Raw genomic sequence first — 53,930 nt, 5'->3', positions numbered from 1 at the left:
GGCAGGTACCTGGCGACCAGGTAGAAGGCGATCGCCAGCAGCACACCTGGGATGACGCCCGCCATGAACAGGCGTCCGATCGACACCCGCTCGTAGTCACTCGCGACGACAGCGAACACGATGAACGCGATGCTCGGCGGAAGGACGATGCCCATCTCGCCAGCACTGGCGACGAGCGACGCTGAGTGCCGCTTCGAGTAGCCGTGCTTCGCCAGGGCGGGGATGAGGATCGCACCGAGCGCCGCCACCGTGGCGGGCCCCGATCCAGAGATGGAGGAGAAGAGCAGCGCCGCGAGAATCGTGGTGAGCGCGAGACCGCTCTTCCGGTGACCGACGCATTTGTCAGCAAGATCGATGAGTCTCCCCGAGATGCCCGTCATCTCCATGATGACGCCGGCGAGGATGAAGAAAGGAATTGCGAGCAGCGTTTCCGAGGAAAGCGACGCGTACATGATTCCCGCAGTCGGGAAGAGCGCATTCATGCCACTGCCGACAATAACCGCCGCAAAAGCGGAGAGTCCCATCGAGAACGCAACAGGAACACCTAGGAAGAGCAAGACGAGGAAGACAGAGAAGAGAACCATCTCGACCATGATCAGGCCTCCAATCCGACGTGCTGTTCAGCGCCTTCCGGGCGCTTGCGAATCTGCAGGATGCAGACCTGAATACTGCGGACTCCGCCAAGTGCCGCACCCACAGGCAGGGCGAGGGAGAGAATCCACTGAGGAATGTCGAGCGCCGGCGTCGTTCGTCCAGAGGCGGCCTGCTTCTCGACCATGTCGAAGCCGAGCCACATGAACACCAGGAAGAACGCGAGCGTCGCGATCGTGATGAGGATGATGACAACGGTGCGCAGGTGCCCGGTCGCGTAGGTGCGCAGCACCTCGAACCCGGGATGCGAGCCGAGCCGCACGGCAGCCGACGCACCGATCATCGTGAGGAGAACCGCGAGGTTGATGATGAGCTCGGTCGTGAACGACATGGATCCGTGGAAGACGTACCGACTGACGACGTTGGCGAATGCCAGCAGCGTGACGCCTGCGAAGGCAACCGTGATGACGGTGTTCTCCGCCGTCGTGAGAACTTTGTCCAACATGCGCGCCTACTGAGGCGCGACTGCGTCGACGAGGTCCTCGGTCCACACCGAGGCGTACTCCTCGTACAAGGGCTGCAGCGCCGAGCGGAACTCGGCCACCTGATCAGAGGTGAGCTCGGTGACCGTCATGGTTTCACCCATCTCGGTGAGCTGCTCCTCCCCACGTTCGCGGTTGAGGTCGCGCTGGTACTGGTTCGCTTCCTGGGCCGCTTCCTGCACGATCGCCTGATCCTCGGCGCTGAGACTGTCGAAGAGGGCCTTGTTCATGCCGAGCATGAGGGGGTCGTAGACGTAGTTCCAGACCGTCAGGTAGTCCTGCACCTCGGAGAGGCCGTTCGAGTAGATGACGTCGTACGGGTTCTCCTGGCCGTCGATCGTTCCGGTCTGCAACGAGGTGAAGACCTCGCTGAAGTTCATGGTCACGGGGTCTGCCCCGAGCTTCTCGAAGATGCTGAGGAACAGACTCGAACCCGGCACGCGCAGCTTGAGGCCCCGCACATCGGCCGGTGAGGTGATCTCAGCCTTGCTGTTCGTCACCTGACGGAATCCGGACTCGCCGAATCCGAGCAGCTCGATGCCCTGCTCCGCGGCGAGGTCCTGGTAGGCGGCAAGCCCGCCGGCCTCGATCGCCGCGTCGGCGGTCTCGTAGTTGTCGTACAGGAACGGCGCGTTGATGGCACTGAACCTGGGGTCGATGCCTGAATAGATGATGGTCGAGTTGTAGGAGAAGGCCTTGTCTCCATTCATGAGCTGCTCGACGCCGGCCGCCGGGTCGCCTCCGGAGAGCTGCTCGTTCGCGAAGATGTTCACCTGCATCCGACCGTCGGACTTCTCATCGAGTATCTCGGCGAAGCGCTCGGCCCCTGCGTACCACGTCGATGTGTCGCTGACCGTGATCGTGAAGTCCCACGAATATTTCTCGCCATCCGAGTTGCCGGATGCATTATCTGTGCCACCGGATGCGGCGCATCCGGAAAGCCCTAGTCCCAGAACGGCCGCTATAGCGACTGCGCGTCCAAACTTCATTTCTCCTCCTTGAGATTCGAAGCCGGTGGCGCTTTCCGTCTGTGTCGAAAAACGCACACCCAGTCACCTGATTTATCTGCCCTGTGGGGCCTCCGGTTTCGATCCGGCAGGCAACGCACTCAGTATGCATGATCTTGGTAGTACCAGCAAGTGCATCAACAACTGAATGTTGAATACCGCCGCCCGTGCGAAGATACGCAAGGGGTCGACTGACGAGCGTTCGATGCCTCGACGAACGGAAGGGGATTCCATGTCGGCATCAAGCGAACCGACTCAGGCCAGCACGAGTCCGCAGGAGCCGAGCCAGCACAAGTTCTTGACGGCCCTCCTCAAGGACAAGGCGCTTGCCGACCTGGTGCACCTCCTTCTCGAGAAGCAACCGGGCCAACAGCTCGCCGGCGAACGCGAGCTCTCGGAGACGCTGCATATCTCCCGAACCGCCCTCCGCGACCGAATCAGCCGGCTCGAGTCGCTCGGCATGCTGCAGCGGCGCGAACGCGAGGGCACGTTCTACACCGGCATCAGCCCCGAGCGCGTGAGCGATGGGCTCGTACTGAGCCTCATGTCACACCAGATGACCATCGAATCCCTCGCGGAGGTGCGCCACGCACTCGAGCGGCACGCTGCCGTGCTCGCTTGCACCAGCGACAACGAGGAGGCCCTGGGCGGCATGGCAATCGCGGTCGACCGAATGCACTCGAGCGACGATGGACGCGAGCTCTTCGAGGCCGACAATGCCTTCCATCGCCACCTTTTTGCCGCTTCGAACGCTCCTGGACTGCTGTTCTTCTCACAGATGCTTCACTCGGTGCTGCGTGGCACCGTCAGGTTCCTGACCTTGGCCGAAGAACGCGAGCGACTCCGAGTCGTGCACCAGTCGATGCTCGATGCCATCCGCGCGGGCGACCCGGGGCGCGCCGGCCTCGCGGTCGACGAGCACTTCGACTGGCTGCACCACCTCATCGAGAAAGAGGGCGCGGAGGGTGTCGGCGGAGCATCGTGGGCACGGCTCCCCTCCGACGCAGAACGGGAGCGCCCCGGCGCACTCGACTGACGAGCCGGCCGGGCCTCAGCGCACCGGGAAGATCGCGCACGTGCTGGTCGCCGTGGCGAGGAGCACGTCGGCGGAGTCCCTGAGCTCGGCTTCGACGAACGCCGCCCTCGCCCCCGACTTCACGACGCGACCGCGCACCCGGACGGGGCCCGTCTCAACGGTCATGGGGCGCAGGAAGCTGACCTTGATCTCGAGGGACGTGTAGGCCTGCCCCGGGCGGAGCGTCGTGTGCACTGCCGTGCCGCACGCCGAGTCGAGGAGCGTCGCCGCGAATCCGCCGTGCACGGTCCCGATGGGGTTGTAGTGCGACCGGTCGGGAACACCCTCGAAGATCACCTCGCCCTCGGCGAAGCTCACGACGGTCATGCCGAAGTGCTGCGCGATCGGAGCGATCTCCGCACCGTTCGCGAGGTGAGCCCTCAGCTGCTCGAGGCCGGTCATCGAAGTGGGGTCGCTCATGTCGCTCCTCTGCGCCACGGCATCCGGAGATGGATGCGCACCGAAGAGCCTCGCACCCATCGGCTGACACTTCGAGGGCGTTGTGGCGACCATCCAAGTGGCCGCTCGCGCTACCAGGGAAGGAAGGCGAAGAACGAGACCGCGATTCCGATCGAGATGGTGGCACCCACGAAGCAGAGCGCAAGAAGCTCCCCCGGCATGATGGTGCGCTGGTAGACGTCCCAGTAGCGGTCCTCTGCCCGTCGCCGAGCGGCGGCTACTGCACTGCGGTTGAGCCTGCGTCGTTGTTTGAGCACATATGTAGCTTATTTAACTAAATAAAGCTCAAGTCGGGGGTTGACTCTCGCGGATGCACCCACTAGTGCTGCTGCACACCCGCTGGCTCGGCTGCCTCTACCGAGCCGACCATGCCTGAGAGGAACTTCGCCACCCCGTCGAGCTCCTCGGTCGTGAGCGAGTCGACGACAGCGATCATGCGCTGGTGCATGAGGCCGAGTGTCTCCCGCACCTCACGGTCGGACTCCGCGGTCGACGCGATGATCGAGGCCCGCCGATCGGTGGGGTGCGGCCGCCGCTCGACGTGACCGCTCTTCACGAGGCGATCGACGAGGCCGGTGACGGACGCGGAGGAGATCTTGAGCCGCTCCCCCAGGTCCTTCTGCACGACGACCTTGCCCTGGCGCTGCTGCTGGAGCAGGAAGCGAAGCGCGAGCAGGTCGTTCTCATTCATGCGCATCGACGAGCGCGTCCGCGCTCGCATCTTCGCCTCCGCTTCGCGGTAGTCACGCAGCAGGTTGAGCACGTCGACCGAGGTCGCATGCTCTCCGCCTGTCGGGTACCAGTACCCGGACGAGCGCTCAGCGGGCTTGTGCGCCATGGTCCTCCTCGTGGTGGCGCCGTCGGCGCCATGAAACTAGTTCAACAAACTAGCAAAAATGGATGCGACCGGGTGCGGAAACCACAGACAGAGCCCCCGCTTGCAGGTATTTCTCCGAGATTTCCGCTCGTGACGCCCGCGGAAGTTCCGCGACCGCAGAGAGCACGCGGATGTCGGTGGGTGGTGAGACTGTGCCTGAACGAGATCGAGATCATCAGGAGGCGGGCGGAGATGGCGCAAGCGGCATCCACCAGAACGGGCAGGGTCGCGGGCTCGACCGCCCTCATCACCGGTGCGGCCGGGGGCATCGGCAGCGCCACCGTGCGTCGCCTCGCCGAGGAGGGCGCGAACATCGTGGCACTCGATCGGGCAGCCTCGAGCGCCAGGCTGGCCGAAGTGGTGGCGGACGCCGCGTCCTTCGGCGTGCGCGCCCTCGCTGCACACGCCGACGTCACGGACCAGAGCTCGCTCGACGCCGCAGTTCAGCATGCGGTCGCGGAACTCGGACCATTCGATGTCGTCTTCGCGAATGCGGGGGTCCTCGGCTCGGGCCTCGCCGAGGAGGTCAGCGAAGAAGACTGGCGCACGGAGATCGACGTGAACCTCGGCGGCGTGTGGCGAACCGTGAAAGCCGCGATCCCAACCCTCAAAGCCGACACCAGCCCGGGAAGCGTCATCGTCACCTCCTCGAGTGCTGGCCTGCGCGCGGCTGGCGGCGGCGGCACCTATGCCGCCGCGAAGCACGGCGTGGTGGGGCTCTCGAAGGCCTGGGCCCACGAGCTCGGCCCCTACGGCGTGCGCGTCAACACGATCCATCCCACGGCGGTCGCCACGCCCCTCGTCATGAACACAGCCAACCTCCGAGCATCCCGGCCCGACCTCGACGACCCAACACCGGACGACGTCCGAGAGCTGTGGAGCCGCGGCAAGCTCCTCGACGTCGGCTGGATCGAACCCGTCGACGTCGCAAACGCCGTCCTCTTCCTCGCCTCGCCCGAGGCGCGATACATCACCGGAATCCAGCTGCCGATCGACGCTGGCTCGACAACGAAATGGGGCTGAACGTGACCACACTCACCACCGAGGACCGCTGGGGCGTCCAGCAGACCCTCGCGCTCTACGGGCACTTCGTCGACAACGGCGAATGGACCTTGCTCGACTCGATCGTCACTCCGGATGCGCGCATCGAGAGCCCTGCTGGCGAGTTCACGGGCGCATCAGGAGCGCGAGCGTTCGAGGAGCAGCTCGCGGCCTCTCTCGGCGGGCACCTGCCATCGCACCACACCATCAACACGGTTATCCGGGCTGGCGAGGCCGCCGGGTCGGCCGTCGCCTGGAGTCGATACGTGCTCGTGACCTACGAAGCGTCCGCCGCAGGCGGCGACTACCTCGACACGCTCGAGGAACGCGACGGCACCTGGGTCATCACGAGCCGCCGCATCACGGAGCGAAACCGCGAGCGCCCGGGCGGGCAGTACTCGGCCGAGGGTGCGGAGTCCTTCGCGAGCTTCGAGTCGGCGCGATGACACCGCAGAGCACGAGCGACGCGGCGACGCGAGTCCCTGCCGCCGACGCCGCCGAGGTCCTCGACGTGCTCGCCCGCTACGGGCAGCTCATCGACAACCGCGACTGGGATCACCTGCGCAAGGTGTTCACGGAGGATTTCTCCTTCGGAACGGGGCCGAATGCGGTGCGCGGCGACGAGGCGCTCGCTCGCGTCATCGACACGGTGCAGCCATACCACCCGCACTACACCACCGATACCGTCCTCCATCGGGTCGACGCCGACACCATCTCGTCCTGGTCGAAGTTCCTCCTCGTCCGCACGGACGGCACGACGGCGAGCGGTGACTACATCGACACCTTCGTCCGCACAGCAGACGGCTGGCGCATCAGGGTGCGCGACTACAGCCGCGGCTCACGTCCGCCGAGCGACCCGGGCGGCGCCTCGACTCGCACCTTCTCATCGGAGCGCTGGCTGGCAGTCGTCAGCTGAGAGTCTGCCCCTCGGCGCCCAGAGCCCTGTACGTGACGGACCCCGTGCGGTCGCCTTCCGCTGTGGAGATGGCCTCCATCCCGCCCTCGCCGCTCTCAGGCTCCGACTCGCTCCCGTCGCCGAGAAGGCGCCTCGTGAGCGCGGACTGCGCGGACATCAGCTCTTCGAGCTCGAACAGCAGGATCTCGTCGTCCGGCTCTACGCCATGCCGTGCCGCCGCGAGCACGGCTCGGCGGACGAGTTCTTTGGCGAACGAACCGGTGGTCTGCTCGGCACGAGCCGCGACTTCACTGAGCGCCTCCTCGCTGAACGGCAGGCCCGCAGCGTACTTTTCGAGGAGACGGTAGCGCTCCGGCCCGCCTGGCAGCGCGATCTCCACGGCTAGGTCGACGCGACCAGGACGTGAGACGAGGGCGCGCTCGAGCACCTGCACGCGGTTGGTGGTCATGATGAAGGCGACGTCGGCATCGCCGTCGAGGCCATCAAGCGCGTCGAGCACCTCGAAGAGCAACGGCTGCGGGGACGCGTGGCGTTCCATGGCAACGAGGTCGATGTCCTCGAGCACCACGATCGACGGCTGCAGGGTGCGGGCCAGTTCGGCGGCCGCGCTGATGTGCTGGATGCTCGACCCGGTCAGCAGCACGGCCGTCACCCCCTCCGTCCGGCTCAGGAGATGCCTGACCGTGAGCGTCTTCCCGGTCCCAGGTGGGCCGTACAGCAGCACGCCCCGCTTCAGATGCTGGCCTGCGGCGAGCAGGACCTCGCGCTGTCGACCGATCTCGATCACGTGCGCCACCACTGATTCAAGGACGCCGTACGGCAGGATCACGTCGGTCTCGGCGACGTTCGGGCGCTCCAGGAAGGACGCGCCAGCGTCCATCCGGTAGTCGCTGTTCTCGAACGCGAGCACCTTGCCGCGCAGCACGCTGCGCTCGATCATCAGGGCACGAACCTCGCCGAGGAAATCGGAGACGAGCGAGGGGTCTGCGGCGGTGAGCACCTCGAGCTGCGCCTGCGGTCGGCCCATGTCGGGGCGGGATGCGCGCTGCATGACCACAACTCGGGTGCCACGGTAGGTGAAGAGTCGTGCGCCGAAGCTCACGACCTGTCGTGTTGCCTTGGGCCCCGTCGCCTTCTCGGCGAACTCGGCGGGCCCCGACCTGAAGGGCATGTGCGGGCTCGAGATGAGCTCCGCGAGGCCGGCGTGCGCGTGGGCGGAGCCGCCGGCGACACCGACGAGCCTCGCGTCGTCGCGGCCGGCGATCTCCTCGAGCGCGATGTCCGCGTCGACGATCCGGTAACTCGCGAACTCCTCGACGACGACCGGGAGCGCCTCGGCGTCGGCGCCGAGGAAATCGCTCAGCTCGCCGCCGAAGGGCGTGCGCACGACTTGGACCTCGGCTGGCGTCTCGTTGACGCGTTCGAGGAACCGCTTGAACGCACGGAAGAACTGGACATCGTCGTGCGGCTGCTCGCTCATGCCATCCCCTGCCTGCGGGCGAATCCCGCCGCTCGAGAGCCTAGGGCCGCACCTCTGGGGAGGCACCTGGTAAATGAACGATATTCAGTTAAATCGGCCCGAACCCTGGGTTTCCAAGGCCCCATCTTCTAGGCTTCACCCAATCGCGCGATGCTGCGCGCACGCATCCAATGTCTGGAGTGAGTTTGAGCACCTACGTAGTCGTGAACCCAGCCACCGGCGAGCAGGGACAGGAATTCCCGCTCGTCACATCCGAGGGCATCGAGACCGCCCTGCAGAGCCTCGACGGCGCCTACCGGACCTGGTCGAAGCCGAGCACCGTCGCAGAGCGCGCCGCCCTCATGAGCCGGGCGGCCGAGCTGCACCGCGAACGCCGCGAGGCCCTCGCCGAGATCATCACGCGGGAGATGGGCAAGCCCATCGAGCAGTCCTACGGGGAGGTCGACTTCAGCGCCGACATCCTGCAGTACTACGCAGACAACGCGGAGAACTTCCTGAAGGACGCTCCGATCGAGTTGCTCGGAGGCGAAGGCACCGCCCTCATCCGCCGCTCGGCAATCGGACCCCTCCTCGGCATCATGCCCTGGAACTTCCCGTTCTACCAGGTCGCTCGCTTCGTCGGCCCGAACCTCGTGCTCGGCAACCCGATCCTGCTGAAGCACGCCGGCCAGTGCCCCGAGTCGGCGACAGCGCTCCAGGAGATCTTCGCCGACGCCGGGTTCCCCGAAGGTGCCTACGTCAACATCTTCGCCACCAACGAGCAGATCGCCGACATCATCGCCGACGACCGCATCCACGGCGTCTCGCTGACCGGCTCGGAGCGCGCGGGCGCCGCGGTCGCCGAGATCGCCGGCCGCAACCTCAAGAAGGTCGTCCTCGAGCTCGGCGGCTCCGACCCGTTCATCCTGCTCAGCACCGACAGCGTCGACGAGGCCGTCGAAGCCGCGGTCGCCGCGCGCCTCGACAACTCCGGGCAGGCCTGCAACGGCGCGAAGCGCATGATCGTCATCGACTCGCTCTACGACGAGTTCGCGGAGAAGTTCACGGCCGCGATGACCTCGGTCGCTCCCGTCGACCCGACGAAGGACGACTCGGAGCTGGGGCCGCTCTCGTCGGCCCCGGCCACGAAGAACCTCGCCGAGCAGGTCGAGCGGGCTGTCGCTCAGGGCGCGCAGCTCCTCGCAGGCGGCGGCCACGACGGCAACTTCTTCGAGTCGACCGTGCTCGCCGGCGTCACCCCCGACAACGACGCCTACACGGAAGAGTTCTTCGGCCCCGTCGCCGCCCTCTACAAGGTCAGCAGCGAAGAGGAAGCCATCAAGCTCGCGAACGCGACGCCCTTCGGTCTGGGCTCGTACCTCTTCACGACAGACCAGGAGCAGGCGCAGCGCGTCGCCGACGCCATCGAAGCCGGCATGGTCTACATCAACGGCGTCGGGCTCGACAGCCCCGAGCTGCCCTTCGGCGGAGTGAAGCGCTCCGGCTTCGGCCGCGAGCTCGGCTCGCTCGGCATCGAGGAGTTCGTGAACAAGAAGCTCATCCGCCAGGTCAAGTAGACGGCCAGCGCGCAGAGGACAAGCGCGGCACTGCCTCTCCGGAGGAGGTGCCGCGCTTGCTGCATGTGCAGGGCGCGACCACACGCTCCAGCGGCGATGTCGGAGGCACCCCCTAGCGTGTGAGCATGCTTGAACTCCTCGCCATCGAGAACTACCGGTCCATCAAGAGCGTCACGCTCGGGCTCGAGCGCTTGAACGTCATCACGGGGGCGAACGGCAGCGGCAAGTCCAACCTCTACCGCGCTCTCCGCCTACTGCACGACATCATCCGCGAGGGGGCCCTCTCGTCTCTCGCGATGGAGGGCGGCCTCCGGGCGGTCATCCACGCTGGCAAGCGGTCCCGCGGCGAGCCAGTCACCCTCAAGCTCGGCCTGCGCACCTCCGGGGTGTCCTTCGCGACCGACCTCGGCATGCCTTCGCCGAAACAGGTCCAGAACTTCGCGATCGACCTCGGCATCCCGATCATCTCCGACTTCCCCTTCGACCCGGTGGTCAAGAGCGAGCTCGTCTGGGCGAGCGAGCTGCTGCGCCCCTCGACGACGCTCGTCGAACGCCGCGCCAACTCTGTGCGCGTGAGAGACGCCGACTTCAAGCTCGTGCAAGCCGAGTGGAGCGTGCGCGAGGCCGAGTCGATGCTCGCGACACTCGCCGACCCCTCAACAGCACCCGAGCTGTACGCGCTGCGCGAGTCGGCGCGCGGGTGGCGCTTCCTCGACTACCTCCGCACCGACGCGGCGGCTCCCGCTCGGCTGCCGAGCCCTGCCACGTTCACTCCGGTGCTCCCCGACGACGGCTCACGTCTTCCAGCCGCGCTCGCGACGGTGCAGCGAATCGGCCAGGCGAGGGCCTTCCACGACGCCATCGATGCTGCCTTCCCGGGGTCACGGGTCAGCGTCGAGGAAGACGAGTCGGGCATGGCGAGGATCGTCATGTCGCAGCCGGGCCTTGCGAGACCATTGGATGCGCGGGAGCTGTCCGACGGAACGCTGCGGATGATCCTCCTCGCGACGGCGCTCCTCTCGCCGCGCATGCCGGAGCTGCTGGTCCTGAACGAGCCGGAGGCGAGCCTCCACCCCAGCCTCCTGCCCACGCTTGCGGGCCTCATCCGGCGAGCCTCGGAGCAGACGCAGGTGATCGTCGTCACCCACTCGCAGCCCCTCGTCGATGGCTTGCGCGACGACGCGAACGTCGTCGAGCTCGAGAAGGAGGAGGGGGCAACGAGCATCCGCGGCAAGCTGCAGTTCGATGGGCCGCTCTGGGTCTGGCCGAAGCGCTGAGCGGGCGAGAGCAGCGCGCGCTGCCCGCCCTCCAGCTATTTCGCTTCGCCGTAGCTGTCCACGACGTGCGCGACGACGGGGAACGTGACCTGGCTGCCGGCGAACAGGAAGCGCCCAGCCTCTGCGGCGGCCGCGATGACTTCCGCGGCGGCGCGCTCCGCGTGCTCGGCAGGCGCGTGCACGACCACTTCGTCATGCAGGAAGTAGGCGAGGTGCGCCGTGCGCTCGAGCGGCGCATCCGCGACCGAGCCTTTGCCTCGCGGGTCGCCCGCTCCCGAGCCAAGGGCGGCGAGACGCTGCCTGATTCCCGCCATCCACGTGAGCGCCCACTCGGCGGCTGTGCCCTGCACGATGAAGTTTCGCGTGAAGCGGCCGAAGTCGCGAGGCGAGAACTCAGCGGGCGGCCACGGAGACGTGCGACCGAGCCAGGTCTGCACCTGCTGCCCCCGCTCGCCGGAACGCGCCGCCGAGGCGACAAGCCCCATGGCGTGCGGGAACGCCCGCTCGAGCCCCGGCAGGAGGACGGCGCTCTGGCCCGTCGTCGCCCCGTACATGGCCCCGAGCATCGCGACCTTGGCGCTGTCTCGGTCCGGCACGACGCCACGGTCGACGAAAGCCGCGTACATGTCGCGCTGCGCGCCCGCCCGCGCCATGGCCTCGTCCCCCGACATGGCGGCGAGGATCCTCGGTTCGAGCTGGGCCGCGTCCGCGACGACGAGCTTCCAGCCGGGGTCGGCGACCACGGCACTGCGGATCTCCTTCGGGAGCTGCATCGCCCCACCGCCGCTCGTCGCCCAGCGCCCGGTCACCACGCCACCAGGCACGTAGTCGGGGCGAAACCGCCCACCATGGATCCACTCCTCGCGCCACGCCCAGCCGTTCGCCGTGAAGAGCCGATGCAGACGCTTGTAATGCAGAAGCGCGTCGACGACCGGATGCGATTTGCCGACCAGCTCCCACTTGCTGGTGCTGGCCACATCGAGCCCCGCACGTCGCAACGCCACGAGGAGGTCTTTTGGAGAGTCGACGTTGAGCGTCGCCTCTCCGAGCGCCGCTCGAACGGCTGAGGCTGCCGCCTCGAGCTTCGCCGGTCGACCGCCCGTGCCCCTCGCGCCGAGCGCTTCGACGAGCACGTCCTCGTGGCGGTCGACACTGAACGGCATGCCCGCTGCGCGGAGCTCGGCCGCGACAAGGGCCCCAGCGCTCTCGACGCCGACGAGGAACGCCAGGGCGCCCTTCCGATCCGCTTCCTGATCCGACGCCTCCAGCCCGGCGAGCTGCGCGTCGAAGAGCCGCCGCGTCGCCTCGGGAGTTCCCGGGTTCTCGGCATCGAGGTCGAAGAGGCCCTCGCCGGGGTGCGAGCCCCCACGGGCATCCGCCACGTCGAATCGGGCGTCGAGGTAGCCGGCCGTGATGAGGATGCGCCCGGCAAGGCGCAGATCGTGGCAGCGCCCAACCCGAACACCGTGGGCGAGGAGTCGCGGCACGATGTCCTGACTGTTCCACACCCACCGGATGGGGTCGGATGGCGGCGCAGACCGCTCACGTTCGGACACGAGCTGCGCGAGGGCGATCGCGTCGGGAACGGTGACTGGTGCCGACACCTCGTCGCCATCGGCGGGACCTCGCCGGTCTTCGAGCGCGAAGCCGCGCGCGAGCGACGTGACGAGGATGTGCATCCGTTCATTGTGAGGCAGGGCACCGACAATCCAGGACGCCGATACCCGGGTCGCCCCGGGTCTGCGCGATTCCACAACATCCGCGGGCACGCTGGTCGCATGGAAACGAAACCGGTGTCCCCCGCCGGAGCGTCGACCGACAGCCTCGAGAACGTCACGCGCAGCGTTGCGCGGGATGGGACGAGCCACGTGGTGACGCTCGAGCGCGACTTCGCGAATCCACCAGAAGACATCTGGGGCCTGTGCACGACCCCGGAGGGACTGGCCCGCTGGTTCGAGCCCGCCGAAGGCGAGCTCAGGCAGGGCGGCAGGTACCGTCTGACCGACAGCGGCACCTCCGGAACCATCGAACGCTGCGAGGCGAACACCCTGATGCATCTGACGTGGGAGTATGACGGCGACGTCAGCCGCGTCAGCCTCGCCCTCGAGCCAGCGGAGCAAGGGACGCGCCTCACGCTCCGACACGTCGTCGCGGACAACGAGCACTGGGCCCAGTACGGGCCAGCTGCCACCGGCATCGGCTGGGACGGGGCTCTCCTCGCCCTGGCCATCGCCCTCGCCGACGAGGACACGGATGTCCACGCGACCATGTCTGCCTTCAACGACTCCGACGGCGGCAGGCGATTCGTCGCCTCCGCGGCCGACCGCTGGTGCATCGCGCATCTGAGCGCGGGCGCCGACCCCGACGACGCCCACGAGTCGGCGACGCGCACCGCGGCCTTCTACACGGGCGACGAATAGACGAAGAGCGGTGCGGGAGTTCAGGCACGGCCGACGAGGCACCTCCGACCCGCCGGGAACACCTGACACCTCTCGGTGGTTGCATCCAGGGTGACTGTTCCTCTCTCAATCCTCGACCTCGCTCCCATCGCCCCTGGCCAGACCGTCAGGGAGAGCTTCCAGGCGAGCGTCGAGCTCGCCCAGGCTGCCGAGCGCTCCGGCTATCGCCGCGTCTGGTACGCCGAGCACCACAACATGCCGACGATCGCGTCGAGCGCGACGAGCGTGCTCATCGGGCACATCGCCTCGCAGACCTCCACGATCCGGCTGGGCGCGGGTGGCGTCATGCTCCCGAACCACTCCCCGCTGGTCATCGCGGAGCAGTTCGGCACCCTCGCGACCCTCTACCCGGACCGCATCGACCTGGGTCTCGGGCGCGCGCCAGGGAGCGACCAGGCGACGTTCCGAGCACTGCGGCGCTCCCCGGCATCCGCCAATGAGTTCCCGCAGGATGTGCTGGAGCTGCAGGCGTTCCTGCGCGGCCAGTCGACCATCCCCGGCGTGCAGGCGGTGCCGGGCGGTGGCACCGAGGTGCCCCTCTACATCCTCGGCTCGAGCCTCTTCGGCGCGCAGCTCGCCGCACAGCTCGGCCTGCCATACGCGTTCGCGTCGCACTTCGCCCCGGACCAGCTGTTCCAGGCCGTCACCCTGTACCGCGAGCAGTTCCAGCCCTCCGAGCAGCTCGCGGCGCCCCACCTCATCGTGGGCGTCAACGTCGTCGCGGCCCTCGACTCGGCGGATGCGCAGGAGCAGTTCACCCGCTCCCGGCGCTCCAGGCTGCGCAGCATCCTGCTCCGCGGGCCGAACTCAGATTTCAGCGATGAGCAGATGGACCAGATCATCGCGAGCCCGCAGGGGCAGCAGATCGCGAACATGATGCGGTACACGGCGGTTGGAACCGGCCAGGAGGTGCGCGACTACCTCACCGAGTTCGCGGAGGCGACCGGCGCCGACGAGCTCATCATCGGGCACGGCTCGCTGCAGAGCGCTGACCGCGTCCGTTCGCTGGAGATCACGGCGGAGGCGATGAGCACCCGGGAGCTCAGCGGCTCCGTGTGAGCCGCAGCGAGTTCCCCGGCATTCGCCGGGGAACTATCGTCAGAGGATGGACCTCACCGGGCACGCCTTCACGACCACCGACTGGGCGGCAGTAGCGCCGACGCAGCACTCCGGCGAGACCGGCGGTGCCACCTGGCGGACGCAGCAGATCGGTGACACGCGCATCCGTCAGGTCGAGTACTCGCCGGGCTATCTCGCCGACCACTGGTGCTCCCGCGGGCACGTGCTCCTCGTGCTCGAGGGGAGCCTCGAGACCGAACTCGACGACGGCCGCCGCGTCACGCTGGAGGCGGGCCAGAGCTACCAGGTCGGCACCGGCATGGAAGCGCACCGCTCCAGCACCGCGACCGGCGCCAAGCTCTTCGTCATCGACTGATCCCCAGCCCGCAGTGTGCCCCTAGGGTGCGCGCCGGGCTCCACCAGTGCCGCCGGTCCCGTCATCGTCAGGGTCCGTTGGCAGCGTCCCGTCGGCGGTCGACGCTGCGGCTGAGGCGTCCGAGAGCTTCCCGAACGCGAACACGTTGGCGAGCTTGCCGACCGCGCCGAGCAGATCGCCCTTCTCGCCAGCCGTCTCGGCACCGGATTTCTCTTCGCCAGCGCTCAACTCGTCCGGGTCCCCAACGGGGTCGCCAGCGCCCGAGCTTCCGAGGCGCGCGTCGCTGTGTCGGTTGTCTTCCATGGTGGCTCCCGCCTGTTCGCTTGCGGAGTTCTCGCATCCCAGGCAAGCACGCGATCCTCCGCGAACCTGGGAAGCGGGGCTCAGGAGCGAAGCTGGGGCCGTCAGCCGTGCCGCTTGGCCTCGATGAGGTGTCGAGTGGAGTGCGCGACGAACGCCCCCTCACGCTGGATGAGGTCGTGCAGCTCTCGCAAGCGTGCCCGGTAGGCGTCGACGCTGAAGCCGGGAACCCACCAGATGACCTTCCGCAGCAGGTAGACGACTGCCCCGACATCCTTGATCTCGATGCGGAGCCGCTCCTCGCGGAGCTGGACGATGTCGAGTCCGGCGGCGACCGCAGCCCTCGCCTCATCGTCCGCGCGCCGTTCGAGGCGCGCCTCCGGCTGAGGGCCGAGGAAGTACTCGATGAGCTCGAAGACGCTGGCGGGGCCGACGTGCTGCGCAAGGTAGGTGCCGCCGGGGCGCAGCACGCGTGCGATCTCCTCCCACCAGACCGTCGCCGGGTGGCGGCTCGTCACGAGATCGAAGGCGCCGCTCGCGAATGGCAGCGGAGGCTCGTCGGGGTCGGCGACGACGGCAACGCCCCTCGGATGCAGCAGCCGGCTCGCCTTCGTGACGTTCGGCGGAAAGGACTCCGTCGCGACGGCCAGCGGTGGTATGACGGGCGACAGCGCCAGGACCTCGCCCCCGCCCGTCTGAATGTCGAGGGACGCCTGCGCACGCCCCATCCGCTCGCCGAGGAGGCGCGTGTAGCCCCAGCTGGGCCGTTCCTCGCTGGCCCGCCCATCGAGCCAGGAGAAGTCCCAGCCATCGACGCTGGCGGCCTCGGCCTCGGCGATGAGTTCCTCGAATGCGCTGTCCATCACCCCATCATGTCGAACCTCGCGGACGCCTCTCGGGAACGCGCGTGTCACGATGGGGCATGCCCGTCGTCGAGTCCCGCTGCATCGTCCACGTCGACCCGGCGACGGCGTTCGCCGTATCCCAGACCACCGGCGAGGTGCGGATGCGCTGGGACCCGTTCATCCGGCGCCAGCACTTCCTCGACGGAGCGACGCTCCCAGCGAAGGGGGTGCGCACCGCCACCGTGCAGCGGCTCGGCTTCCGGATGATCAGCGAGTACGTCTCCTACGCCCCACCGACGAATGTGGGAATGAAGATGACGAAGGGCTCCTGGTTCTTCGAGCGCCTCGGCGGGGGCTGGCGGTTCACCCCCGCCCCGGATGCCGAGGGCGACGGTGAGTCACGGACCCTCGCGGTATGGCGCTACAACTTCGCATGCAAGCCGAAGTGGCTCGCCCCGGTCGCGGAGCGCATCGGGAAGTTCGTGCTGCAGCGTGACATCGACCGCCGCATCCGCGGATTCGCACGCGGATGCGAAGACCCCGTCGTGCTCGCGGCGGTCGCCGCGGCGGCTTAGGACGCCCAGCAGCCGCACCCATATACACATCCCTACCGCTGCCGGTATGCCTGTGTACATGCCAGAAGAGAGCGTTGCCGAGTTTGCCAAGCGTGAGGGGGTGTCTCCTCGTCGCGTGCGCGCGCTCATCGAGCAAGGCACCATCCCAGCCCGCCAGGTGGGCAAGCAGTGGCTCATCGACCAGTCCTTCATCCACCGCCCCGCAGCCTCTCGCCCGCTGGGAAACCGGATGCGCGCGAACCTCCTCGCGATTCTCTCCGGAGATGCCCCTGAAGGGCTCTCGGCATCCGAACGCGCACGACTCCGCCGCTACCGCAACGAACTCATGCACAGCCCCGATCCGGACCGCGTCCTCGGCGCTTGGATCCGCGAAGAGGCTCCCCTGAAGCTCCAGGTGGCTGCCAGCGACCTCGCCGATCTCGCCGCCGACGAGCGGATCGTCAAGTCCGGATTCAGCGATCCGCGCGCCGAGATCGCCGCCGCGGGCCAGCTCGAAGCCCGGGTCGCCAAAGATGATGCCGCCGCGATCCGCCGCGAGTACCTGCTCCGGCCATCCGAAAGACCCAATGTCCTCTTGCACCTCGCCGACGAGAAACCACCGTCACCCCTGCCTCTCGGGCTGCTCCTCGTAGACCTCGCACACCATGACGGCGTCCGCGAGCGATCCCGCGTAACCGAACTCCTCCGAAAGGTCGACGCTTGACCATCACCGCCCCAGCCATGACTCCCGCCCAGGCCGAGGCATGGCACGCGCTCTTCGAGGTCTACAAGGCGCACCCAGATGGCTGGGCGCTCGTCGGCGGGCAGATGGTCCACTCGCTCTGCTGGGAGCGCGAGGCCAACCCGCCGCGGCCCACGCAAGACGCGGACGCCGTCCTCGATATCCGGGCCCATCCGACCATGCTCTTCGACTTCACCGAGACTCTCACCGACCTTGGCTACAAGTCCGCAGGCGAGTGACCGTCGATCCTCGAAGGCATGAAAGGTGTGCAGCATCGCTGGGTGAAAGGTGAAGCGCAGATCGATGTCCTCATTCCGCGATTCTTGGGGGAGCACGCCGACAATCGAACCGGCGTCACGGGCGGCCGCACCATCGCCGCACCTGGCGGCCAGGGCGCTTTGGATCGCTCCGAGGTGATCGAGTCGGGGAAAAGGTCACCAGGACCGAGGCGACCAGGGTCCGGGCCGCGTTCGCAACGATCCTCGCCCGCCCACATCTCCATCTCAGCGTCGGCGTGGACGCGGAGACCATCAAGATCGTCCTGGATCAGTTCATTTTGAAGTGAGAGCGGGATGCCGGCGGGGTTTGGGATGTGAGAACCTGTGCCTTGCCTAGGCGGCACCTTGCTGCGACCCCCTAGGGCCGTGCGATGAACGCACGGTGACGGGAGGCGGACGCCGAGAAGGCCCCGGCTGGTGCATTTGGCACCTGCCGAGGCCTGCTCAGTTCAGTTCAGTCGCAGCCGCGCGGGCTCAGACCTCGTGCGAGTTGCGTCGACGCAGGCTGGCGATCAGCAGCGCGCCGCCGGCGATGAGCACGGCGAGCCCTCCGATGAGCCAGGGACCCGCATCCTGGGCACCGGTGGTCGCCAGGTCAGGCGAGCCGGTAGCTCCGGGCTTCACGGGAACGACTGCGGGGGCCGTCGTCGTCGGTGTGACCGACGCTGTTGTCGTCGGGGTGACTGACGCTGTCGGCGTGACCGTCACGGTCGGCGTTGCCGTCGTCGTCTCAGTCGGCGTCACGGTCGTGGTCGGCGTCGTCGTCTCCGTCGGCGTGACCGTCACGGTGGGCGTCGTCGTCTCGGTCGGCGTCGTCGTCTCCGTCGGCGTGACCGTCACGGTCGGCGTGGTCGTCTCCGTCGGCGTCGTCGTCTCCGTCGGCGTCGTCGTCTCCGTCGGCGTCGTCGTCTCCGTCGGCCCAGTCGTCTCCGTCGGCCCAGTCGTCTCCGTCGGCCCAGTCGTCTCCGTCGGCCCAGTCGTCTCGGTCGGCCCAGTCGTCTCGGTCGGCGTCGTCGTCTCCGTCGGCGTCGTCGTCTCCGTCGGCGTCGTCGTCTCCGTCGGCGTCGTCGTCTCCGTCGGCGTCGTCGTCTCCGTCGGCGTGACAGTGACGCACTCACTGGTCGTGAAGGTGTTCGTGTCGAGGGTGACCGAGCCGTTCCTGGCGAGCGCACGTCCGTCGACGGTCGATCCCTCGTTCACGGTGATCGAGGTGAGGGCTAGGATCGAGCCGACGAAGGTCGTGTCGGTGTCCAGCGTGGCGGAGCTGCCGATCTGCCAGAACACATTGCACGCCTGTGCGCCGTTGAGGAGCGCGACGGTGCTGTCGGGTGCGGTGGTCAGCGCGGAGCCGATCTGGAAGATGAAGACCGCGTCGGGATCGCCTTCCGCGTCGAGGGAGAGCGTCCCGGTGATGCCCGCTGTGCTCGAAGCCTCGTACACGCCGGCCGTGAGCGTCTGTCCGCCGAGGTCGGCGCTGATGGGCGCGTCGGCGGCCTGACCTTCGAGCGCGTTGTACGCGGTGGTCACATCGGCCTGGGCCTGCAGCGAGTGCGCGTCCGTGGCGTGCACGTCGCCGAGCACGATGCCGGGCGGGAACCCGCTGATCGCTGTCCCGGGATTCACTCCGAGGTCACCATCGAGCTCGCTTGGGCCCGTGTTCGACACGGACTGCCCGCCGAGCACCGAGTAGCTCTCGGCGGTGCCGAGGTCGGGCGCCGTGCCGATGGCCTGGGCCGACTGGGATCCGAGAAGGACCGGGAAGAGACCCGCGACGGCGACCGTCGAACCCGCAAGGAGGAGGAGCTGCTTGCGTCGAAATCTGAGGGGAGGAGTGGTGCGAACGGATGTGCTTCCCATGGGGACCTTCCTGGTGCCGCGGATGCGGGCGCGCGCGAGTATGCGAGCCCGGCTGAGACTAGATGAACGCCGGGAAACTTATTGGGGGTTGCACTCTGCTCGGCAAAAGCGCACTGTTGGTAGCCGTTCCCGGTCAGAGGCTGCGCGCGGCAGCGGCGAAGACTGCCGACGCGGTCCTGCCGAGCGCCTCCGTGTGCAGCTGCCATTGCTGCCAGAACAGGGGCACCGAGATCGACGCGCCAGGGTCGATCTCGACGAGCGAGGCATCGTCGCCTCTCTGGAGATCCGGCACCAGGCCCCACCCGAAGCCGAGGCGAATGGCCCGCACGAAGTCTGCCGAGGACGGCACGAAATGGCAGGGCGGGCCTGCCGGGTCGACGCCGATCCCGCGCAGATAGCGCTCCTGGAGCCTGTCGACTCGGTCGAAGACCACAACCGGCGCGTGCGCGAGCACCCCTCCCGAGTTCCGAGCGCTCCCCGTGAACCAGCGTTCCACGAAGTCCGGCGATGCCATCGGCGTGTAGCGCATCGCTCCGAGGAGCGCGGAGGTGCAGCCTTGCACGGGGACCGGGTCAGCGGTGATCGCGGCGGTGACGGCGCCCCGCCTGAGGAGGTCCGTGGTGTGCGCCTCGTCGGCTCGGTGCAGATCGAAGGCGATCTCCCCGGCCAACGGTGCGAGGGCGGGGAGCAGCCAGGTCGCCAGCGAGTCGGCGTTGACGGCGATCGGCAACCGCTCGAGCGAGGGCGGCTCCTCCGCGGCTCCAGGAGTGGCCCCGGATGCTCCACCCACTCGCCCGAGGACACTCGAGGCCTCCCTGCCGAGCGCATCCACCTGCCGTGCGAGGCGGAGGAGCACCTCGCCCGATTCGGTCGGCACGACCGGCTTGCTGCGTTGGAGCAGCACGCGCCCGGTCTCGCTCTCCAGAGACTTGATGCGCTGGCTGATCGCCGAGGGCGTGACCCGCAGCTCCCGGGCGGCCGCCTCGAACGTGCCCGTCTCGACGGCGGATCGAAGCGCGGCGAGCCGCTGAGGGTCGAACGCGTGCGGGGAATCAGGCATGAAGCAATGCTAATGATTCACAAGAAACATGAGCTGGACCATCGCCGTGGGCACGAATACGGTCGCACCATGACCCCGGACCTGCTCCCCCTGCTCGCTGGCTTCGGCTTCGGCCTGTCGCTCATCGTCGCGATCGGCGCACAGAACGCGTTCGTGCTGCGCCAGGGACTGCTCCGCACGCATGTCCTCGCCGTGGTCGCCGTGTGCGCCCTCTCCGACGCGCTCCTCATCCTGCTCGGCATCGGGGGCGCCGGCATCGTCTTCACCGCGCTCCCCTGGCTGACGACCGTGGTCCGCATCGGGGGTGCCGCGTTCCTCCTCGGCTACGCGGTGCTCGCGGCCCGCCGCGCCGTCAGGCCGAAGGCACTGGATGCGGACGAACCACGCGTCTCGGCCGGCCTGCTCCCGACGCTGCTCACGGCACTCGCACTCACCTGGTTGAACCCGCACGTCTACCTCGACACGGTGGTCCTGCTCGGGTCGGTCGCGAACACCCACGGCGATGCACGCTGGCTCTTCGGCGCGGGGGCGGCACTCGGCAGCATCGTCTGGTTCACAGCACTGGGCTACGGAGCCAGGCTCCTGCAGCCGGTCTTCGCGCGCCCCGCCGCGTGGCGCATCCTCGACGCCATCATCGCCGTGGTGATGGCTGGCATCGCCGCCTCCTTGCTGCTTGGACTCTGACCCAAGCAAACCGCCGACACCTCCAGCTGCAGCTTTTGTACTGTCGAGCAGGTACAAGATCTTGTACCCTCGAAGAGAAACAAGATATTGACGACTCCCGAAGGAGGCGCAGATGAGCCCGCTGTTCTTGATCCTGATGCTCGACCTGGTCACATTCGTGCCGGCGGCAGTGCTTGCCCTCTGGCTGAGCTTCACCCCCTGGGTGCGCTCTCGAGTGCACATCCCCACAGCAACCCCGGGTCTGCCGCGCTCACGCCCGGATGCGCTGGCCAGCCTGACCCTCGGCATGGCCGCCCTGCTGGCCGCCCTCGTCGCGTTTGTGCCCTTCATCGAGGGCATGCTGCCCGACTGGCTCACGCTCAACTCGGACCCGTTCGACTTCCGCTGGCACGACTTCTCTCGAGAGCTCATCGTCGGCAGCCTCGCCCTCATCGTGGTCGCCCTGATCCTCACGGTGTTCCGCAGCACACCTCGCGCTGCGGTTCCGCCTTCCGGGCCGCGCGGGTTGCGGACCTACGTCCCGGGTCGCGGGCTCGCGACCCTCGCCGCGGCTCTCGCTGCGCTTCTCCTCCTGACCGTGTTCGCGGGCTCGATCTCGAGCGCGGATGAGGACGGCCGCCACACGCTGTTCGTCATCGAGACGGGTGGGCAGTTCTCCGCTGCATCGGGGCGCTTCTACGGGTGGGCGTATGGCGTTCCGGCAGCGATCGCGGCCGTCGCCCTCTTCGCGGCAACCGTGTTCGCACTGCACGCCAATGCGACCCGCACCTTTCTCGAGCCGCAGAGCGTCGAGTGGGAGAGCCGAGCGCGTCGGGCGCTCGCAACGCGCATCCTCTGGTTCTCGATCGGGATCCTCGTCTTCGTGCTCGGCAGCTGCGCACTCCGGATGGGAGGCGCGGCCGGTGCGCAGCTGAGCGCGCCCGACTACTCCTGGGGCACGAGCATGGCCGCCTTCGAGCCGGTGCTCACGTGGGGCGGCCGCCTGCTCCGCGGCGTCGGCCTCGCGGTGCTCCTGCTCGTCGGCTTCACGCACCGGACCGGTCGGGGGCGACGATGAGCGAGGGCACGTCGGAGCAGGTCGCGGCCCACTTCCGGGGGCTGATCCTGGCGGGCCGGATCGGCGCGGGTGAACGACTGCCGACCGTTCGCCAGACTGCCAGGGACTTCGGTGTTGCGCTCGGCACCGCGGCGCGGGCCTACCGGCTGCTCGAGGCGGAGGGCACGATCGTCACACGCGGAGCCGCGGGCACCCGGGTCGCGGACCAGCCCTCGACACTGCCAGGTGCCGTCACCGCGAAGCTGCGGGCCGCCGTCCAGGAAGCATTGCGCTCAGGCACGTCGCAGACGGAGATCATGAACGCGCTGACGGCGATCTGGGACTCCGAGCAGTAGCTACCGCTCCCCGATGCCACACCCGCGTCACGTCCCGCAAACTCCCCAGCCGCGAGCGCTATCGTCGGCCCAGTCAAGGAAGATCCCGACCGGAAGGCCAACGATGAGCGACCAGAAGATTTCCCACGACGCCGACGGCGAAGAGAAGCCGAACGGCCTCGGCGAAGACGGGACGATTCCCGACTCCGACGATGGAGTCGCCGTCGGGTACGACCCGGACGCCTCCACCTTCGAGCCCGAAGAGGACTGACACCGGCCACCCAGCCGGTTGATGCTGTGGCCCGCGACGCTCCGGCGACGCGGGCCATCTGCGTCGAGACTCACGGGCTCCACGCATCCGGACCCCCGCGGCTTCCCAGGACGAGCCCACAGGCTCGCAGGATGAGCCAGCAGATGCACGATCACGAAGACAGCCTCTCCACGGACGAGCAGCTCGAGAAGGACACCGCTTACTCCCCCGGAAGCGAGACCGAGACGCAGGCGAAGCAGGAGACCGGCACCGCACGGGTCGACGAGGTCGATGGGCGCCTCGACGGCGACATCGACACCGACAAGGTGAATGTGCGGCCGGGCACGGGCGGGCCAGACGATGTCGGCGATATCGACGCGGAGGGCATCGAGTTCCCCAGCGCTGAAGAGGCGAGCCGAGCGGCTCCCTCGGACAGCTAGACCTCCTCGGGCCGCTAGCCCTTCTCGGCCAGCGAGGCCGAGGCGGGGCCGTCCGGCCGCAGCACCAGCCGGTACCCCATGCCGGCCTCCGTCAGGAGGTGGCGAGGCTCGGACGGCACCGGCTCGAGCTTCTTGCGCAGCTGCGACATGTACAGCCGGAGGTATCCGGTGTCGGTGACATGCTCGGAGCCCCAGATGCTCGTGAGCAGCATCTGCCTCGTCACGAGCCTCCCCGCGTTGCGCACCAGCAGTTCGAGTACCTGCCACTCCGTCGGGGTGAGGCGCACGTGCACCGCCTCGCCCCCTCCCGTGCGCACGACGCTCTTCGCGGCGAGGTCGACGGACACGTCGCCGAACGCGACGACGGGCTCGGCGTCGCCCTGCGGCACCCGACGGGACAGGGCACGGATGCGCGCGAGCAGCTCGTCGACGGAGAACGGCTTCGTGACGTAGTCGTCGGCGCCGGCATCGAGCGCATCCACCTTGTCGCCAGCCCCGCTGCGCCCGGAGACGACGAGAATCGGCGCGTCCGACCAGCCGCGGATGGCTTGGATCACTTCGAGCCCGTCGACCTCGGGCATCCCGAGGTCGAGGAGGTACAGGTCCGGGCGGCGCTCGGCCGCGATCGAGACGGCCTCCGTTCCGTTGCGGGCGACGAGCACCTCGTACCCCTTGGCGGTGAGGGTGATGCGCAGTGCGCGCAGCAGCTGCGGGTCGTCGTCGGCGATCAGGATCTTCATGCGCGGTCTCCCTGGATCTGCTCGGGCGGGTTCCCGGTGACAGGCAGCGTCACGACCATCGTGAGCCCTCCTCCTGGGGTGTCCTCCGGCACCAGTGTGCCGTGCATCCCCTCCACGAACCCCTTCGAGATGGCGAGGCCAAGCCCGAGGCCCGTCGAGTTGTCGGTGTCGCCGAGGCGCTGGAAGGGCACGAACACGTCGTCGCGGCGTTCGGCGGGGATTCCGGGCCCCCGGTCGATGACCCTGATCTGCACGCTCCCGCCGAACTCGCTCGTCGCGAGCCGCACGCGGCGGTTCGGTGGCGAGTGGCGGACCGCGTTGGCGAGGAGGTTCACGAGCACCCGCTGCAGGAGGGCCGGGTCGGCGGCGACGGATGCGGCGCTCGAGTCGAGCGCCAGCTCCACGTCGTCCGGGCCGAGCTGCAGCTCGTCGAGCGCGGGCACGATCACGTCGGCGGGGTCGGTCGGCATGACCGACACCGCGAGTGCCCCGGACTGCAATCGACTGACGTCGAGGAGGTCGGTGACGAGAGCGGCGAGCGTGCCGAGGCTCTCGTCCGCGGTCTCGAGGAGCTCATCACGGTCGGCTGCCGCGAGTTCCTCGCCCGCCGAACGCAGGCCGCTGACGGCCGCCGTCGCCGAGGCGAGGGGCCGCCTCAGGTCGTGGCTGAGGGCGGACAGGAGCGCCCGTCTGACCTTGTCGGAGGCGGCGAGCGGGGCCACCTCGTCTGCCGCGTCCCGCAGGTCGCTGTGCTCCAGAGCCGCACCGAGCTGGGCGACGATGACCATCAGGAGGCGACGCTCAGAGGCATCGAGCTCGCGCCCGTGCAGCTCGAGTCGCGCGCCAGCCCCGTCCGACGTCCCGGCACTCACTGGGATGACCGCGTGGCGGTTCCCGCGCACCGGCTCTCCGCAGCTCGCGAGCACAAGCGGGTCACTCTCGCTGGCCTCGCCTCGAGCATCCACGAGTCGCACGCCTGCGAGCCCGAACGCCTCCCGTGTCCGCTCGACCAGCGCCTGCAGGGCACTCTGCCCGCGCAGCACGCTGCCGGCGACCGTCTGCAGCAGCTGCGACTCCGCGGCGGCCCTCCTCGCCTCCCGCGCCCTCCTGGCCGCCCTGTCGACGACGAGGCTCACGAGCGTCGCGATGACCACGTAGAGGACGATCGCGACGAGGTGGCTCGGCTCCGTGATGAGGACTGTGCCGAACGGGGCGACGAAGAAGAAGTCGAGCGTGACCCCCGAGAGCACGGCGGCGAAGAGCGCGGGCCACAGCCCACCGATGAGGGCGACCGTGACGACGAGGAGCTGATAGCTGAGCGCGTGCGTCGTGAACGAGTCGACGCTGCCGAGCGACGCCAGAAGCCAGGTGAGCAGTGGTCCAGCGACCAGGGCGAGCGCCAGCCCCGCGATGCGGCGACACATCGTGAGCGCACCGCCGAGTCGCGGCAGCCTGAGGCCGCCACCGGCGCGCGCGTGGTTCACGATGTGCACGTCGATGCTGCCCGCCTCGCGGGTCACCGCGCTCCCGACGCTCGGTCCAGTGAGCAGCGCAGCCAGACGATTGCGGCGACTCACGCCGATGACCAGCTGGGTCGCGTTGACCGAGCGCGCGAACTCGATGAGCGCCGCCGGGACATCCTCGCCGACGACCTGGTGGTACGTTCCGCCGAGCTCTTCGACGAGCGCCCGCTGCCGTGCGAGGTGCGCTGGGTCACCGGCGCGAAGACCGTCCTGGCTCGTGACATGCAGCGCCAGCAGCTCCCCGCTGCCCGACCTCGCGGCGATGCGGGCGCCGCGGCGCAGCAGGGTCTCGCCCTCCGCGCCACCGGTGATCGTCACGACGACTCGCTCGCGCGCCTCCCACGTGGTGTCGATGCCCTGCTCGGCGCGGTAGCTCTGCAGGGACTGGTCGACCTCATCGGCGAGCCACAGCAGCGCCAGCTCCCGGAGCGCCGTGAGGTTGCCGAGACGGAAGTAGTTGGAGAGCGCGGCGTCGACACGCTCCGCCGGGTAGACGAGACCTCCCGCGAGCCGATCGCGCAGCGCTTGCGGCGAGAGGTCAACCACCTGCACCTGGTCGGCGAGGCGAAGCACCTGGTCGGGGATCGTCTCCCGCTGCGGTGCGCCCGTGATCTGCTCGACGACGTCGCCCAGCGACTCGACGTGCTGGATGTTCACCGTCGAGAGCACGTCGATTCCGGCTTCGAGGAGCTCCTCGACGTCCTCCCAGCGCTTGGCGTTGCGCGAACCTGGGGCGTTCGTGTGGGCGAGCTCGTCGACGAGGGCGATCTCGGGACTGCGCTCGAGCACGGCGTCAACGTCCATCTCCGAGAGCGTCACGCCGCGGTGGAGGGACTCAGCACGCTGCAGCACCTCGAGCCCGTCTGCTGCGGCAGCCGTCGCGGCCCGGCCGTGGGTCTCGACGACCGCGACGACGACATCCTGTCCCGCTTCGCGCATCCGCCTGCCCTCGTTGAGCATTGCGAACGTCTTCCCCACGCCAGGGGCGGCGCCGAGCAGCACCCGCAGCCGTCCGCGCTTCGCCATGACTCAGCGCTCCTTCGTATCCATGGTCGGGGCCTGCAGCTCGACCAGGGCCTGGTTGAGTTCGAGCACGTTGACGCTCGCCTCCCCGAGGAAGCCGAGGAAGGGGCTGGTCGTGTGCGCTGCGACCAGAGTACGGACGTCCGCCTCCGCGATCCCGCGAGCCTCGGCCACGCGTGCAACCTGCAGAGCGGCGTACTCGGGGCTGATCTGCGGGTCGAGGCCGGATGCGGACGCCGTGACGGCATCCACGGGCACCTCGGCGAGCGAGACGCCGTTGAGCTCTGCGACTTGGCGGCGCCGCTCGTCGATGGCCGCGACGAGCTCCGGGTTCTCGGGCCCCAGGTTCGAGCCGGAGGAGGCGCCCGAGTCGTAGCCGTCGCCCGCGGCCGATGGACGCGACTGGAAGAACTCGGGAAGCGGGTTGCCCTCGGCATCCGTGAAGGACTGCCCGATGAGGCTGGACCCGATGCTCGTGCCGTCGTCGTCGTGCAGCTGGGAGCCGTTCGCCTGGGCTCCGAGCGCGAGCTGCCCGATGCCCGTGATGACCAGGGTGTAGCCGACGCCGAGCACGAGCGTGAAGAGGAGCATCGCCCGCACGGCGACCCAGGTGGTGCGCGCCGTAGCGCGAGTTGAGGAGTTCAAGGTGGAGTCCTGTCAGATCAGTCGGGGCGGTGGTGGCGGGGAGGTCAGAAACCGGGGATGAGGCGCACGACGAGGTCGATGAGCCAGATCCCGACGAACGGCGCGACGATGCCGCCAGCCCCGTACACGAGGAGGTTCCGGCCCAGCGTGCTCGCGGCGTTCGCCGGCCGGTATTTCACGCCCCGAAGCGCGAGCGGCACGAGCAGCACGATCACGATGGCGTTGAAGACGATCGCCGAGAGCACGGCCGAGGCGGGCGAGTGGAGACCCATGATGTTCAGGACCCCGAGACCGGGGTACACGCCCATGAACATGGCCGGGATGATCGCGAAGTACTTGGCGATGTCGTTCGAGATGGAGAACGTGGTGAGCGCGCCGCGGGTGATGAGGAGCTGCTTGCCGATGCGCACGACGTCGATGAGCTTCGTCGGGTCGGAGTCGAGGTCGACCATGTTGCCCGCCTCCTTCGCCGCGGACGTGCCCGTGTTCATCGCGACGCCCACATCGGCCTGCGCGAGCGCCGGCGCATCGTTGGTGCCGTCACCCGTCATCGCGACGAGGTTGCCGCCGTCCTGCTCGCGGCGGATGTAGGCGAGCTTCTGCTCCGGCGTCGCCTCGGCCAGAAAGTCGTCGACTCCGGCCTCCTTGGCGATGGCGGCCGCCGTGAGCGGGTTGTCGCCCGTCACCATGACGGTGCGGATGCCCATCGACCGCAGCTCCGCGAAGCGCTCGCTGAGGCCCTCCTTGACGATGTCCTTGAGGTGGACGACGCCGAGCACGCGCCCGGCGACCGAGCCGGTGCCTCCGACGGCGCCGGGGCCGGGCGCATCCATCACGGCGACGACGAGCGGGGTGCCTCCGCTCTGCGAGATGCGGTTCGTGGCGTCCTCGAGCTCCTCGAGCCGCGAGGCCTCGAGCGGCGCGCCCTGGTCGGCGAGCCAGGCCGTCACCGCGGACCCGGCACCCTTGCGGATGCGCGCGCCGTCAGGCAGGTCGAGTCCCGACATGCGGGTCTGCGCCGTGAACGGGACGACCTCGCCCTGCGCCTCACGCGGTTGATCGGCCAGTTCGATCCCCTCCTGGCGGGCGAGCTCGACGATGGAGACCCCCTCAGGGGTCGGGTCGGCCAGCGAGGAGAGGGCAGCGGCGCGGACCAGTTCCTGCTCGCCCGCGGCGTGCATCCGCACGAACTCGGATGCCCGCCGGTTGCCGTAGGTGATGGTGCCGGTCTTGTCGAGCAGCAGCGTCGTCACGTCGCCGGCGGCCTCGACGGCCCGCCCGGACATCGCGAGCACGTTGCGCTGCACGAGCCGGTCCATGCCCGCGATGCCGATCGCCGACAGCAGCGCTCCGATGGTGGTCGGAATGAGACACACGAGCAGGGCGATGAGGACCGTGATGCTGACGGGCTTCGCCGTGTACGAGGCGATCGGGTTGAGCGTCAGCGCGACGACCACGAACACGATCGAGAGGGACGCGAGGAGGATGGAGAGCGCGATCTCGTTGGGTGTCTTCTGCCGGGATGCTCCCTCGACGAGGGCGATCATCCGGTCGACGAACGTCTCGCCCGGCTTCGAGGTGATGCGAACCACGATGCGGTCGGAGAGCACGCGAGTGCCCCCGGTCACGGCGCTGCGGTCGCCACCGGACTCGCGAATGACGGGGGCCGACTCGCCCGTGATGGCCGACTCATCCACGGAGGCGATCCCCCAGATGATGTCGCCGTCGCCCGGGATCAGCTCCCCCGCGGCGACGACGACGACGTCTCCGAGGGTGAGGTCAGCCGAGGAGACCTCGACGGTGCTCCCGCGCTCTGCCCCCGGGTCGCCGGCCTGGTCGTAGCCGCCCACCCGGTGAGCCGCGGTGCTGGTCCTGGTCTGCCGGAGGGTCTCGGCCTGCGCCTTGCCCCGCCCCTCGGCGACCGACTCGGCGAGGTTCGCGAAGAGCACCGTCAGCCACAGCCAGACGGCGATGGCGATGGTGAACGAGGCGGGGATCTGCGTACCGCCGGAGTCAGCCGGACCGCCTAGGAAAGGCTCAGCGATCGCGAGCGCCGTCGTGAACGCCGCTCCGACCCACACGATGAACATGACCGGGTTGCGCCATTGCGCTCGAGGGTCGAGCTTGCGGAACGCGCCGGGCAGCGACGCCATGATTGGGATGCTCTGCATGATCAGGAGAGTCCTTCTGCGAGGGGGCCCAGCGCGAGCACTGGGAAGTAGGTGAGGGCCGTGATGAGGACGCTCACGCCGGTGAGCAGCCCGATGAACTGCGGGCGGTGCGTCGGCAGGGTGCCGACGGTGGCCGGCACCTTGTCCTGCGCGGCGAGCGAGCCGGCGAGCGCCAGCACGAACACGATGGGGACGAAGCGGCCGAGCAGCATGACGGTGCCGAGGGCCGTGTTGAGCCATGGCGTGTTCGCGGTCAGGCCGGCGAACGCCGATCCGTTGTTGTTGGCGGCCGAGGTGAAGGCGTAGAGCACCTCGGAGAGGCCGTGCACGCCCGGGTTCCAGATGGACGTCGACTGCACGTCCTCGCGGATGCCCGGGATGGCGAAGCTCAGGGCGACTCCCGTGAGCACGAGGACGGGCGTGACCAGGATGTAGAGGCTCGCGAGCTTGATCTCTCGCGGCCCGATCCGCTTGCCGAGGTACTCCGGGGTGCGCCCGATGAGGAGGCCGGCGATGAACACCGCGATGATCGCCAGCACGAGCATGGCGTACAGGCCGGAGCCGACGCCGCCTGGCGCGATCTCGCCGAGCATCATGTTCAGCATCGGGAGGAGGCCGCCGAAGGCCGTGTAGGAGTCGTGCATGGAGTTGACGGCACCGGTCGACGTGCCAGTGCTCGTGGTGGCGAAGAGCGTCGAGCCGATGATGCCGAAGCGCTGCTCCTTGCCCTCCATCGCTCCCCCTGCGGCCTCGGGCGCTGCGCCGAAGCCCGCGCTCTCGACGGCGGTGAGCACGGCGAACGACACGGTGAAGAGCGTGGCCATGACGGCGAGCACGGCGAGCCCCTGGCGGCGGTCGCCGACCATCCGCCCGAAGGTCCGAGGCAGCGAGAACGGGATCGCGAGCATGAGGACGATCTGCAGCAGGTTCGTCGCAGCGCTCGGGTTCTCGAACGGATGCGCCGAGTTCGCGTTGAAGAAGCCGCCTCCGTTGGTGCCGACGAGCTTGATCGCCTCCTGGGACGCGACAGGGCCACCCGGGATGGACTGTGTTGCCCCGGCGAGCGTCGCGATGTCGGTGAACCCGTTGAAGTTCTGGATGACGCCGCCCGCGAGCAGCGCGAGCGCGGCGAGGGTCGACATGGGCAGCAGGACTCGGACGGTGCCCCGCACGAGGTCGACCCAGAAGTTGCCGAGCGTGCCGCTGCGCGTGGCGGCGAAACCGCGCACGAGGGCGATCGCGACGGCCAGACCGACCGCGGCGGAGACGAAGTTCTGCACGGTGAGCGCCGACAGCTGGACGGTGTAGCCGAGCGTGAGCTCCGGAGAGTACGACTGCCAGTTCGTGTTCGTGACGAACGAGACTGCCGTGTTGAAGGAGAGGGGCTCGGACGGCGCCGGCAGCCCAAGCGAGTAGGGCAGCCATTGCTGGGTGCGCTGCAGCAGGTAGACGAGGAGCACGCCGACCGCGGAGAAGATGAGCACTCCGCGGAGGTACGACTGCCAGGTCTGCGGGGAGGCGGGGTCGACGCCCACGAGCCGGTACGCGGCCCGCTCAAGACGCCAGTCCTTCTCTGAGGTGTAGACCCAGGCGAGGTAGTCGCCGAGGGGGCGGTGGAGTGCCGCGAGGATGAGCGCGAGCGTCAGGAACGCGAGGGATGCCATGAGCACAGGAGATCCGTCCATCAGAAGCGCTCCGGTTTCAGGAGTGCCACGACGAGATAGACGATGGCGGCGATGCCGAGGGCGACCGCGACGATGTCGAAGACGATCACAGTTTCTCCATCGCCTTGCCGAGCAGGCCGATGGTGGCGAAGAGGGCGAGCACGCCCGCGACGAAGACGACGTCAAGCACTTGGGCTCCGTTCGGAGGTCAGCGGCCGAGCCGAGGCGGCTGGGCTGCACGCCGTGAGGCGCAGTGCTCGATACAACTCCTCTCAGAGCGCCTGCAAGGTCGTCCTAACGGAACCCATACGAGGTGGATGCTCTTCCTTACAGAACGCCGATGCCGCCTCGCAGCTTGCACCGCGATGATGGGGGCCGGCACCCGACGCGGTGCCGAGGAGGCAGGGCTTTGACCGATGAACGTACTGGTGATGGGCGCGACGGGATACATCGGCAGCCGAGTGATACCGGTCCTGCTCGACGCGGGCATGGAGGTCACGGCCGGCGCCCGCAAGCCGGGCGACCTCGACGCGTTCTGGTGGGCCGAGCGGGTGCGCCGGGTCGAGCTCGACGTGCTCGATGAGGCCTCCGTCGCGTCAGCGGTGACGGGTGACGTCGACGCCATCCTCTACCTCGTGCACGGCATGGCGAGCGACGACTTCCGCGAGGCGGATCTCGAGGCGGCGCGGCTCGTGCGCGCGGCCGCTGATCGCTCTGGAGTTCGACGCATCGTGTACGTCTCCGGCATCATCCCGCCCGTCGCGGAGGAGGTGCTCTCGGAGCACCTCACTTCGCGCCTCGAGGTCGAGCGCGAGCTCCACGAGGCGGACGCGGTGGTCGTCACCCTGCGAGCCGCCATGGTCCTCGGCGCGAGCTCCACGAGCTTCGAGCTCATGTCGCAGCTCGCCGCGCGGCTGCCCGTGACCGTGGTGCCTGCGTGGATGCAGAGCGACGTCGAGCCCATCGCGGTGGTTGACCTTGCCAGGGCCGTGAGCGGCGCGCTGACCGCCGACGTCTCAACGCGCGCCTACTCCGTCGGCGGCGGCGAGCAACTCCCCTACCCGAGGCTCATCGACCGCTACGCCGACACCGTCGAGAAGCGCCGGCCGCAGGTCATCCTGCCTGGGCTGCCCGAGTCCCTGGTCGCGAGGCTCGCGACACTGATCACCGATGTGCCGTCCTCGACCGTGACGTCGCTCATGGAGAGCCTTCGCGAGGACATGGTCGCCGACGACGACACGTGGATCGCCGAGCTCCTCCCGGAGGACGCCGAGCGCCCGCTGTCTGTCGACGAGGCCCTGCGTCGCTCCGTCGCGCAGCCCGACCTCACCGTTCCCGCGTCGCAGCGAGACCCGATGGGGCGGCTCCCCGGCGACCCCTCCTGGGCGGCGGCTACCGACTGAGCAGCTTCCACGTCGACGGCAGCAGCGCACTGACGGCCGCGATCTTGATGGCATCGCCGATGAGGAACGGCACGACCCCGAGCGCGAGGGCGGTGCCGAGATCGACGCCGAGCGAGACCGCGAGCCACGGCACGCCGGCCGCGTAGACGAGGAGGGTGCCGAGCACCGAGGCGCCGACTGTGGACGCGATGTGGCGGTCGGCGCGGCGACGGGCAAGCGCACCTACGGCGACGGCGGCCAGCACGTAGCCGATGATGTAGCCGAACGAAGGGAACAGCACGCCGGAGGCCCCGTCGGCGAAGATGGGCGCGCCAAGAGCTCCGAGCGCGAGGTACAGGCCGGCGCTCGCCGCGGCCCGTGCGGGGCCGAGGGATGCGCCGGTCAGCAGCACGGCGAAGGTCGCGAGCGAGACGGGCACTGGCGTGAACGGCAGCGGGACGACGATGAAGCCGGCCGCAATGAGGAACAGCGTGCCGCCGAGCACGAGCGCGACGTTGAGGAGCTGAACTTCGGCACGGGTACGGGCGCTGACCCCACGGCCAGAACCGGCCCCGGCCACGAGATCGGCGAGGACGCGGGGCACGGCGCCGTTGGCGGGACGCCCGGCAGCTGTGGTCGATTCGGTGCTCATAGGGGGTAGGACCTTTCTCTCGAATCTCCTGAACAGTGTTCAGTGAACAGTGTTCAGTAGATTAGCGCCATGACACCCCGTGGTCCAGCCGAAGGCGCCTCACGTGACGCCGCACGCACACCCGCGAGCAGCCACGAGAAGCTCAGCCGCACCGAGATCGTCACCACGGCCCTCGAGGTACTGGACGAGCACGGCCTGCCGAACCTCTCCATGCGGCGCATCAGCGACTACCTCGAGGTGCAGCCGAGCGCGCTCTACTGGCACTTCCCCAACAAGCAGTCGCTGCTCGCGGCCGTGAGCGACCGCATCCTGCGCTCACTCACCACCGAGACGTGGCTCTTCCCGGGCAAAGGAGTCGAGCCCGGAACACAGCAGACCCGTACCCTCGCACTGCAGCTTCGCACCGCGCTCCTCTCGCGCAGGGACGGCGCCGAACTCGTCTCGAGTTCGTTCGCGCTCGGCCTGCTGAGTGTCGACCTGGTGCGGATGACCTCCGGCGCGGCCCAGAGCGACTTCACCCTCGAGGGCGCGGGCAGTCGCACGTGCGCCGAAGCGGTCGTGCACTACACGATCGGGCAGGCCTTCCACGAACAGCAGCGGACCCACGCCGCGGAGGTCGGCGCCCTCCAGGCTCGCACCCAGGACCCACTCGAGCCCCAGGATCCCACCGAGCGCTTCACGGCAGGCCTCGACCTGATCCTCGCCGGAGCCGCGGCGCTCGCGAAGGGCGAGACGAGCACCGCCCTCTAGGCGAAGTCGACGTGCTGCAGCACCCACGTGTGCATCGCGACAGCCGCAGCCGCTGACGCGTTGATCGAGCGAGTCGAGCCGAACTGCGAGATCTCCAGCACAGCATCCGACACCTCGACAGCCTCCGCCGACACCCCTGGGCCCTCCTGACCGAACAGCAGCACGCACCGCTCCGGCAGCTCGTAGGTCTCGATGGGCACGCAGCCAGGCACGTTGTCGATGGCGAGCACGGGCATACCCTCGCTTCTCGCCCAGGCGATGAACGCCTCGACCGTCTCGTGGTGCACGACGTGCTGGTACCGATCAGTGACCATGGCACCCCGCTTGTTCCAGCGGCGCTTGCCGACGATATGCACCGTATCGGCGGCGAACGCGTTCGCGCTGCGCACGATCGAGCCGATGTTCATGTCGTGCTGCCAGTTCTCGATCGCGACGTGGAACGCGTGACGCTTCGTGTCGAGGTCGGCGACGATCGCATCCATCGACCAGTACCGGTAGCGGTCGATCACGTTCCTGCGGTCGCCGTGCTCGAGCAGCTCCGCGTCGAACCACGGCCCCTCGGGCCATTCCTCGCGCCCACCAGGCCAGGGGCCGACCCCGTGAGGGGCGTCGTCTTCGCTGCCGAACTGCTGCTGTTCACTCACCGCAACAGCCTAGGCGCGCCGAGCTCGCAGCGGCGAACGTGGCGTACACTCCACTTAGAGTCGAACTGACCTTAAGTAGGCGCCGTTCCGGCAACACCACCAGCAGAGAAGAGAGCAGCGGATGACCGCCACCAACGCGACCCTCGCCGTCTCCACGGTGATCTTCGCGCTGCGCCCTTCCCCGCCCTCGTCGCACCGGGCGCCAGCGCCCACGATCTGGGTCCCGCTCGTGCGCCGTCAGCGCCAGCCGTTCATCGACCTCCTCGCCCTCCCAGGCGGACCGCTCGGCGACGAAGACCTCGGCGCCGCCGCCTCGCGCACCCTCTTCGAGACGATGCGCCTCGCGCCCAAGTACCTCGAGCAGCTCTACGCCTTCGGCGACGCCGACCGCGTCTTCGGCAACGACCCCCGCGTCGTCTCCGTCGTCTACTGGGCGCTCGTGGGCGGCGAGGAGGCGAGCTCCGCCCGCCTCGGAGACAACGTGCGCTGGCACCCCATCGACGACCTCCCGCCCCTCGCCTTCGACCACCGGCGCATCATCGACTACGCCCTCTGGCGGCTCAGGAACAAGGTCGAGTACAGCTCGATCGCGCACAGCTTCCTCGGCGAATCGTTCACCCTCGCCCAGCTGCGGGAGGTCTACGAGGCAGTGCTCGGCAGACCGCTCGACGCCGCCAACTTCCGCCGCGACATGCTCGCCTCGAAGTCCCTCACCGAGACCGGAGAGACCCTCGCCGGCACCCGGCACCGACCCCCGAAGCTCTACCGGTACAACGAGGCTTCCGCCCCGGCCGGCGAGAGCACCCCCGCGAAGAAAGACGCAAGCCATGACCACGACCGCCTCAGTGCACACCACGATCACGCGCATCCAGAACGGCAAGCAGGCGGGCGAGAGCTGCTCGCCGGAGCTCGTGAAGTCCCCGTGGGTGTTCGACCTGCAAGTGCCGTCCTACGGGCCTGGGGCGTCAATGGCCGACCGGCTTCCGCCCGCGGCGCCCAGGCAGGAACTCCTGCCGGAGGAGTACCGGACCGCGAGTGACGAGGAGATCCACGACCGCATCCTCGCTGCCAAGGCCACGCTCGGCGACCGAGTCGTGACCCTCGGCCACTTCTACCAGCGAGACGAGGTCGTGCAGTACGCCGACTTCATCGGCGACTCCTTCCAGCTCGCGAACGCCGCCAAGGCGAAGCCGGAGGCAGAAGCCATCGTGTTCTGCGGCGTGCACTTCATGGCGGAGACCGCCGACATCGTGTCGGCACCGGAGCAGGCCGTCATCCTCCCGAACCTCGCGGCCGGATGCTCCATGGCCGACATGGCCGACAGCGACTCCGTCGAAGAGTGCTGGGAGCAGCTCACCGAGCTCTACGGCACGGAGCCGGACGCCAACGGCCGCGTGCCCGTCATCCCCGTCACCTACATGAACTCCTCCGCCGAGCTCAAGGCGTTCTGCGGCCGCAACGGCGGCATCGTCTGCACCTCCTCCAACGCCGAGACGGTGCTCACGTGGGCCTTCGAGCGCGGCCAGCGGGTGCTCTTCTTCCCCGACCAGCACCTCGGCCGCAACACCGCGAAGGCCATGGGCGTGCCCACCTCGGAGATGCCGCTGTGGAACTCGCGCCGCCCCCTCGGCGGGCAGACCCCGGAGTCGCTCGACGCCGCCAGGGTGATCCTCTGGAACGGCTTCTGCTCCGTCCACAAGCGCTTCACCGTCGCGCAGATCGAGAAGGCCCGCGCCGAGTACCCCGAGGTGCGCGTCATCGTGCACCCCGAGTGCCCCATGGCGATCGTCGACGCCGCCGACGAGTACGGCTCCACCGACTACATCACGAAGGCCATCGCGGCCGCCCCAGACGGGTCGGTGTTCGCGATCGGCACCGAGATCAACCTCGTGCAGCGCCTCGCCGCCGAGTACCCCCAGCACACCATCTTCTGCCTCGACCCCGTCGTGTGCCCCTGCTCGACGATGTACCGCATCCACCCCAGCTACATCGCCTGGGTGCTCGAGGGGCTCGTCGCGGGCGAGGTGCGCAACCAGATCAGCGTCCCCGTCCACATCGCCGAGCCCGCCAGGGTCGCCGTCGAGCGGATGCTCGCGGCAAGGCCAGACACCACGATGGCGTCCTGACATGGCCCGGGAGGCCGGGCCCCTGCGGGTCCTCGTCATCGGGAGCGGCATCGCCGGCCTGACCGCCGCCCTCGCCGCCTGCGCAGACGGCCACGACGTGAGCGTCGTCACAAAGTCGACACTCGATGACACCGCCACGTCCCACGCCCAGGGCGGCATCGCGGCGGTACTCGGCACCGGCACCGGCACCGGCACCGAGCGTGACGGCGACGACAGCGTCGAGTCGCACGTCCGCGACACCGTCGCGGCCGGTGCCGGCCTCGGCGACCGGCGCGCCATCGAGGTGCTCTGCCGTTCCGCGGAGGCGCGCATCCTCGAGCTGATCGCGCTCGGCACCCGCTTCGACCGGGAACCCGCCGGCGCGCTCGCCCGGGGCCTGGAGGCCGCGCATTCGCACGCCCGCATCCTGCACGCGTTCGGCGATGCCACGGGGCGCGAGATCCAGCGCGCGCTCAGCGCAGCAGTCCGATCAGCGGCCGCGCACGGCGAGCTCCGGCTGCTCGAGCACACGTTCCTCGCCGACGTCGCGGTGCGCGGCGGGCGTGCCGCCGGCGCGTGGCTCCTCAGCCCCGAGGCGCCGACGCCCCGCTTCCACTTCGCCGATGCCGTCGTCCTCGCGACGGGTGGCACCGGCCAGCTCTTCGCCCACACCAGCAACCCCGCTGTCGCGACCGGCGACGGCATCGCCGCCGCAGCCAGGGCCGGCGCACAGCTCGCGGACCTGGAGTTCGTGCAGTTCCATCCGACGGTGCTCGCCGGTTCCGGCGGCGCACTCATCTCAGAAGCCGTGCGCGGGGAGGGAGCCGTGCTGCTGAACGAGGCGGGCGAGCGGTTCCTCCTCGGCGTGCATCCCGACGCGGAGCTCGCCCCACGCGACATCGTGGCGCGGGGCATCGCCGACGAGATGGCGAAGCAGGACGGCCGCCCCGTCCGCCTCGACGCGAGGCACCTCGGGCGGGAGTTCCTCGAGCGTCGATTCCCGAGCATCACTGCGCGCATCGACGCGAGCGGGCTCGACTGGTCGCGCGAGACGGTCCCCGTGACGCCGGCCGCCCACTACCTGATGGGCGGGGTCGTGACCGACCTCTCCGGGCGCACGAGCAGCCCCGGGCTGTTCGCCGCCGGGGAGACCGCCCGCACCGGCGTGCACGGCGCCAACCGGCTCGCGTCGAACTCGCTCCTCGAGGGTGCCGTGTTCGGGCGCCGCATCGCGGAGGCGATCGACCACGACGCCGAAGCGCGATCCCTCGCCTCGGCTCCTGCCCCTGCTCCTGCTCCTGCTCCTGCTGACCAACTTCAGTGCGAATCTGCCCAAGCAGGGCTGGTTCAACCGCTTTCTCGCCAGAATCGCACTCATGTTGGACAGGCGACGTCGCGCGACGACGCTCCGGCCTTCTCGCGCGGGGCGCTGCAGGAGCTCATGTGGGCGCACGCGGGGCTGCACCGCAGCGGTCCGGCGCTCGAAGACGCCAAGCGCACGCTCGACGCGTGGGCCGAGGCAGGGCCAGCAGACGGGGCTTCCTCCAGCGTCCGCGACCGCGAGGACACGAACCTGCTCCTCCTCGCCCGGCTCACGGTGGCCGCGGCGCTCGCGCGCACCGAGTCGGTGGGCGCGCACTTCCGATCCGACGAGCATCCGGCGGCAGGGGCGGCGTCCCAGCCTGGGTCCCCGCACGCACTCCCCCGCTCGGTCCCCCTCCGACAGAAGGCGATGGCGCACTGATGCTGACTCCTGCCCACATCACGACCGCCGTCAGCGCTGCACTGACCGAAGACGCCCCGTGGGGTGACATCACGGTGCACGCGCTCATCCCCGTCGAGGCGACCGCGAGCGCGACGCTCGTCGCCCGCGAGGCGGGGGTGCTCTCGGGCATCGACGTGTTCGCGGCGGCGTTCCGGCTGACGGATGCCGACGTCCTCGTCGATCTGCACGCCGACGATGGCGAGGCGTTCGTGGCCGGGGATGTGCTGGCGACGGTGACGGGTCCCGCCGGGTCGGTGCTGACGGCCGAGCGGGTCGCGTTGAACTTCACGCAGCGGATGAGCGGCATCGCGAGCCTCACCCGGAGCTACGTCGAGGCCGTCGCCCACACCTCGGCTCGCATCACGGACACCCGCAAGACGACGCCAGGGCTCAGGGCCTTCGAGCGGCACGCCGTCGCGAGCGGGGGCGGCCGGAACCATCGCTTCTCGTTGTCCGATGCCGTCATGGCGAAGGACAACCACCTGGCGGTGCTGCTCCAGCAGTCCGGCCTCGGGGTCACGGCTGCGCTCCTCGCAGCGCGCGCGAGGCTGGGCCACACGACGCACGTCGAGGTGGAGGTCGATCGGCTCGACCAGATCGCGGCGGTGCTCGACGCGGGCGTGGACACGATCATGCTCGACAACTTCTCGCTCGCCGAGCTGCGCGAGGGCGTCGCCCTCATCGCCGGTCGGGCGGTCGTGGAGGCGAGCGGCGGGGTGAGCCTCGATACGGTCGCAGCGATCGCGGAGACCGGTGTCGACGTCATCTCCGTCGGCGCGCTCACCCACAGCGCGCGGGCCATCGACCTGGGTCTCGACATGTCGCTCGAGGTCGGGCCCGTGTCCGACACCGATGACTGAGCCCGATGACTGAGGCGGGTGCCTGACGTGCTGCACCTCGACGCCGCGGCGACCTCGCCGGTTCGCGAGGAGGCGCTCGCCGCCGCCTGGCCGTTCCTGACGGCGTCGTTCGGCAACCCGTCGAGCACGCATGGGCTCGGCGAGGAGGCGTCTGCGGCGCTAGCCGACGCTAGGAAGAGCGTCGCGGCCGTGCTCGGCTGCCGCGCCACCGAGATCGTGTTCACCTCGGGCGGCACCGAGGCGAACAATCTGGCGGTCAAGGGCCTCGCGCTCGGCGACCAGCGCGGACGGCACGTCGTGACGAGCCGCCTCGAGCACGAGTCGGTGCTCGCCTCCGTCGACGCACTGGTGCGGCTCCACGGCTTCGAGGTGTCGTTCGTCGATGTGGATGCCCGCGGCACGGTCAGCGCGGAGTCGCTCGCCGCTGCCCTCCGCGACGACACGACGCTCGTCTCGCTCTCGACGGCGAACAACGAGGTCGGCACGGTGCAGGACATCGCCGCTCTCACCGTCGTGGCCCATGCGCGCGGGGTGCCGTTCCACACGGACGCCATCCAGGCGGCGGGCTCCCTCGACATCTCGATGTCGTCGACCGGCGTGGATGCGCTCAGCGTGTCCGGCCATAAGTTCGGGGCCCCGAAGGGGGTCGGAGTCCTCGCGGTGCGGTCGAGGCTGCCGCTCGAGCCACTCATCCACGGTGGCGGCCAGGAGCGAGGGCGTCGCTCTGGGACGGAGAACGTGGCCTTCGCGGTGGCGTTCGCGGTCGCGCTGCGGCTCGCCGACGAGGAGCGGCGCTCGGGCCAGCTCGACGCCCTCAGCGCCAGAGACGCCTTCGTCGCCGCGGTGCTGGGGTCGCTCCCGGGCGCGCGGCTCACGGGCCACGCATCCGCTCGCCTCCCCAGGCACGCGTCGCTCATCATCCCAGGCATCAACGGCGAGACGGTGCTGCTCGAGCTCGAGCAGCACGGCGTGCTCGCCTCGGCTGGCGCGGCCTGCGCCGCCGGCCACGACGAGCCGTCGCACGTGCTGCTCGCCCTCGGCATCTCGGAGGACGACGCGCGGACGGCCCTCCGGTTCACGTGGGGAGCGTCCACGACCGCAGATGAGCTCCGTGGTGTCGCGGACGCTCTCCTCGAGTCGGTCGCGCGGGTCTCGATCGGCTAGCGCCTGCGCTTCGGGGCGCCCGAGAGGAGCCTCGAGCCGTCCTTCGTGAGCTTCCGGTACTCGACCCCCTCTGGGCCGAGTCGCCTCCGCATGGTGCGCAGCGCATCCACCGACGCGTCGACCGTCACGACCCTGCGCCCGCACTCGCGCGCCACCGCCGCCGTCGTGCCGGAGCCGCCGAAGAAGTCGGCGACCCAGTCGCCCTCCCGGCTGGATGCGCGGATCATGCGCCGCAGCAGCCCCGCCGGCTTCTGCGTCGCGTAGCCGGTGCGCTCCTTGCCGGTCGGGGAGACGATCGTGTGCCACCAGACGTCCGTCGGCAGCTTGCCCCGCGCCCGCTTCGCCTCGGTGACAAGTCCGGGCGCCATGTACGGCTCGCGGTCGACCTCGGCGGCATCGAAGTGGTACTTCTTCGGGTCCTTCACGTAGACGAGGATCGTGTCGTGCTTCGCCGGCCACCGCTTCGACGTGCGCGCCCCGTAGTCGTACGCCCAGATGATCTCGTTGAGGAACTTGTCGCGCCCCACGAGCGCGTCGAGGACAACCTTCGCGTAATGCGATTCCCGGTAGTCGAGGTGCAGGTACAGGGTGCCCGTCTCGTCGAGCAGCCGCCAGGCCTCCACGAGGCGCGGCTCGAGGAAGCCCCAGTAGTCGGCGAACTCGTCGTTGAACGCCGAGAGCTCCCCGAGGGTGTGCTCGTAGCTGCGCCCCTGGAACCCCGTGCGGGTGAGCGGCGTGGATGCTGGGGCCGCCTCATCCGATTCGGCGGGCGCGGCGTCGTGCGCGAGCGCTTCCCCGAGCTCGGCGGCTTCGACGGACTCCTGCACGGGCGACTGCCGTTTCACCTTCACCGACTGCCGTTTCTGCTGCTTGCCGGTGTTGAAGGGCGGGTCGAGGTAGATCACCTGGAAGGTGCCGTCGGGGAGGCGGCGCATGGCGTCGAGGTTGTCGCCGTGCACGACGAGGTCGGGTCCGGCGGCGTTCCACAGCGAGGTCACCCGTCGAGATTAACGCGCCGAGCGGGTCGGATCGTGCACACTCGTCCGTATCCGCCCGCAGGCTAGGGTTTTGCCATGACGGTGAACTTCGACGACGGTCGCACCATGAAGCAGCGGATGCTCGCAGGCGAGCTGTACCACGCGGACGACCCGGAGCTGCTGGCGGGGGCGGAGCGCGCCGTTCGGCTGCAGGCCGAGTACAACGCGGCGTTCCCCGTCGATGCGGAGCGCGCGTCCGGGATCCTCGCCGAGCTCATCGGCAGTCTGGGCGCGAACGTCGCCGTGAAGGCGCCCCTGTACGTCGACTACGGCTCCAACATCACGATCGGCGACGGCACCTTCGTCAACGTGGGTCTCGTGGCGCTCGACGTCACCCCGATCACGATCGGTGCGAGCTGCCAGATCGGGCCGAACGTGCAGCTGCTGACGCCGACGCATCCACTCGACCCCGAGCCCCGTCGCGCCGGCTACGAGGCGGGCGCGCCCATCACGCTGGGCGACAACGTGTGGCTGGGCGGCGGCGTCATCGTCTGCCCCGGCGTGACGATCGGCGAGAACACGGTCGTGGGCGCTGGCGCCGTCGTCACGAAGGACCTGCCCGCGAATGTCATCGCCGTGGGCAACCCGGCACGCGTCATCCGCTCCCTCGACTGACCGAACCTCACGGAGCATCCATCATGGCTTCACGCAGCTACGCACGCGGCACCACGGAGTTCGACCGTGGGCTGACGTTCTTCGACGCGGTCTACGCGGTCGCCATCACCCTGCTCGTCGTCGATATCGTGCCGCCAACGGCAGACCACTGGGCGAGCTGGGATGCGCTCGCCGGCTCCGGCGTGCTCGACCAGCTCCTCGCCTTCGCGATCAGCTTCTTCGTCATCGCGAACTTCTGGAAGGTCAACCACCGCCTCATGGGCGAGGTGTCGGCGCTCGACGGCCCGCTGCTCAACACCAACATCGTGGCGATGTTCTTCATCGTGCTGCTGCCGTTCAGCACCGCGTCGATGAGCGAGGCGACCCTCGACGCGCAGCCCCTGCCCGTCGTGCTCTACGCCGTCAACATCATCTGCGCGTCGCTCGCGCAGCACGTCATCTGGGTCGTGGCCGTGCACCGCGGGCTCACGGAGCCGTCGCGGGCGGCGCGCCGCCGGTCCGCGTTCACGTTCGTCGTGCCGGCCGTGTTCGCCCTGTCGATCCCGGTCGCGTTCCTCCTCGGCCCGGACCCTGCGCGCTACACCTGGCTGCTGCTGCTCCTCACGGGCCCCGTCACGTCGGCCATCCAGAAGCGGATGGCCGCGCGCGACGGCGAGGAGCCGGGAGACGCCTAGCCCTGCGGCACGTACGCGTTCGTGAACGCGTCGCCGTCCAGCGGCTTCTCGAGCAGGTCCTGATCGCTCATGAACGTCGCCATCGTGGCCCACACGTCGGCGTCGTTCGTGAAGAGCGGCTGCCCCTCCTGCGCGGACAGGAACGGGATGGTCGCCTCGAGTGTCGCGAGCGCGTCGCTCTTCGCCTCGTCCGTGTAGAGGGTCGGGATGTACTCGGCGGCGATGTCGATCGACTCCTCCGGGTTGTCGATCACGTCCTGCGTGGCCAGAGCGAGGGCCTCGAGCACGGGGGTGATCGACGCATCGTCGCCCTCGATGATCGAGTCGGCGACCCCCAGCGACGGGCCGACGAGGGTCGGCGCATCCGCCGGCGCGATCTCGATCGTGCGAACCGGGAAGCCCGCCTTCTCGAACTGCACGGCATCGTTGTTGATGTAGCCCATGACCCCATCGACCGCGCCCGTCGTGAGCGCCGCCTGCTGCGTGTAGCCGATGTACTCGATCTTCACGTCGTCCGCCGTCAGCCCGTTGCTCTGCAGCAGCGACAGCAGCGCGAAGTACGTCTGCCCGTAGGGGCCGGGCGTGCCGATGGTCTTGCCGCGTGCATCCTCGGCCGTCGTGATGTCGGAGTCCTCCGGCACGATGAGCGTCGCCGGGTACGTGTTGTAGAGCGTCGCCACCGAGGTGACGGGGATGTCGGCCGCCCGCGCCTGCGTGATCTCGTCGCCGCCCGCGTACACGAAGTCCTCCGTGCCGTTCGCGAGCGCACCGAACAGGTCCTCGCCCTCGCCGTGGTGGCGCAGCTCCACGTTGACGCCCTTGTCGTCGAAGTAGCCCTTCGCCTCGGCCACGTAGAACGGCACGAACTGGATGTTCGGGGTGTAGGTGAGGCCGATGGTCACGTCGCCCGCGGCCGCTGCGGGCGCCTCCGCGCCGTTGCCGTCTGCCGAGGGGGAGCATCCGGCGAGCACGGCCACGGCTGCCACGGCGCCGGCCGCGATGACGGAGCGCACGGCCCGCGAGCGGAAGCCCGCGGTGGTTGGACGAGTGTTCATGGGCGTCTCCAGATCGAGAGAGGTGGGGTGTCAGTCAGGCGGGTGTGAGGTCAGGCAGGAAGCGGTTCGTCGGCGAGCACGCGGGCGCGCCGCCTCGACTTGGGTTCGTCGTCGTTCCAGGTGACGGCGTTCTGGAACAGCCGCATGAGGATGTACAGGGCGACCGCGAGGAGCACGAGCATGAGCAGCGTGGAGAAGATGCCGGGGATGTCGTTGGCGTCGCGGTTGAGGGTGAGGAGCATGCCGAGCCCCCGGCCGCCCATCGTGAACTCGCCGACGACGGCACCCGTGATGGACAGCGTCACGCCGGCGCGGATGCCGGCGAGCACGCTCGGCAGGGCGAGCGGCCCCTCGACCCACCACAGCAGCTGGTACCAGTTGGCGCCGTCGATGCGTGCGGCCTCGATGACGTCCTGCGGGAGCTGCCGCACGCCGAGCACGGTCGTGACGATCATCGGGAAGAACGACATGATCGCGCAGAGCACGACCGTCGGGGCGAGACCGTAGCCGATCCACAGCACGAGCAGCGGCGCGAGGGCGATGGCAGGGACGGCCTGCGACGCGGCGACGTACGGGGTGATCGCGACATCGACCCACGGAAGACGCGCGATGAGGTAGCCGAGCGGTACGGCCACGAGGATCGCGAGGAGACTGCCGAGCAGGGCCGCCGACAGCGTCACCCACGCGTGGCCCAGCATCGGGCCCTTCGTCACGTCGAGCCAGAAGCGCTCGGCGAGCTGGCCGGGGGCGGGGAGGAACTGCGGCGAGATGAGTCCGGCCGCCGTGACCAGCCACCACACGGCGAGCACACCGATCGCCACCGTGATCGGTGCGAGGAAGCGTGCTGACGTCGTGTTCATCTACCCGGCTTTCGTGGAAAGCTCCGGGGATGACGAGGCGCGTGGAGGTCGCCGAACTGGTCGGCGGATTCCACGAGCTGACGGTACGCCGAGGCGTGCCGTCACGTGCGCCTCCCTTCCGGACTTTCACCGTCGGTTCCGGAATTTCACCAGATCAGCCACTCCCTTGCGGGAGCAGGTCGCGGACTATAACCGCCGGCTCGGAATTACACCGACCCCGGAGCACGTGGACTCTGTCGCCAGAATACGACACGCCCCCGTGATGCGCGACATCGTGACGCTCCGCGACGAGCGAACAGCTCCCGGGAATGCCTGGACAGCAGCGCCGTCGCCCTTGCCACCGTCATCTCGGGATGGTCTGCACGCACGCGGATGGCTTGCAACACATCCCGAGGCGCGAAAGCCATCTCGAGACTCGGCTATCCGGCGGCGGCCTGCGCCTCCGCGGTCTTCTTCGCGCTGCGGAGCTCGCTGGCGATCGCCGCAGCTGCGATGGGCTTCGCGAGGCCGAGGCGCTCGGCGATGCCGCCGGCATCGAACTCCGCATCCACCGTCACGCGGGTGCTGGCCGGGGTGATCTCGTCAGTGCGCACCTCGGCGGCGAAGGACGCACGGCCCTCGACCGATTCCCAGCGCAGGCGCTTGCCCGGCTCGTTGACGACGACCTTCGCGTCGATCGAGCGTCGCTGCCCGACGAGCTCGACGTCCCACCTGATGAGGTCAGGGCCGAGCACCTCGACGTGCTTCACGATGCTGAGGACGCTCGGGAGCGACTCCGGCTCGGCGTAGAGGTTGAAGAGCACGTCGACGGGCACATCGATGTCGATGGATTCACTCACGAAGGTCATGCGATGAGCGTAGCCGTCGCACGCTACCGGTTCGCCGCGAGCGAGCCGGTCGTGGATGCCCCCGGCGTGGAGGCGAAGCAGCGGTAGCCGCGCAGCCCCGCGTCCCAGTCCGCCTGGTTCAGGGGGTAGCTGGCCTCGATGACGAGCCCGGGCACAGCCGCGGCCGCGGCGGTGTCGAGGACGTCGCTCGCCTGGCACGTGATCTGGGCGCGGTCCCTGAGCGCCGCCTCACCCGGATACTCGGCGTCTGCGGAGAACGTCGTCGCCTCGACGTCGGCGAGCAGCTGCCCCGAGTGCTCGGCGTCGCAGTCGACGACATCGAACCTGGGCTCCCAGGGAGAGACGTAGTCGCGGATGCACTGGCCCGGCTCGAGCAGCGACGCGTCGATGCCCGCGAGCGGCACCTCGCTGAGCGCGGGCCCGGCCGTCTCCGCCGGCGGGACCTGCCCGTCGCCGAACGGCTGGAGCCAGACTCCGAGCGCGGCCCCACCGAGGAGGAGGACCCCGATCAGCGCTGCGAGGACGCCGCGGTTGCGGCGCTTCGCGGCGCGCTCCACCTGCTGGTCGCGCGCTTCAGGCTGCTCGCGCGCGTCAGGCCTGGGGGTCGCTGCCACGGGGAGTGCCTAGGCGAGGCCCAGGTCTCCGAGGCCGATCGCGGCGCGGTACGGATAGCCGGCGGCTTCGATGACGCACTGCGCCTCCGTGGCACGGTCGACGATGACGGCGACGCCGACGACCTTCGCTCCGACCTTCTCAAGGGCTTCGATGGCCTTGAGCGGCGAGCCGCCCGTGGTGGACGTGTCCTCGAGCACGACGACCCGCTTGCCTTCCAGGTCCGGCCCTTCCACCTGGCGGCCGCGGCCGTGGTCCTTCGGCTCCTTGCGCACGACGAACGCGTCGACGATCTTGCCCTGCGCGAGCCCCTGGTGCATGACGGCGCTCGCGAGCGGGTCTGCACCCATCGTGAGGCCGCCGACTGCATCCACAGGAGCACCCGTGAGGGTCTCGAACTCCTCGATGACCTCGAGCAGCACGCGGCCGATGAGCGGCGAGGCGCGGTGGTCGAGGCTCAGCTTGCGGAGGTCGATGTAGTACGTCGCCTTCTTCCCGCTCGTGAGGGTGAAGTCGCCGTGGAACACGGCTTCGTCGCGGATGAGTTCGATGAGGGCGTCGCGGTCTGTCGTCACGGTCCTCAAGCCTAATCGCCCGAGGGGCAGGTCACCGCGCTGAGAGCGAGTCCGCTGCGATGGCGTCGGCGATCGTGGCCCGCGGATGCGCGCGACGCCACTCCCGCAGGGCGGCTCCCGTCGGCAGCCCGTGTTCGTCGCGGCTCGCGGTCACACCGCCGCCACCGGAGGACGCAGGCCGGTGGTCGCCTGCCCCGCACGACGTGGTCGGGTCGAGTTCGCTGGTCTTCGTCACGGTGTTCGTCTTCATCACGCCTCCTCCGGCCAGCGCCTCGCTGGCCTTCGTTGTCTCGGGATGCTTCCGGTCCTGCGCGTCGAGCTGTGCTGCGTTTCGAGCTGCCGCCAGCCCATCAAGGCCCTCGGCCCGCTGTCAAGCGCACAGGACTTTCGATGGACGGGATTCACCCGATCCCGCGACTCCCAGCGAACTCTGCGAACCCTGCGATGGCGGCGATCCCGTCGCATCCAAAGCCGCCGAGCGCGCGCACACTGTGAGATCGCCGAGACGCCGAGACCCGGCCACCGAATGAGCGGTGGCCGGGTTTCGGCGTTCGGTGGAGTTGTCACCCTCCTCGCGGAATCAGCGGCTGAGGAACTCCAGCACGACCCGGTTCCACTCGTCGACGTGACTCACGTTGACGCCGTGGGGCGCATCCGCCACGACGTGCAGCTCGGAGCCGGCGACGGCCTCGTTCGTACGAGCTCCGGACCCCTCGAAGGGCACGGTCGCGTCGCTGTCGCCGTGGATGACAAGCGTCGGCACCTTCACGGCCTGCAGGTCGTCGCGGAAGTCGGTGCTCGCGAACGCCGCCATGGCCTGCAGGGCGGCGGGCTTGAACGCCTGCTTGGTCAGCTCGATGGCAGCCTGGCGCTCCTGCTCGGAGACGACGAGCTTGTCGTCGACCGAGTAGAACGTGGTGATGAAGCCGTCGTAGAACGTCTCCTGGTTGGCGGTGAGCGCGGCCGTCATCTTGGCGGCCTCTCCAGCCTCGAGGGGGCCGTCCGGGTTGCCGGCGGTCTTCAGCAGGTACGGCGGGACAGCGGATGCGAAGACGACGCTGTGCACGCGCTCGTCGCCGAATTTCGCGAGGTAGCGGGCTACTTCGCCGCCGCCCATGGAGAAGCCGACGAGGGTGACCTCGCGCAGGTCGAGGGCCTCGAGCACCGACTGCAGGTCGTCGGCGAAGCTGTCGTAGCTGTACCCCGTGAGGGGCTTGTCGCTGCGGCCGAAGCCACGGCGGTCGTAGGTCACGACGCGGTGGCCGGCGGCCTCGAAGGCCGGCACCTGGTGGTTCCAGGCTTCGCCGGAAAGCGGCCAGCCGTGGATGAGGACAACGGGGCGACCGGTTCCACCCGTGTCGTCGACGTGGAGCTTCGTGTCCGCGAGCAGGCCGTGGTGTGCGGTGATCTCAGTCATTGCGGTGCCTTCCCGCGCCGCGACTTGCGACGCATCTGCAATCATTCGGAACCGGGCTCCGCATCGGATCGGTGGCTCGGAGGCAACGCTCAGACGTCGATCGTGAAGGCGAGGAGCTGGAACGGCGGCCGCCCGTCGCCGGGGTCGACCGTGCGCACGCGCGACTCGAGGATCGAGAAGCCGAGCCGCTCGTAGAGGCGGTGCGCTCGCACCATCTGCGGTCCGCTGTTCATGACCACGCGCCGCAGCCCGCGTCGTCGCGCGAGCTCGATGACGAGCTTCGTGAGGATCGCGCCGACCCCGCGCCCGCGAGCGCCGGGGTCGACGGCGAGCAGCCGGAAGTCGAGCTCCTCGTCGCTCTCGGGCAGCGTGGTGAGGTGCTCCCCCGGCTTCGGCGTCACGACGGATCCGAGCAGCTCCCCGCTCAGTGCATCCACGGCGACCCACACCTGATTGACTTCGGCGCGCTCGGCGACGGAGACGATGTCGTCGCGGTAGTGGCCCGAGATCGTGTACTCGAGTTCGTAGGCGCGCAGCGAGAGGGCCGAGACGGCGTCGATCTCGTTCGGCCGCACGAGCCGCACCACGACGCCGGGGTCGAGCTGCAACGGCAGCCGGTAGTCGATGTGTGGGATGCGGGACGCGTCGGCGACCGCCTCCGTGTCGCTCGCGTCGTCGGCCCCGTTGGTGCGCCGATACCCCAGGCCCTCGTAGAGCGCCTGCGCGGCGAGGTTCTTGCCTCCCGTGTCGAGCACGAGCGCGGATGCGCCCCACCCGAGCGCCGTCTCGCTCGCCGCCTGCATGAGGCGTTTCGCGATGCCGAGCCGCTGCGCGGTGGGTGAGACGGCGAGGAGGCGCACCTCCGCTTCGTCGCCCGTGGCGAGGCGCGATGGGCCCGTGCCGGCGCGCGCGATGCTGAACGTGCCCACGATCTCGGCGCCGCCGCGATCGCCGGGACTGCCGCGTTCGGCGACGAGCACGGCACCGGCGGCGGCTCGCCCCTCGACGTCGCGCACGAAGCGTCGGCGCTCTTCGCCGACCTGCAGGTGCCCGTATGGCCCAGCGGCGAACGCCGCCTCGCTGACACGGACGACCTCGGGCCAGTCCGCGGGCATGGCCGTACGGACGCGGATCACAGCGGGCTCTGCGGGCCGTGCGGGCTCTGGCCCGGCCGACACCGCCTGCGTCGGCACGGGTGCGGTCTGCGTCATGCGGCGGATGCCCCGACCAGCTCTTCGCTCCAGAGCGTCGTGGAGAACTCCTCGCGGAGCGCTGGGATGACAGCAGTGGCGAAGTACTCCAGCTGGTCGAGCTGCTGCTCGTGCGGGAGCGTGGTGGGGAGGCTGATCGACTGCAGGTCGTGGTCGAAGGCGGCGTGGAAGCGGCCGATCTTGTCGATCACCTGCTGCGGGCTTCCGACGAGTGCCGGCCCCTCGGCGATGGCGTGGTCGATGTCGCGGAACACGGAGTTGTTGCCTGGCACGTTGGTGGCGGCGACGAGGGCCTCGTAGACCGGACCGTACTGCTCCTTCGCCTTCTGCGAGGTCTCTGCGATGAAGAGCGAGCCGGCGCCCGCGCCGACGAACGCGGTGCGGGGGTCGTGGCCGTGGCGCTCGAACTCGTCGCGGTAGTGGCGCACGAGCACCTCGTAGTTGCGCAGGGGCTGGATGGCGTTCGCCGAGAAGAGCGGGTCGCCCCACTTCGCCGCGAGGGCTGCCGAGGCGAGGGTCGTCGCCGAGCCGTGCCACACGCGAGGCGGCCCGGCGTAGGGCCGCGGCAGGGTCGTGACCTTCGTGAGGGGACGCGTGAACTCGCTGCCTGGCCAGTCGAGCTCGGTCTCCCTCCACAGCTGCCGGAGCAGCGCGTACTTCTCGGCGAGCAGCTCCCACTGGTCGTCGATCTCGAGACCGAACAGCGGGAACTGGGCGACCTCGTTTCCTTTGCCGATGGTGATCTCGAGGCGGCCACGCGAGAGCTGGTCGATCGTCGCGAAGTCCTCGGCAACCCGGACGGGGTCGAGGATCGACAGCACGGTCACGCCCGTCTGGAGGCGGATCGTCGACGTCTGCGCCGCGATGGCCCCGAGGAGCACGCTCGGCGAGGACGACAGGAAGCGGCCAGCGTGGCGCTCCCCCACCGAGAAGGCGTCGAAGCCGAGCTCCTCGGCGCGCAGCGCGAACTCGAGGGTCTCGTGGAGCCGCTCGGACGGCGTCAGCTGCTCGCCCGTGACCGGGTTGGCGACGTACGGGACGATGTCGAGGACCTGGAACTTCACGCTGAGGCGCTCTCTGCGTGCTCGCCGGCCTTCGCGAGCGGCGTCTTCTCCCCGGCCTCGATGCCGACGGGGAGTCGGTTCTCGGCGGGAGGCAGCGGGCAGGTCGCGAAGACCGTGTACGCGCAGGGCAGGTTCACTGCGCGGTTGAAGTCGACCGTGACTCGGCCCTCCGCATCCGGCGCCGAGACCGACAGGGCCCGGTTCGCGGCGTACGTCGTGAGGCCGCTCGTCGCATCCGTGAACAGGACGAGCAGCGATCCCGCCTCGTGCCCGTTGAACGCGGTGAGCGAGAACTGCTCGCCGCGAAGCTCGAAGGTGACCTTGCCCGGCGAGGAGTAGACATGCTCGAGACCCTCGACCGCGGCCCCGACGGTCACATCGCGCGGCTCGTCGAACGCCTCGAACGTGCCCTGCGCGCGCCAGCGCAGGTTAGGGAGGTAGGTGGGGGTGCCCGAGTAGGCAGCCAGGTAGTCGTAGTCGGGGTCGCGGGGGCGCACGATTGTGAACCCTCCCCGCTTGGCGATCTCGATGAGCACCTTGCCGGCGCGGGCGGTGACCCCGTCGCGCTCGGCGATGCACGGGAACCGGTGCAGCCGGGGCCCCTGCAACAGGAGGCCGTCGGCCTCGAGGGTCTCGCCGTCGGCGAGATCGACGATCGCCTGCCCATCCTCAAGCGACCAGGAACCTGGGATGCCATCAATGGCCTGCGGCTCCTCCGACAGGAAGTTCAGGCTGGTCACGGCCAGGAACCCGTGGCCATCGGTGCGCCGCTTCTCGTGCTCGACGTGCCACGCCTCCCAGTCGCGGTTGAACTGGGCGCGGTCGACGTCGGCGTCGCCGCCGGGGCCACCATCGCGGACAAGGGACGGGGAAGCCGAGATGCTCATGCCGGGATGGTAGGCAGACGCCGCCTGCAACCGTAAGACGGGGGCTGCGCCGGACTACTCAGGGCGTCACATTGCGCAAGGCGGGCGGTGCGTTTCAGGGGACACGCCGGAAACACGACTGCAACACACTTCGTTCGTTCGCGTAACACCACCGCCGCGCAGGCGAAACAGCACGAGCGCACCATGAGTGCACCCCGACGCCCCACGTGCGTCCCTTGCAGAGAGGTCTACAACGATGGATCAAGGAAATACCGCATTCATCCTCTTCGCGGCGGCGCTCGTGCTGCTGATGACACCAGGACTGGCCTTCTTCTACGGAGGCCTGGTCAAGGCGAAGAGCGTGATCAGCATGATGATGATGAGTTTCGGCGCGATCGGCCTGATCGGCGTGCTCTGGGTGCTCTTCGGCTACTCGATCGCCTTCCCGGCGGCTGAGGGCCTGAGCCCGCTCTTCGCGATCGACCCGTCCGCGATGGGGCTCTCCAGCCTCCTCGAGGTGCCGGAAGACGCCGCCTACCCACCGCTCGCGTTCGCCGCCTTCCAGGCGACCTTCGCGATCATCACCGTCGCCCTCGTCTCCGGAGCCATCGCCGACCGCGCGAAGTTCGGCTCGTGGATGATCTTCGCCGGCATCTGGGCGACCGTCGTCTACTTCCCCGTCGCCAGCTGGGTCTTCAACTTCGGCCTCGCCGACGACGGCTCCTTCGCATACGGCGGATGGACGACCTACGGCCTGCAGGAGACCTTCGGCCTCGGCGTCATCGACTTCGCCGGCGGCACGGCAGTGCACATCACGGCCGGCGCTGCAGCCCTCGCCCTCGCGCTTGTCCTCGGCCGCCGCGTCGGGTTCGGCAAGGGAGCTCACGTCCCCCACAACCCGCCCTTCGTGCTCCTCGGCGCCGGCCTCCTCTGGTTCGGCTGGTTCGGCTTCAACGCAGGATCCGAGCTCGCCGCTGACGGCGTCGCAGCCCTCGCCGTCGTCAACACGATCGCGGCCCCCGCGGCCGCGCTCCTCGCCTGGCTGGTCGTCGAGAAGATCCGCGACGGCAAGCCCACCTCGGTCGGTGCAGCATCCGGTGCCGTCGCGGGCCTGGTCGCCATCACCCCCGCCTGTGCATCCCTCGACCCCGTGTGGGCGATCCTCCTCGGCGTCATCGCCGGAGCCGTCTGCGCCATCGCGATCGACCTGAAGTTCAAGCTGGGCCTCGACGACTCGCTCGACGTCGTGGGCATCCACCTCGTCGGCGGCCTCATCGGAACCCTCTACCTGGGCTTCTTCGCCAACGGCACCGGCCTGTTCCTCGGTGGGGACGGCACGCAGCTCCTCGTGCAGGCCATCGCGGCCTTCGCCATCATGGCGTACTCCTTCGTCGGAGCCCTGGTCATCGGATTCATCATCCACAAGACCATCGGCTTCCGCGTGAAGGACGAGGACGAGATCGCCGGCCTCGACACCGTCTCGCACGGTGAGGCGGGCTACGTGCTCGAGGACACGCGCGTCTAGCGTCGCCCCGTTCACCGACCTCGAAGGTGGCGGCACAGTTCACAGACTGGCCGCCACCTTCTGGCCTTCCCCCACCACGGCAAGGCCAACCCCCAACTGAGCTACACGCAGATTGGATGCCGTTCGATGAAGATCGTCACGCCGCAGTCGCTGCCCCGGGAACGACTCGGCACCGACCTCCGCTCGGGAAGCGTGCACGAGATCTGGCGCGACCCGGACGACGAGGTCGACCCCAGGTGGAGCCTCTCCCTCGTCGACGTGAAGCGAAACGTGAAGTCGCTGCACCGACCCGAGGGAACGGTCGACCACTGGCTCGGCATCAGCGGGCCGCAGCTGCGCCTCGTGGATGGGACACGGCAGGAGAAGGTGCGCGCAGACCACCAGATCGTGGTCGAGTCGACGACGCCGCTCCTCCTGCTGCGCAGCTCCATCGGACGGGCGAAGAGCACCCGGCTGCTGCGGGTGACCCGCAAGTCGGAGATGCAGCCCATCATCCTCGGCCGCGTCTTCGTGAGCGACCCCGTCGAGTTCGACCCCGACGTGCGCGCCATCTACCTCATCAGCGGCCGCCTCCGCGTCGCAGACACCGATCTGGCCCAGGGTGAGGCCGCGATCTTCGACGACACCGTCCCCCCGGTCATGCACTCGGATGGCGCCTTCGTCGCGACCATGGCGATCCCCTGCGTCGAGGTGCCCCAGGGCTCGTGACCGAGCTGCGCCCAGCGCGACGAGCGCTCGGGAACTCCTACGGGGCGTAGAGCACGGCGTAGCCGGCGACCTCGCGTGCGTACTCGGCCGGGAGGTTGTAGGCGGAGATCGCGGTGTTCCAGCCGTCATCGCTCGTGAGCTCGCCACCCCGCTCGCACAGGTAGGCGGCCGCCGTCTGCACGGCGTCGTCGATGTGGTGCGGGTCCGCGACCCCGTCGAAGTTCGCGTCCTGCCCGAACTTCGCCCACGTCTCCGGGATGAACTGCATGGGGCCGACCGCGCGGTCCCATTCCGCGTCCTCATCGAGAGCGCCGCCGTCGGTGTCCGGGATAGCGAGGAACCCTGCGCTGCCATCGAGAGGCACGCCGATGATGCGCGGCTCGACCTGGCCAGAATCCAGTACCTGAGACCCGCCGTACGTGCCGTGTCGGGACTCGACCGCCCCAATGCCGGCGAGAGTGTTCCAGCCGATGCCGCACTCCGGGCGCGTCTCGGAGACGCGGATCGCCGCTCCCGCGTAGGCCGAGAGCGCCCTGGTCGGGATGCCCGTCGCCTCCGAGGTCGCCTGCACCCAGGCCGGAGCTGCGAGCTCAGCGAGCGGCACATCCCAGATCCCGTACCCCGCCGACTCGGGCAGGGCCTGCGCGGGCGCCGCCGGGTAGCCCTCTGCCGCGGGGTC

At 69.2% G+C, this 53,930-nt stretch carries 59 protein-coding genes, 1 pseudogene and 1 riboswitch (2 of these 61 running past the window's edge); of the genes and pseudogenes, 28 read left to right on the top strand and 32 right to left on the bottom strand.

Annotated elements, in window-relative coordinates; translation table 11 throughout:
* The 3 genes in view from ITJ67_RS09125 to ITJ67_RS09115 are tightly spaced (at most 11 nt apart) and all read right to left on the bottom strand, a layout consistent with a single transcriptional unit that may run on beyond the window.
* Positions 1 to 584: the beginning of a TRAP transporter large permease gene (locus tag ITJ67_RS09125; RefSeq protein ID WP_228502517.1), read on the bottom strand. 979 nt of this gene lie to the left of the window's left edge; only the first 584 of its 1,563 coding nucleotides appear in the window; its start codon is at positions 582 to 584; its stop codon lies beyond the left edge, outside the window.
* Positions 585 to 595: 11 nt separating this feature from the next.
* Positions 596 to 1,096 carry a TRAP transporter small permease gene (locus tag ITJ67_RS09120; RefSeq protein WP_194677406.1) on the bottom strand — a complete coding sequence of 167 codons (501 nt, stop codon included), beginning with the start codon at positions 1,094 to 1,096 and terminating at the stop codon, positions 596 to 598.
* Positions 1,097 to 1,102: 6 nt separating this feature from the next.
* Positions 1,103 to 2,122, bottom strand: coding sequence for a DctP family TRAP transporter solute-binding subunit (locus ITJ67_RS09115; protein ID WP_194677405.1), 1,020 nt, complete (start codon positions 2,120 to 2,122; stop codon positions 1,103 to 1,105).
* Positions 2,123 to 2,372: 250 nt separating this feature from the next.
* Here ITJ67_RS09115 and ITJ67_RS09110 point away from each other — a divergent pair, with 250 nt between their 5' ends.
* The gene (locus tag ITJ67_RS09110; RefSeq protein WP_160070829.1) at positions 2,373 to 3,176 is read left to right on the top strand and encodes a FadR/GntR family transcriptional regulator; all 804 of its coding nucleotides are present in this window, start codon (positions 2,373 to 2,375) and stop codon (positions 3,174 to 3,176) included.
* A gap of 15 nt (positions 3,177 to 3,191) precedes the next feature.
* Here the strand turns inward: ITJ67_RS09110 and ITJ67_RS09105 are convergent, their stop codons facing one another.
* The 3 genes from ITJ67_RS09105 to ITJ67_RS09095 all read right to left on the bottom strand — a co-directional run bounded on the left by ITJ67_RS09105 (position 3,192) and on the right by ITJ67_RS09095 (position 4,512).
* Entirely contained in the window at positions 3,192 to 3,635 is a 444-nt protein-coding gene (locus ITJ67_RS09105) for a PaaI family thioesterase (RefSeq protein ID WP_160070830.1), read from the bottom strand.
* 110 nt (positions 3,636 to 3,745) lie between these two features.
* Positions 3,746 to 3,931: a hypothetical protein gene (locus ITJ67_RS09100; protein ID WP_160070831.1), complete on the bottom strand. Its 186-nt coding sequence runs from the start codon at positions 3,929 to 3,931 to the stop codon at positions 3,746 to 3,748.
* A 62-nt stretch (positions 3,932 to 3,993) separates the two neighbouring features.
* On the bottom strand, positions 3,994 to 4,512 hold the full coding sequence (locus ITJ67_RS09095) for a MarR family winged helix-turn-helix transcriptional regulator (RefSeq protein WP_194677404.1): 519 nt from the start codon (positions 4,510 to 4,512) through the stop codon (positions 3,994 to 3,996).
* A gap of 231 nt (positions 4,513 to 4,743) precedes the next feature.
* Here ITJ67_RS09095 and ITJ67_RS09090 point away from each other — a divergent pair, with 231 nt between their 5' ends.
* From ITJ67_RS09090 to ITJ67_RS09080, 3 genes are read left to right on the top strand one after another with little or no spacing between them, the layout of a single operon-like run.
* Positions 4,744 to 5,574, top strand: a complete 831-nt coding sequence (locus tag ITJ67_RS09090) for an SDR family oxidoreductase (RefSeq protein WP_160070833.1) — start codon at positions 4,744 to 4,746, stop codon at positions 5,572 to 5,574.
* 2 nt (positions 5,575 to 5,576) lie between these two features.
* Positions 5,577 to 6,038 (top strand): nuclear transport factor 2 family protein, encoded by a 462-nt coding sequence (locus ITJ67_RS09085; RefSeq protein ID WP_194677403.1) that lies wholly within the window; start codon positions 5,577 to 5,579, stop codon positions 6,036 to 6,038.
* On the top strand, positions 6,035 to 6,508 hold the full coding sequence (locus tag ITJ67_RS09080; RefSeq protein ID WP_160070835.1) for a nuclear transport factor 2 family protein: 474 nt from the start codon (positions 6,035 to 6,037) through the stop codon (positions 6,506 to 6,508). The genes ITJ67_RS09085 and ITJ67_RS09080 overlap by 4 nt, the downstream gene beginning before the upstream one ends.
* Here ITJ67_RS09080 and ITJ67_RS09075 read toward each other — a convergent pair.
* Positions 6,501 to 7,988 (bottom strand): AAA family ATPase, encoded by a 1,488-nt coding sequence (locus ITJ67_RS09075; RefSeq protein WP_160070836.1) that lies wholly within the window; start codon positions 7,986 to 7,988, stop codon positions 6,501 to 6,503. The two genes, ITJ67_RS09080 and ITJ67_RS09075, sit on opposite strands and share 8 nt — an antisense overlap.
* Positions 7,989 to 8,173: 185 nt before the next feature.
* Here ITJ67_RS09075 and ITJ67_RS09070 point away from each other — a divergent pair, with 185 nt between their 5' ends.
* Together ITJ67_RS09070 and ITJ67_RS09065 are read left to right on the top strand one after the other, a co-directional pair.
* Positions 8,174 to 9,544, top strand: a complete 1,371-nt coding sequence (locus ITJ67_RS09070; protein WP_194677402.1) for an NAD-dependent succinate-semialdehyde dehydrogenase — start codon at positions 8,174 to 8,176, stop codon at positions 9,542 to 9,544.
* 125 nt (positions 9,545 to 9,669) lie between these two features.
* Positions 9,670 to 10,821: an AAA family ATPase gene (locus tag ITJ67_RS09065; RefSeq protein ID WP_160070838.1), complete on the top strand. Its 1,152-nt coding sequence runs from the start codon at positions 9,670 to 9,672 to the stop codon at positions 10,819 to 10,821.
* Between the two features lie 35 nt (positions 10,822 to 10,856).
* Here the strand turns inward: ITJ67_RS09065 and ITJ67_RS09060 are convergent, their stop codons facing one another.
* Positions 10,857 to 12,500, bottom strand: coding sequence for a bifunctional 3'-5' exonuclease/DNA polymerase (locus ITJ67_RS09060; protein WP_194677401.1), 1,644 nt, complete (start codon positions 12,498 to 12,500; stop codon positions 10,857 to 10,859).
* Between the two features lie 99 nt (positions 12,501 to 12,599).
* On the opposite strand from ITJ67_RS09060, the gene ITJ67_RS09055 reads away from it, so the two are divergent.
* The 3 genes from ITJ67_RS09055 to ITJ67_RS09045 all read left to right on the top strand — a co-directional run bounded on the left by ITJ67_RS09055 (position 12,600) and on the right by ITJ67_RS09045 (position 14,715).
* Positions 12,600 to 13,241, top strand: a complete 642-nt coding sequence (locus tag ITJ67_RS09055; protein WP_160070840.1) for an SRPBCC domain-containing protein — start codon at positions 12,600 to 12,602, stop codon at positions 13,239 to 13,241.
* 90 nt (positions 13,242 to 13,331) lie between these two features.
* Positions 13,332 to 14,339, top strand: coding sequence for an LLM class flavin-dependent oxidoreductase (locus ITJ67_RS09050; RefSeq protein ID WP_160070841.1), 1,008 nt, complete (start codon positions 13,332 to 13,334; stop codon positions 14,337 to 14,339).
* Positions 14,340 to 14,385: 46 nt separating this feature from the next.
* A complete protein-coding gene (locus ITJ67_RS09045) occupies positions 14,386 to 14,715 on the top strand; it encodes a DHCW motif cupin fold protein (protein ID WP_160070842.1) in 330 nt (109 codons plus the stop codon).
* Between the two features lie 21 nt (positions 14,716 to 14,736).
* Here ITJ67_RS09045 and ITJ67_RS09040 read toward each other — a convergent pair whose 3' ends face one another.
* The gene (locus ITJ67_RS09040; RefSeq protein WP_194677400.1) at positions 14,737 to 15,018 is read right to left on the bottom strand and encodes a hypothetical protein; all 282 of its coding nucleotides are present in this window, start codon (positions 15,016 to 15,018) and stop codon (positions 14,737 to 14,739) included.
* A 101-nt stretch (positions 15,019 to 15,119) separates the two neighbouring features.
* On the bottom strand, positions 15,120 to 15,878 hold the full coding sequence (locus tag ITJ67_RS09035) for a methyltransferase domain-containing protein (protein WP_194677399.1): 759 nt from the start codon (positions 15,876 to 15,878) through the stop codon (positions 15,120 to 15,122).
* Between the two features lie 59 nt (positions 15,879 to 15,937).
* On the opposite strand from ITJ67_RS09035, the gene ITJ67_RS09030 reads away from it, so the two are divergent.
* Genes ITJ67_RS09030 through ITJ67_RS09020 form a run of 3 tightly spaced genes read left to right on the top strand, consistent with a single transcriptional unit; the run spans position 15,938 to position 17,395 of the window.
* Positions 15,938 to 16,435, top strand: coding sequence for an SRPBCC family protein (locus ITJ67_RS09030; protein ID WP_160070845.1), 498 nt, complete (start codon positions 15,938 to 15,940; stop codon positions 16,433 to 16,435).
* 46 nt (positions 16,436 to 16,481) lie between these two features.
* A complete protein-coding gene (locus tag ITJ67_RS09025) occupies positions 16,482 to 17,138 on the top strand; it encodes a helix-turn-helix domain-containing protein (protein WP_323741432.1) in 657 nt (218 codons plus the stop codon).
* Entirely contained in the window at positions 17,135 to 17,395 is a 261-nt protein-coding gene (locus tag ITJ67_RS09020) for a hypothetical protein (RefSeq protein ID WP_194677397.1), read from the top strand. Before ITJ67_RS09025 ends, ITJ67_RS09020 begins: the two co-directional genes overlap by 4 nt.
* 513 nt (positions 17,396 to 17,908) lie before the next feature.
* Here ITJ67_RS09020 and ITJ67_RS09015 read toward each other — a convergent pair.
* Together ITJ67_RS09015 and ITJ67_RS09010 are read right to left on the bottom strand one after the other, a co-directional pair.
* Positions 17,909 to 19,291: an ice-binding family protein gene (locus tag ITJ67_RS09015; protein ID WP_194677396.1), complete on the bottom strand. Its 1,383-nt coding sequence runs from the start codon at positions 19,289 to 19,291 to the stop codon at positions 17,909 to 17,911.
* Positions 19,292 to 19,424: 133 nt separating this feature from the next.
* Positions 19,425 to 20,351: a LysR family transcriptional regulator ArgP gene (locus ITJ67_RS09010; protein ID WP_194677395.1), complete on the bottom strand. Its 927-nt coding sequence runs from the start codon at positions 20,349 to 20,351 to the stop codon at positions 19,425 to 19,427.
* A gap of 69 nt (positions 20,352 to 20,420) precedes the next feature.
* On the opposite strand from ITJ67_RS09010, the gene ITJ67_RS09005 reads away from it, so the two are divergent.
* The 5 genes from ITJ67_RS09005 to ITJ67_RS08985 all read left to right on the top strand — a co-directional run bounded on the left by ITJ67_RS09005 (position 20,421) and on the right by ITJ67_RS08985 (position 23,096).
* Positions 20,421 to 21,035, top strand: a complete 615-nt coding sequence (locus tag ITJ67_RS09005; RefSeq protein ID WP_194677394.1) for a LysE/ArgO family amino acid transporter — start codon at positions 20,421 to 20,423, stop codon at positions 21,033 to 21,035.
* Between the two features lie 112 nt (positions 21,036 to 21,147).
* A complete protein-coding gene (locus ITJ67_RS09000) occupies positions 21,148 to 22,092 on the top strand; it encodes a hypothetical protein (protein WP_194677393.1) in 945 nt (314 codons plus the stop codon).
* Positions 22,089 to 22,427 carry a GntR family transcriptional regulator gene (locus ITJ67_RS08995; RefSeq protein ID WP_194677392.1) on the top strand — a complete coding sequence of 113 codons (339 nt, stop codon included), beginning with the start codon at positions 22,089 to 22,091 and terminating at the stop codon, positions 22,425 to 22,427. The genes ITJ67_RS09000 and ITJ67_RS08995 overlap by 4 nt, the downstream gene beginning before the upstream one ends.
* Before the next feature lie 103 nt (positions 22,428 to 22,530).
* Complete coding sequence (locus ITJ67_RS08990; RefSeq protein ID WP_181057671.1) at positions 22,531 to 22,677, top strand: hypothetical protein; 147 nt, start codon at positions 22,531 to 22,533, stop codon at positions 22,675 to 22,677.
* Positions 22,678 to 22,808: 131 nt separating this feature from the next.
* Positions 22,809 to 23,096 (top strand): hypothetical protein, encoded by a 288-nt coding sequence (locus tag ITJ67_RS08985; protein WP_160070852.1) that lies wholly within the window; start codon positions 22,809 to 22,811, stop codon positions 23,094 to 23,096.
* A 14-nt stretch (positions 23,097 to 23,110) separates the two neighbouring features.
* On the opposite strand, the gene ITJ67_RS08980 is transcribed toward ITJ67_RS08985, so the two are convergent.
* From ITJ67_RS08980 to kdpF, 6 genes are read right to left on the bottom strand one after another with little or no spacing between them, the layout of a single operon-like run.
* On the bottom strand, positions 23,111 to 23,836 hold the full coding sequence (locus ITJ67_RS08980; RefSeq protein WP_194677391.1) for a response regulator: 726 nt from the start codon (positions 23,834 to 23,836) through the stop codon (positions 23,111 to 23,113).
* Positions 23,833 to 26,385, bottom strand: coding sequence for an ATP-binding protein (locus ITJ67_RS08975; protein WP_194677390.1), 2,553 nt, complete (start codon positions 26,383 to 26,385; stop codon positions 23,833 to 23,835). The genes ITJ67_RS08980 and ITJ67_RS08975 overlap by 4 nt, the downstream gene beginning before the upstream one ends.
* A 3-nt stretch (positions 26,386 to 26,388) precedes the next feature.
* A complete protein-coding gene (kdpC, locus tag ITJ67_RS08970) occupies positions 26,389 to 27,027 on the bottom strand; it encodes a potassium-transporting ATPase subunit KdpC (RefSeq protein WP_194677389.1) in 639 nt (212 codons plus the stop codon).
* Positions 27,028 to 27,071: 44 nt separating this feature from the next.
* On the bottom strand, positions 27,072 to 29,198 hold the full coding sequence (kdpB, locus tag ITJ67_RS08965; RefSeq protein WP_194677388.1) for a potassium-transporting ATPase subunit KdpB: 2,127 nt from the start codon (positions 29,196 to 29,198) through the stop codon (positions 27,072 to 27,074).
* Between the two features lie 2 nt (positions 29,199 to 29,200).
* Complete coding sequence (gene kdpA, locus ITJ67_RS08960; protein ID WP_228502552.1) at positions 29,201 to 30,862, bottom strand: potassium-transporting ATPase subunit KdpA; 1,662 nt, start codon at positions 30,860 to 30,862, stop codon at positions 29,201 to 29,203.
* Positions 30,863 to 30,882: 20 nt separating this feature from the next.
* Positions 30,883 to 30,972: a K(+)-transporting ATPase subunit F gene (kdpF, locus tag ITJ67_RS20250; protein WP_104240046.1), complete on the bottom strand. Its 90-nt coding sequence runs from the start codon at positions 30,970 to 30,972 to the stop codon at positions 30,883 to 30,885.
* 306 nt (positions 30,973 to 31,278) lie between these two features.
* Between kdpF and ITJ67_RS08950 the strand changes: the two genes are divergently transcribed.
* Complete coding sequence (locus ITJ67_RS08950; RefSeq protein ID WP_194677386.1) at positions 31,279 to 32,265, top strand: NAD(P)H-binding protein; 987 nt, start codon at positions 31,279 to 31,281, stop codon at positions 32,263 to 32,265.
* Here ITJ67_RS08950 and ITJ67_RS08945 read toward each other — a convergent pair.
* Positions 32,255 to 32,896 (bottom strand): biotin transporter BioY, encoded by a 642-nt coding sequence (locus ITJ67_RS08945; protein WP_160070860.1) that lies wholly within the window; start codon positions 32,894 to 32,896, stop codon positions 32,255 to 32,257. The genes ITJ67_RS08950 and ITJ67_RS08945 overlap by 11 nt on opposite strands.
* Positions 32,897 to 32,965: 69 nt before the next feature.
* Here ITJ67_RS08945 and ITJ67_RS08940 point away from each other — a divergent pair, with 69 nt between their 5' ends.
* Entirely contained in the window at positions 32,966 to 33,646 is a 681-nt protein-coding gene (locus ITJ67_RS08940) for a TetR family transcriptional regulator (RefSeq protein WP_194677385.1), read from the top strand.
* Here ITJ67_RS08940 and ITJ67_RS08935 read toward each other — a convergent pair.
* Positions 33,643 to 34,290, bottom strand: a complete 648-nt coding sequence (locus ITJ67_RS08935; RefSeq protein WP_160070862.1) for a TrmH family RNA methyltransferase — start codon at positions 34,288 to 34,290, stop codon at positions 33,643 to 33,645. The genes ITJ67_RS08940 and ITJ67_RS08935 overlap by 4 nt on opposite strands.
* Positions 34,291 to 34,411: 121 nt before the next feature.
* Between ITJ67_RS08935 and ITJ67_RS08930 the strand changes: the two are divergent.
* The 5 genes and pseudogenes from ITJ67_RS08930 to ITJ67_RS08910 form a co-directional block, all read left to right on the top strand.
* A pseudogene (locus ITJ67_RS08930) lies at positions 34,412 to 35,083 on the top strand (NUDIX hydrolase); the annotation flags it as partial.
* A 34-nt stretch (positions 35,084 to 35,117) separates the two neighbouring features.
* Positions 35,118 to 36,416, top strand: coding sequence for a quinolinate synthase NadA (gene nadA, locus ITJ67_RS08925; protein ID WP_194677384.1), 1,299 nt, complete (start codon positions 35,118 to 35,120; stop codon positions 36,414 to 36,416).
* A gap of 1 nt (position 36,417) precedes the next feature.
* The gene (locus tag ITJ67_RS08920; RefSeq protein ID WP_194677383.1) at positions 36,418 to 38,139 is read left to right on the top strand and encodes an L-aspartate oxidase; all 1,722 of its coding nucleotides are present in this window, start codon (positions 36,418 to 36,420) and stop codon (positions 38,137 to 38,139) included.
* On the top strand, positions 38,139 to 39,020 hold the full coding sequence (gene nadC / locus ITJ67_RS08915; RefSeq protein WP_194677382.1) for a carboxylating nicotinate-nucleotide diphosphorylase: 882 nt from the start codon (positions 38,139 to 38,141) through the stop codon (positions 39,018 to 39,020). Before ITJ67_RS08920 ends, nadC begins: the two co-directional genes overlap by 1 nt.
* A gap of 27 nt (positions 39,021 to 39,047) precedes the next feature.
* Positions 39,048 to 40,184: a cysteine desulfurase family protein gene (locus ITJ67_RS08910; protein WP_194677439.1), complete on the top strand. Its 1,137-nt coding sequence runs from the start codon at positions 39,048 to 39,050 to the stop codon at positions 40,182 to 40,184.
* Here the strand turns inward: ITJ67_RS08910 and ITJ67_RS08905 are convergent.
* Positions 40,181 to 41,119, bottom strand: a complete 939-nt coding sequence (locus ITJ67_RS08905; protein WP_160071547.1) for a DNA-methyltransferase — start codon at positions 41,117 to 41,119, stop codon at positions 40,181 to 40,183. The two genes, ITJ67_RS08910 and ITJ67_RS08905, sit on opposite strands and share 4 nt — an antisense overlap.
* 138 nt (positions 41,120 to 41,257) lie before the next feature.
* Between ITJ67_RS08905 and ITJ67_RS08900 the strand changes: the two genes are divergently transcribed.
* Both ITJ67_RS08900 and ITJ67_RS08895 read left to right on the top strand, forming a co-directional pair.
* Complete coding sequence (locus tag ITJ67_RS08900; RefSeq protein WP_194677381.1) at positions 41,258 to 41,836, top strand: sugar O-acetyltransferase; 579 nt, start codon at positions 41,258 to 41,260, stop codon at positions 41,834 to 41,836.
* 23 nt (positions 41,837 to 41,859) lie between these two features.
* Positions 41,860 to 42,510, top strand: a complete 651-nt coding sequence (locus ITJ67_RS08895; protein WP_160070867.1) for a TMEM175 family protein — start codon at positions 41,860 to 41,862, stop codon at positions 42,508 to 42,510.
* Here ITJ67_RS08895 and ITJ67_RS08890 read toward each other — a convergent pair.
* The 10 genes from ITJ67_RS08890 to ITJ67_RS08845 all read right to left on the bottom strand — a co-directional run bounded on the left by ITJ67_RS08890 (position 42,507) and on the right by ITJ67_RS08845 (position 51,039).
* Positions 42,507 to 43,565, bottom strand: a complete 1,059-nt coding sequence (locus ITJ67_RS08890) for an ABC transporter substrate-binding protein (protein ID WP_160070868.1) — start codon at positions 43,563 to 43,565, stop codon at positions 42,507 to 42,509. The genes ITJ67_RS08895 and ITJ67_RS08890 overlap by 4 nt on opposite strands.
* 50 nt (positions 43,566 to 43,615) lie before the next feature.
* Positions 43,616 to 44,425 (bottom strand): ABC transporter permease, encoded by an 810-nt coding sequence (locus ITJ67_RS08885; RefSeq protein ID WP_160070869.1) that lies wholly within the window; start codon positions 44,423 to 44,425, stop codon positions 43,616 to 43,618.
* Positions 44,426 to 44,527: 102 nt separating this feature from the next.
* Positions 44,528 to 44,654, bottom strand: a riboswitch (FMN riboswitch).
* 190 nt (positions 44,655 to 44,844) lie between these two features.
* Positions 44,845 to 45,273, bottom strand: a complete 429-nt coding sequence (locus tag ITJ67_RS08880; protein ID WP_160070870.1) for an SRPBCC family protein — start codon at positions 45,271 to 45,273, stop codon at positions 44,845 to 44,847.
* Between the two features lie 23 nt (positions 45,274 to 45,296).
* The gene (locus ITJ67_RS20245; protein WP_160070871.1) at positions 45,297 to 45,887 is read right to left on the bottom strand and encodes a septum formation family protein; all 591 of its coding nucleotides are present in this window, start codon (positions 45,885 to 45,887) and stop codon (positions 45,297 to 45,299) included.
* Between the two features lie 9 nt (positions 45,888 to 45,896).
* Entirely contained in the window at positions 45,897 to 46,460 is a 564-nt protein-coding gene (gene pyrE, locus ITJ67_RS08870) for an orotate phosphoribosyltransferase (protein ID WP_194677380.1), read from the bottom strand.
* 31 nt (positions 46,461 to 46,491) lie between these two features.
* Positions 46,492 to 46,710 carry a hypothetical protein gene (locus ITJ67_RS08865; protein WP_194677379.1) on the bottom strand — a complete coding sequence of 73 codons (219 nt, stop codon included), beginning with the start codon at positions 46,708 to 46,710 and terminating at the stop codon, positions 46,492 to 46,494.
* Positions 46,711 to 47,040: 330 nt separating this feature from the next.
* A complete protein-coding gene (locus ITJ67_RS08860; protein ID WP_160070874.1) occupies positions 47,041 to 47,877 on the bottom strand; it encodes an alpha/beta fold hydrolase in 837 nt (278 codons plus the stop codon).
* A gap of 89 nt (positions 47,878 to 47,966) precedes the next feature.
* On the bottom strand, positions 47,967 to 49,088 hold the full coding sequence (locus ITJ67_RS08855) for a GNAT family N-acetyltransferase (RefSeq protein WP_194677378.1): 1,122 nt from the start codon (positions 49,086 to 49,088) through the stop codon (positions 47,967 to 47,969).
* Positions 49,085 to 50,152, bottom strand: a complete 1,068-nt coding sequence (locus tag ITJ67_RS08850; protein ID WP_194677377.1) for an LLM class flavin-dependent oxidoreductase — start codon at positions 50,150 to 50,152, stop codon at positions 49,085 to 49,087. The genes ITJ67_RS08855 and ITJ67_RS08850 overlap by 4 nt, the downstream gene beginning before the upstream one ends.
* Positions 50,149 to 51,039, bottom strand: a complete 891-nt coding sequence (locus ITJ67_RS08845; protein WP_194677376.1) for a DUF1684 domain-containing protein — start codon at positions 51,037 to 51,039, stop codon at positions 50,149 to 50,151. Before ITJ67_RS08845 ends, ITJ67_RS08850 begins: the two co-directional genes overlap by 4 nt.
* Positions 51,040 to 51,274: 235 nt before the next feature.
* Between ITJ67_RS08845 and ITJ67_RS08840 the strand changes: the two genes are divergently transcribed.
* A complete protein-coding gene (locus tag ITJ67_RS08840) occupies positions 51,275 to 52,543 on the top strand; it encodes an ammonium transporter (RefSeq protein WP_104330269.1) in 1,269 nt (422 codons plus the stop codon).
* 126 nt (positions 52,544 to 52,669) lie between these two features.
* On the top strand, positions 52,670 to 53,251 hold the full coding sequence (locus ITJ67_RS08835) for a hypothetical protein (RefSeq protein WP_194677375.1): 582 nt from the start codon (positions 52,670 to 52,672) through the stop codon (positions 53,249 to 53,251).
* A 37-nt stretch (positions 53,252 to 53,288) separates the two neighbouring features.
* Here the strand turns inward: ITJ67_RS08835 and ITJ67_RS08830 are convergent, their stop codons facing one another.
* Positions 53,289 to 53,930, bottom strand: the 3' portion of a protein-coding gene (locus ITJ67_RS08830) for a lytic transglycosylase domain-containing protein (protein WP_228502512.1). The gene runs 165 nt beyond the window's last position; only the last 642 of its 807 coding nucleotides appear in the window; its start codon lies beyond the right edge, outside the window; it ends in the stop codon at positions 53,289 to 53,291.

Source organism: Pseudoclavibacter sp. VKM Ac-2867 (assembly GCF_015351275.1).
Taxonomy (GTDB): domain Bacteria; phylum Actinomycetota; class Actinomycetes; order Actinomycetales; family Microbacteriaceae; genus Pseudoclavibacter.
This window is presented reverse-complemented; position numbering and strand designations above follow the sequence as displayed.

Excerpts from the sequence above, each read along its gene's own strand:
- ITJ67_RS08880 (WP_160070870.1), bottom strand. The coding sequence starts at position 45,273 with ATGACCTTCGTGAGTGAATCCATCGACATCGATGTGCCCGTCGACGTG.
- ITJ67_RS08975 (WP_194677390.1), bottom strand. The coding sequence starts at position 26,385 with ATGGCGAAGCGCGGACGGCTGCGGGTGCTGCTCGGCGCCGCCCCTGGC.
- ITJ67_RS08920 (WP_194677383.1), top strand. The coding sequence starts at position 36,418 with ATGGCCCGGGAGGCCGGGCCCCTGCGGGTCCTCGTCATCGGGAGCGGC.
- ITJ67_RS08990 (WP_181057671.1), top strand. The coding sequence starts at position 22,531 with ATGAGCGACCAGAAGATTTCCCACGACGCCGACGGCGAAGAGAAGCCG.
- ITJ67_RS08840 (WP_104330269.1), top strand. The coding sequence starts at position 51,275 with ATGGATCAAGGAAATACCGCATTCATCCTCTTCGCGGCGGCGCTCGTG.
- ITJ67_RS08845 (WP_194677376.1), bottom strand. The coding sequence starts at position 51,039 with ATGAGCATCTCGGCTTCCCCGTCCCTTGTCCGCGATGGTGGCCCCGGC.
- ITJ67_RS09005 (WP_194677394.1), top strand. The coding sequence starts at position 20,421 with ATGACCCCGGACCTGCTCCCCCTGCTCGCTGGCTTCGGCTTCGGCCTG.
- ITJ67_RS08905 (WP_160071547.1), bottom strand. The coding sequence starts at position 41,119 with ATGCGCCGCCTCCCCGACGGCACCTTCCAGGTGATCTACCTCGACCCG.
- ITJ67_RS09105 (WP_160070830.1), bottom strand. The coding sequence starts at position 3,635 with ATGAGCGACCCCACTTCGATGACCGGCCTCGAGCAGCTGAGGGCTCAC.
- ITJ67_RS08950 (WP_194677386.1), top strand. The coding sequence starts at position 31,279 with ATGAACGTACTGGTGATGGGCGCGACGGGATACATCGGCAGCCGAGTG.
- nadA (WP_194677384.1), top strand. The coding sequence starts at position 35,118 with ATGACCACGACCGCCTCAGTGCACACCACGATCACGCGCATCCAGAAC.
- ITJ67_RS09080 (WP_160070835.1), top strand. The coding sequence starts at position 6,035 with ATGACACCGCAGAGCACGAGCGACGCGGCGACGCGAGTCCCTGCCGCC.
- ITJ67_RS09000 (WP_194677393.1), top strand. The coding sequence starts at position 21,148 with ATGAGCCCGCTGTTCTTGATCCTGATGCTCGACCTGGTCACATTCGTG.
- ITJ67_RS08995 (WP_194677392.1), top strand. The coding sequence starts at position 22,089 with ATGAGCGAGGGCACGTCGGAGCAGGTCGCGGCCCACTTCCGGGGGCTG.
- kdpB (WP_194677388.1), bottom strand. The coding sequence starts at position 29,198 with ATGCAGAGCATCCCAATCATGGCGTCGCTGCCCGGCGCGTTCCGCAAG.
- ITJ67_RS08895 (WP_160070867.1), top strand. The coding sequence starts at position 41,860 with ATGGCTTCACGCAGCTACGCACGCGGCACCACGGAGTTCGACCGTGGG.
- ITJ67_RS09060 (WP_194677401.1), bottom strand. The coding sequence starts at position 12,500 with ATGCACATCCTCGTCACGTCGCTCGCGCGCGGCTTCGCGCTCGAAGAC.
- ITJ67_RS09120 (WP_194677406.1), bottom strand. The coding sequence starts at position 1,096 with ATGTTGGACAAAGTTCTCACGACGGCGGAGAACACCGTCATCACGGTT.
- ITJ67_RS08985 (WP_160070852.1), top strand. The coding sequence starts at position 22,809 with ATGAGCCAGCAGATGCACGATCACGAAGACAGCCTCTCCACGGACGAG.
- ITJ67_RS09030 (WP_160070845.1), top strand. The coding sequence starts at position 15,938 with ATGCCCGTCGTCGAGTCCCGCTGCATCGTCCACGTCGACCCGGCGACG.
- ITJ67_RS09010 (WP_194677395.1), bottom strand. The coding sequence starts at position 20,351 with ATGCCTGATTCCCCGCACGCGTTCGACCCTCAGCGGCTCGCCGCGCTT.
- ITJ67_RS09065 (WP_160070838.1), top strand. The coding sequence starts at position 9,670 with ATGCTTGAACTCCTCGCCATCGAGAACTACCGGTCCATCAAGAGCGTC.
- ITJ67_RS09110 (WP_160070829.1), top strand. The coding sequence starts at position 2,373 with ATGTCGGCATCAAGCGAACCGACTCAGGCCAGCACGAGTCCGCAGGAG.
- ITJ67_RS09115 (WP_194677405.1), bottom strand. The coding sequence starts at position 2,122 with ATGAAGTTTGGACGCGCAGTCGCTATAGCGGCCGTTCTGGGACTAGGG.
- kdpA (WP_228502552.1), bottom strand. The coding sequence starts at position 30,862 with ATGGCATCCCTCGCGTTCCTGACGCTCGCGCTCATCCTCGCGGCACTC.
- ITJ67_RS08890 (WP_160070868.1), bottom strand. The coding sequence starts at position 43,565 with ATGAACACTCGTCCAACCACCGCGGGCTTCCGCTCGCGGGCCGTGCGC.
- ITJ67_RS09025 (WP_323741432.1), top strand. The coding sequence starts at position 16,482 with ATGCCTGTGTACATGCCAGAAGAGAGCGTTGCCGAGTTTGCCAAGCGT.
- ITJ67_RS09090 (WP_160070833.1), top strand. The coding sequence starts at position 4,744 with ATGGCGCAAGCGGCATCCACCAGAACGGGCAGGGTCGCGGGCTCGACC.
- ITJ67_RS08855 (WP_194677378.1), bottom strand. The coding sequence starts at position 49,088 with ATGACGCAGACCGCACCCGTGCCGACGCAGGCGGTGTCGGCCGGGCCA.
- ITJ67_RS09075 (WP_160070836.1), bottom strand. The coding sequence starts at position 7,988 with ATGAGCGAGCAGCCGCACGACGATGTCCAGTTCTTCCGTGCGTTCAAG.
- ITJ67_RS08980 (WP_194677391.1), bottom strand. The coding sequence starts at position 23,836 with ATGAAGATCCTGATCGCCGACGACGACCCGCAGCTGCTGCGCGCACTG.
- ITJ67_RS08885 (WP_160070869.1), bottom strand. The coding sequence starts at position 44,425 with ATGAACACGACGTCAGCACGCTTCCTCGCACCGATCACGGTGGCGATC.
- ITJ67_RS08835 (WP_194677375.1), top strand. The coding sequence starts at position 52,670 with ATGAAGATCGTCACGCCGCAGTCGCTGCCCCGGGAACGACTCGGCACC.
- ITJ67_RS08900 (WP_194677381.1), top strand. The coding sequence starts at position 41,258 with ATGACGGTGAACTTCGACGACGGTCGCACCATGAAGCAGCGGATGCTC.
- ITJ67_RS08865 (WP_194677379.1), bottom strand. The coding sequence starts at position 46,710 with ATGAAGACGAACACCGTGACGAAGACCAGCGAACTCGACCCGACCACG.
- ITJ67_RS09015 (WP_194677396.1), bottom strand. The coding sequence starts at position 19,291 with ATGGGAAGCACATCCGTTCGCACCACTCCTCCCCTCAGATTTCGACGC.
- ITJ67_RS09035 (WP_194677399.1), bottom strand. The coding sequence starts at position 15,878 with ATGGACAGCGCATTCGAGGAACTCATCGCCGAGGCCGAGGCCGCCAGC.
- ITJ67_RS09040 (WP_194677400.1), bottom strand. The coding sequence starts at position 15,018 with ATGGAAGACAACCGACACAGCGACGCGCGCCTCGGAAGCTCGGGCGCT.
- ITJ67_RS08940 (WP_194677385.1), top strand. The coding sequence starts at position 32,966 with ATGACACCCCGTGGTCCAGCCGAAGGCGCCTCACGTGACGCCGCACGC.
- ITJ67_RS09055 (WP_160070840.1), top strand. The coding sequence starts at position 12,600 with ATGGAAACGAAACCGGTGTCCCCCGCCGGAGCGTCGACCGACAGCCTC.
- ITJ67_RS08945 (WP_160070860.1), bottom strand. The coding sequence starts at position 32,896 with ATGAGCACCGAATCGACCACAGCTGCCGGGCGTCCCGCCAACGGCGCC.
- ITJ67_RS08860 (WP_160070874.1), bottom strand. The coding sequence starts at position 47,877 with ATGACTGAGATCACCGCACACCACGGCCTGCTCGCGGACACGAAGCTC.
- ITJ67_RS09095 (WP_194677404.1), bottom strand. The coding sequence starts at position 4,512 with ATGGCGCACAAGCCCGCTGAGCGCTCGTCCGGGTACTGGTACCCGACA.
- ITJ67_RS09045 (WP_160070842.1), top strand. The coding sequence starts at position 14,386 with ATGGACCTCACCGGGCACGCCTTCACGACCACCGACTGGGCGGCAGTA.
- nadC (WP_194677382.1), top strand. The coding sequence starts at position 38,139 with ATGCTGACTCCTGCCCACATCACGACCGCCGTCAGCGCTGCACTGACC.